Source organism: Natrialba sp. SSL1 (genome assembly GCF_001861355.1).
GTDB lineage: Archaea > Halobacteriota > Halobacteria > Halobacteriales > Natrialbaceae > Natrialba.
In genome coordinates this window covers 456715-513775 of sequence record NZ_MASN01000035.1, presented here as the reverse complement: position 1 = coordinate 513775, position 57061 = coordinate 456715, and the positions used below count along the sequence as shown (strand labels likewise).

At 63.1% G+C, this 57061-nt stretch carries 54 protein-coding genes and 1 pseudogene (2 of these 55 running past the window's edge); 33 read left to right on the top strand and 22 right to left on the bottom strand.

Annotated elements, in window-relative coordinates:
- Together BBD46_RS13350 and BBD46_RS13345 are read left to right on the top strand one after the other, a co-directional pair.
- A protein-coding gene (locus BBD46_RS13350; protein ID WP_071402172.1) for an NAD-dependent succinate-semialdehyde dehydrogenase crosses the window boundary here: on the top strand, positions 1 to 740 show its 3' portion. It extends 661 nt beyond the left edge of the window; 740 of the gene's 1401 nt are visible here — the last part of the coding sequence; its start codon lies off the left edge, out of view; the stop codon is at positions 738 to 740.
- 161 nt (positions 741 to 901) lie between these two features.
- Positions 902 to 1363 (top strand): MaoC family dehydratase, encoded by a 462-nt coding sequence (locus tag BBD46_RS13345; RefSeq protein WP_071402171.1) that lies wholly within the window; start codon positions 902 to 904, stop codon positions 1361 to 1363.
- A gap of 81 nt (positions 1364 to 1444) precedes the next feature.
- On the opposite strand, the gene BBD46_RS13340 is transcribed toward BBD46_RS13345, so the two are convergent.
- Positions 1445 to 1795: a DUF5658 family protein gene (locus tag BBD46_RS13340; protein ID WP_071402170.1), complete on the bottom strand. Its 351-nt coding sequence runs from the start codon at positions 1793 to 1795 to the stop codon at positions 1445 to 1447.
- Positions 1796 to 2531: 736 nt separating this feature from the next.
- On the opposite strand from BBD46_RS13340, the gene BBD46_RS13335 reads away from it, so the two are divergent.
- Positions 2532 to 3767 (top strand): hypothetical protein, encoded by a 1236-nt coding sequence (locus tag BBD46_RS13335; protein WP_071402169.1) that lies wholly within the window; start codon positions 2532 to 2534, stop codon positions 3765 to 3767.
- A gap of 66 nt (positions 3768 to 3833) precedes the next feature.
- Positions 3834 to 4082: a hypothetical protein gene (locus BBD46_RS13330; RefSeq protein ID WP_071402168.1), complete on the top strand. Its 249-nt coding sequence runs from the start codon at positions 3834 to 3836 to the stop codon at positions 4080 to 4082.
- Between the two features lie 93 nt (positions 4083 to 4175).
- Here the strand turns inward: BBD46_RS13330 and BBD46_RS13325 are convergent, their stop codons facing one another.
- The 3 genes from BBD46_RS13325 to BBD46_RS13315 all read right to left on the bottom strand — a co-directional run bounded on the left by BBD46_RS13325 (position 4176) and on the right by BBD46_RS13315 (position 6941).
- Positions 4176 to 5048, bottom strand: coding sequence for a class 1 fructose-bisphosphatase (locus tag BBD46_RS13325; RefSeq protein WP_071402167.1), 873 nt, complete (start codon positions 5046 to 5048; stop codon positions 4176 to 4178).
- A gap of 1 nt (position 5049) precedes the next feature.
- The gene (locus BBD46_RS13320; protein WP_071402166.1) at positions 5050 to 5844 is read right to left on the bottom strand and encodes a class I fructose-bisphosphate aldolase; all 795 of its coding nucleotides are present in this window, start codon (positions 5842 to 5844) and stop codon (positions 5050 to 5052) included.
- A gap of 125 nt (positions 5845 to 5969) precedes the next feature.
- Complete coding sequence (locus BBD46_RS13315; RefSeq protein WP_071402165.1) at positions 5970 to 6941, bottom strand: hypothetical protein; 972 nt, start codon at positions 6939 to 6941, stop codon at positions 5970 to 5972.
- A 102-nt stretch (positions 6942 to 7043) separates the two neighbouring features.
- Here BBD46_RS13315 and BBD46_RS13310 point away from each other — a divergent pair, with 102 nt between their 5' ends.
- Positions 7044 to 8309 (top strand): hypothetical protein, encoded by a 1266-nt coding sequence (locus BBD46_RS13310; protein WP_071402164.1) that lies wholly within the window; start codon positions 7044 to 7046, stop codon positions 8307 to 8309.
- 49 nt (positions 8310 to 8358) lie between these two features.
- On the opposite strand, the gene BBD46_RS13305 is transcribed toward BBD46_RS13310, so the two are convergent.
- The gene (locus BBD46_RS13305; RefSeq protein ID WP_071402163.1) at positions 8359 to 9411 is read right to left on the bottom strand and encodes a phytoene/squalene synthase family protein; all 1053 of its coding nucleotides are present in this window, start codon (positions 9409 to 9411) and stop codon (positions 8359 to 8361) included.
- 163 nt (positions 9412 to 9574) lie between these two features.
- On the opposite strand from BBD46_RS13305, the gene BBD46_RS13300 reads away from it, so the two are divergent.
- The 3 genes from BBD46_RS13300 to BBD46_RS13290 all read left to right on the top strand — a co-directional run bounded on the left by BBD46_RS13300 (position 9575) and on the right by BBD46_RS13290 (position 12520).
- A complete protein-coding gene (locus tag BBD46_RS13300; RefSeq protein WP_071402162.1) occupies positions 9575 to 10264 on the top strand; it encodes an SDR family oxidoreductase in 690 nt (229 codons plus the stop codon).
- A gap of 129 nt (positions 10265 to 10393) precedes the next feature.
- On the top strand, positions 10394 to 11539 hold the full coding sequence (locus BBD46_RS13295; RefSeq protein ID WP_071402161.1) for an acyl-CoA dehydrogenase: 1146 nt from the start codon (positions 10394 to 10396) through the stop codon (positions 11537 to 11539).
- 141 nt (positions 11540 to 11680) lie between these two features.
- Positions 11681 to 12520: a hypothetical protein gene (locus BBD46_RS13290; RefSeq protein WP_071402160.1), complete on the top strand. Its 840-nt coding sequence runs from the start codon at positions 11681 to 11683 to the stop codon at positions 12518 to 12520.
- Between the two features lie 18 nt (positions 12521 to 12538).
- Here BBD46_RS13290 and BBD46_RS13285 read toward each other — a convergent pair whose 3' ends face one another.
- Positions 12539 to 12889, bottom strand: a complete 351-nt coding sequence (locus BBD46_RS13285) for a PadR family transcriptional regulator (RefSeq protein WP_071402159.1) — start codon at positions 12887 to 12889, stop codon at positions 12539 to 12541.
- A 120-nt stretch (positions 12890 to 13009) separates the two neighbouring features.
- On the bottom strand, positions 13010 to 13951 hold the full coding sequence (locus BBD46_RS13280) for a DUF3267 domain-containing protein (protein ID WP_084777750.1): 942 nt from the start codon (positions 13949 to 13951) through the stop codon (positions 13010 to 13012).
- A gap of 105 nt (positions 13952 to 14056) precedes the next feature.
- Between BBD46_RS13280 and BBD46_RS13275 the strand changes: the two genes are divergently transcribed.
- Together BBD46_RS13275 and BBD46_RS13270 are read left to right on the top strand one after the other, a co-directional pair.
- Positions 14057 to 14425: a DUF7111 family protein gene (locus BBD46_RS13275; protein WP_071402158.1), complete on the top strand. Its 369-nt coding sequence runs from the start codon at positions 14057 to 14059 to the stop codon at positions 14423 to 14425.
- 126 nt (positions 14426 to 14551) lie between these two features.
- A complete protein-coding gene (locus BBD46_RS13270; protein WP_071402157.1) occupies positions 14552 to 16027 on the top strand; it encodes a heme o synthase in 1476 nt (491 codons plus the stop codon).
- 25 nt (positions 16028 to 16052) lie between these two features.
- On the opposite strand, the gene BBD46_RS13265 is transcribed toward BBD46_RS13270, so the two are convergent.
- Positions 16053 to 17051 (bottom strand): aldo/keto reductase, encoded by a 999-nt coding sequence (locus BBD46_RS13265; protein ID WP_071402156.1) that lies wholly within the window; start codon positions 17049 to 17051, stop codon positions 16053 to 16055.
- A gap of 197 nt (positions 17052 to 17248) precedes the next feature.
- Here BBD46_RS13265 and BBD46_RS13260 point away from each other — a divergent pair, with 197 nt between their 5' ends.
- Positions 17249 to 18142 (top strand): bifunctional methylenetetrahydrofolate dehydrogenase/methenyltetrahydrofolate cyclohydrolase, encoded by an 894-nt coding sequence (locus BBD46_RS13260; RefSeq protein WP_071402155.1) that lies wholly within the window; start codon positions 17249 to 17251, stop codon positions 18140 to 18142.
- Positions 18143 to 18159: 17 nt separating this feature from the next.
- Here the strand turns inward: BBD46_RS13260 and BBD46_RS13255 are convergent, their stop codons facing one another.
- The gene (locus BBD46_RS13255; RefSeq protein WP_071402154.1) at positions 18160 to 18912 is read right to left on the bottom strand and encodes a DUF7117 family protein; all 753 of its coding nucleotides are present in this window, start codon (positions 18910 to 18912) and stop codon (positions 18160 to 18162) included.
- A 96-nt stretch (positions 18913 to 19008) separates the two neighbouring features.
- A complete protein-coding gene (locus BBD46_RS13250; RefSeq protein WP_071402153.1) occupies positions 19009 to 20043 on the bottom strand; it encodes a lysylphosphatidylglycerol synthase transmembrane domain-containing protein in 1035 nt (344 codons plus the stop codon).
- 575 nt (positions 20044 to 20618) lie between these two features.
- Here BBD46_RS13250 and BBD46_RS22680 point away from each other — a divergent pair.
- The 4 genes from BBD46_RS22680 to BBD46_RS13235 all read left to right on the top strand — a co-directional run bounded on the left by BBD46_RS22680 (position 20619) and on the right by BBD46_RS13235 (position 23501).
- On the top strand, positions 20619 to 20765 hold the full coding sequence (locus tag BBD46_RS22680) for a hypothetical protein (protein ID WP_006654371.1): 147 nt from the start codon (positions 20619 to 20621) through the stop codon (positions 20763 to 20765).
- Positions 20766 to 21248: 483 nt separating this feature from the next.
- A complete protein-coding gene (locus tag BBD46_RS13245) occupies positions 21249 to 21524 on the top strand; it encodes a PadR family transcriptional regulator (protein ID WP_006168874.1) in 276 nt (91 codons plus the stop codon).
- A 232-nt stretch (positions 21525 to 21756) separates the two neighbouring features.
- Positions 21757 to 23085, top strand: coding sequence for an MgtC/SapB family protein (locus tag BBD46_RS13240; RefSeq protein WP_071402152.1), 1329 nt, complete (start codon positions 21757 to 21759; stop codon positions 23083 to 23085).
- A gap of 83 nt (positions 23086 to 23168) precedes the next feature.
- Positions 23169 to 23501 (top strand): hypothetical protein, encoded by a 333-nt coding sequence (locus BBD46_RS13235; protein ID WP_071402151.1) that lies wholly within the window; start codon positions 23169 to 23171, stop codon positions 23499 to 23501.
- A 67-nt stretch (positions 23502 to 23568) separates the two neighbouring features.
- On the opposite strand, the gene purD is transcribed toward BBD46_RS13235, so the two are convergent.
- The 3 genes from purD to BBD46_RS13220 form a co-directional block, all read right to left on the bottom strand.
- On the bottom strand, positions 23569 to 24861 hold the full coding sequence (purD, locus tag BBD46_RS13230; RefSeq protein ID WP_071402150.1) for a phosphoribosylamine--glycine ligase: 1293 nt from the start codon (positions 24859 to 24861) through the stop codon (positions 23569 to 23571).
- A gap of 115 nt (positions 24862 to 24976) precedes the next feature.
- Complete coding sequence (locus BBD46_RS13225) at positions 24977 to 25183, bottom strand: hypothetical protein (RefSeq protein ID WP_071402149.1); 207 nt, start codon at positions 25181 to 25183, stop codon at positions 24977 to 24979.
- 150 nt (positions 25184 to 25333) lie between these two features.
- Positions 25334 to 26008 (bottom strand): HD domain-containing protein, encoded by a 675-nt coding sequence (locus tag BBD46_RS13220; protein ID WP_071402148.1) that lies wholly within the window; start codon positions 26006 to 26008, stop codon positions 25334 to 25336.
- Positions 26009 to 26142: 134 nt separating this feature from the next.
- Between BBD46_RS13220 and BBD46_RS13215 the strand changes: the two genes are divergently transcribed.
- Positions 26143 to 28239 carry a prolyl oligopeptidase family serine peptidase gene (locus BBD46_RS13215; protein WP_071402147.1) on the top strand — a complete coding sequence of 699 codons (2097 nt, stop codon included), beginning with the start codon at positions 26143 to 26145 and terminating at the stop codon, positions 28237 to 28239.
- Between the two features lie 4 nt (positions 28240 to 28243).
- Here the strand turns inward: BBD46_RS13215 and BBD46_RS13210 are convergent, their stop codons facing one another.
- Both BBD46_RS13210 and BBD46_RS13205 read right to left on the bottom strand, forming a co-directional pair.
- On the bottom strand, positions 28244 to 31120 hold the full coding sequence (locus BBD46_RS13210) for a DEAD/DEAH box helicase (protein WP_071402146.1): 2877 nt from the start codon (positions 31118 to 31120) through the stop codon (positions 28244 to 28246).
- Positions 31121 to 32866, bottom strand: coding sequence for a ribonuclease H-like domain-containing protein (locus tag BBD46_RS13205; protein ID WP_071402145.1), 1746 nt, complete (start codon positions 32864 to 32866; stop codon positions 31121 to 31123).
- A gap of 118 nt (positions 32867 to 32984) precedes the next feature.
- Here BBD46_RS13205 and BBD46_RS23185 point away from each other — a divergent pair.
- The 7 genes and pseudogenes from BBD46_RS23185 to BBD46_RS13170 all read left to right on the top strand — a co-directional run bounded on the left by BBD46_RS23185 (position 32985) and on the right by BBD46_RS13170 (position 41214).
- Positions 32985 to 33176 (top strand): annotated as a pseudogene (locus BBD46_RS23185) (antitoxin VapB family protein).
- 72 nt (positions 33177 to 33248) lie between these two features.
- Entirely contained in the window at positions 33249 to 33707 is a 459-nt protein-coding gene (locus BBD46_RS13195; protein WP_071402144.1) for a hypothetical protein, read from the top strand.
- 92 nt (positions 33708 to 33799) lie between these two features.
- Complete coding sequence (thyA, locus tag BBD46_RS13190; protein WP_071402143.1) at positions 33800 to 34828, top strand: thymidylate synthase; 1029 nt, start codon at positions 33800 to 33802, stop codon at positions 34826 to 34828.
- Positions 34825 to 35376 (top strand): dihydrofolate reductase, encoded by a 552-nt coding sequence (locus BBD46_RS13185; RefSeq protein WP_071402142.1) that lies wholly within the window; start codon positions 34825 to 34827, stop codon positions 35374 to 35376. The genes thyA and BBD46_RS13185 overlap by 4 nt, the downstream gene beginning before the upstream one ends.
- 121 nt (positions 35377 to 35497) lie before the next feature.
- Positions 35498 to 38260 (top strand): aconitate hydratase AcnA, encoded by a 2763-nt coding sequence (gene acnA / locus BBD46_RS13180; RefSeq protein ID WP_071402141.1) that lies wholly within the window; start codon positions 35498 to 35500, stop codon positions 38258 to 38260.
- Between the two features lie 178 nt (positions 38261 to 38438).
- Positions 38439 to 38948 carry a small multi-drug export protein gene (locus BBD46_RS13175; protein ID WP_071402140.1) on the top strand — a complete coding sequence of 170 codons (510 nt, stop codon included), beginning with the start codon at positions 38439 to 38441 and terminating at the stop codon, positions 38946 to 38948.
- A gap of 85 nt (positions 38949 to 39033) precedes the next feature.
- A complete protein-coding gene (locus BBD46_RS13170; protein WP_071402139.1) occupies positions 39034 to 41214 on the top strand; it encodes a thioredoxin domain-containing protein in 2181 nt (726 codons plus the stop codon).
- A 32-nt stretch (positions 41215 to 41246) separates the two neighbouring features.
- On the opposite strand, the gene BBD46_RS13165 is transcribed toward BBD46_RS13170, so the two are convergent.
- Complete coding sequence (locus BBD46_RS13165) at positions 41247 to 41723, bottom strand: SHOCT domain-containing protein (RefSeq protein WP_071402138.1); 477 nt, start codon at positions 41721 to 41723, stop codon at positions 41247 to 41249.
- A gap of 51 nt (positions 41724 to 41774) precedes the next feature.
- The gene (locus BBD46_RS13160) at positions 41775 to 42146 is read right to left on the bottom strand and encodes a TlpA family protein disulfide reductase (RefSeq protein WP_071402137.1); all 372 of its coding nucleotides are present in this window, start codon (positions 42144 to 42146) and stop codon (positions 41775 to 41777) included.
- A 138-nt stretch (positions 42147 to 42284) separates the two neighbouring features.
- Here BBD46_RS13160 and BBD46_RS13155 point away from each other — a divergent pair, with 138 nt between their 5' ends.
- The 3 genes from BBD46_RS13155 to BBD46_RS13145 all read left to right on the top strand — a co-directional run bounded on the left by BBD46_RS13155 (position 42285) and on the right by BBD46_RS13145 (position 45258).
- Positions 42285 to 43343 carry a Leu/Phe/Val dehydrogenase gene (locus BBD46_RS13155; protein ID WP_071402136.1) on the top strand — a complete coding sequence of 353 codons (1059 nt, stop codon included), beginning with the start codon at positions 42285 to 42287 and terminating at the stop codon, positions 43341 to 43343.
- Positions 43344 to 43454: 111 nt separating this feature from the next.
- Positions 43455 to 44438, top strand: a complete 984-nt coding sequence (locus BBD46_RS13150; protein ID WP_071402135.1) for a PLP-dependent cysteine synthase family protein — start codon at positions 43455 to 43457, stop codon at positions 44436 to 44438.
- An 88-nt stretch (positions 44439 to 44526) separates the two neighbouring features.
- Entirely contained in the window at positions 44527 to 45258 is a 732-nt protein-coding gene (locus tag BBD46_RS13145) for a hypothetical protein (protein WP_071402134.1), read from the top strand.
- Positions 45259 to 45293: 35 nt separating this feature from the next.
- Here the strand turns inward: BBD46_RS13145 and BBD46_RS13140 are convergent, their stop codons facing one another.
- The 3 genes from BBD46_RS13140 to allB all read right to left on the bottom strand — a co-directional run bounded on the left by BBD46_RS13140 (position 45294) and on the right by allB (position 48008).
- Positions 45294 to 45947: a DUF5804 family protein gene (locus tag BBD46_RS13140; protein ID WP_071402133.1), complete on the bottom strand. Its 654-nt coding sequence runs from the start codon at positions 45945 to 45947 to the stop codon at positions 45294 to 45296.
- A 134-nt stretch (positions 45948 to 46081) separates the two neighbouring features.
- Positions 46082 to 46420 (bottom strand): hypothetical protein, encoded by a 339-nt coding sequence (locus BBD46_RS13135; protein ID WP_071402132.1) that lies wholly within the window; start codon positions 46418 to 46420, stop codon positions 46082 to 46084.
- Between the two features lie 157 nt (positions 46421 to 46577).
- Entirely contained in the window at positions 46578 to 48008 is a 1431-nt protein-coding gene (allB, locus tag BBD46_RS13130) for an allantoinase AllB (protein ID WP_071402131.1), read from the bottom strand.
- Positions 48009 to 48239: 231 nt separating this feature from the next.
- Between allB and BBD46_RS13125 the strand changes: the two genes are divergently transcribed.
- From BBD46_RS13125 to BBD46_RS13110, 4 genes are all read left to right on the top strand, one after another.
- Positions 48240 to 49454 carry an NAD-dependent epimerase/dehydratase family protein gene (locus BBD46_RS13125; protein WP_071402130.1) on the top strand — a complete coding sequence of 405 codons (1215 nt, stop codon included), beginning with the start codon at positions 48240 to 48242 and terminating at the stop codon, positions 49452 to 49454.
- A gap of 244 nt (positions 49455 to 49698) precedes the next feature.
- Positions 49699 to 50052: a hypothetical protein gene (locus tag BBD46_RS13120; protein WP_071402129.1), complete on the top strand. Its 354-nt coding sequence runs from the start codon at positions 49699 to 49701 to the stop codon at positions 50050 to 50052.
- Positions 50053 to 50819: 767 nt separating this feature from the next.
- Positions 50820 to 51239 carry a helix-turn-helix transcriptional regulator gene (locus BBD46_RS23180; protein ID WP_394326831.1) on the top strand — a complete coding sequence of 140 codons (420 nt, stop codon included), beginning with the start codon at positions 50820 to 50822 and terminating at the stop codon, positions 51237 to 51239.
- 218 nt (positions 51240 to 51457) lie between these two features.
- Entirely contained in the window at positions 51458 to 53602 is a 2145-nt protein-coding gene (locus tag BBD46_RS13110) for a DUF7282 domain-containing protein (RefSeq protein WP_071402127.1), read from the top strand.
- Positions 53603 to 53929: 327 nt separating this feature from the next.
- Here the strand turns inward: BBD46_RS13110 and BBD46_RS13105 are convergent, their stop codons facing one another.
- Positions 53930 to 54433, bottom strand: coding sequence for a DUF7344 domain-containing protein (locus BBD46_RS13105; protein WP_006654395.1), 504 nt, complete (start codon positions 54431 to 54433; stop codon positions 53930 to 53932).
- A gap of 355 nt (positions 54434 to 54788) precedes the next feature.
- Entirely contained in the window at positions 54789 to 54959 is a 171-nt protein-coding gene (locus tag BBD46_RS21650; protein WP_006654396.1) for a DUF7563 family protein, read from the bottom strand.
- Between the two features lie 847 nt (positions 54960 to 55806).
- Between BBD46_RS21650 and BBD46_RS13100 the strand changes: the two genes are divergently transcribed.
- The 3 genes from BBD46_RS13100 to BBD46_RS13090 all read left to right on the top strand — a co-directional run.
- Positions 55807 to 56139 carry a winged helix-turn-helix domain-containing protein gene (locus BBD46_RS13100; RefSeq protein WP_006168841.1) on the top strand — a complete coding sequence of 111 codons (333 nt, stop codon included), beginning with the start codon at positions 55807 to 55809 and terminating at the stop codon, positions 56137 to 56139.
- 221 nt (positions 56140 to 56360) lie between these two features.
- On the top strand, positions 56361 to 56636 hold the full coding sequence (locus BBD46_RS13095; protein WP_071402126.1) for a PadR family transcriptional regulator: 276 nt from the start codon (positions 56361 to 56363) through the stop codon (positions 56634 to 56636).
- Positions 56637 to 57060: 424 nt separating this feature from the next.
- A protein-coding gene (locus tag BBD46_RS13090; protein WP_071402125.1) for a DUF1616 domain-containing protein crosses the window boundary here: on the top strand, position 57061 shows a 1-nt sliver of it. Its footprint extends 1010 nt past the window's final position; a 1-nt sliver of its 1011-nt coding sequence is all that appears in the window; its start codon straddles the right edge of the window (only 1 of its three bases is visible, at position 57061); the stop codon falls past the right edge of the window.

Below are 57061 nucleotides of genomic sequence, written 5' to 3'. Positions count from 1 at the left end.
GCGAACTCAAAAAGACCGTCCTCGAACTCGGCGGCAGCGATCCGTTCGTGGTACTCGAGGACGCCCCGTTGGACGAGACGGTCGAGACAGCAGTTCAGGCCCGACTCCTGAACTCGGGACAGTCCTGTATTGCGGCGAAGCGGTTCATCGTCGTCGAGGACGTCTACGACGAGTTTGTCGATCGCTTTACTGAGGAGATGGACGCGCAGGATGTCGGCGACCCGTTGGATGAGGAGACCGATATCGGTCCGCAGGCGCGGCCGGATCTGCTCGACCAACTGCACGAGCAGGTAGAGAACACTGTCAAGCAGGGTGGTGAGATCCGGTTGGGTGGCGAACCGATGGACCGCGAGGGTGCGTTTTACCCGCCGACCGTGCTGACCGACGTTCCCGAGGACGCACCCGCCGACCAGGAGGAACTGTTCGGTCCCGTCGCAACGGTGTTCCGGGTTCCCGACGAGGCGGCTGCGATCGAGAAGGCTAACGATACCCGATTCGGTCTCGGCGCGAGTGTCTGGACTGACGATCTGGAACGCGGCGAGCGCGTTGCCCGCGAGTTCGACTCGGGACTTGCGTTCGTGAACGAACTCGTCAAGTCCGATCCACGGCTGCCATTCGGCGGCGTGAAGGATTCGGGCTACGGTCGCGAACTCGCCCGCGACGGTATCCGTGAGTTTACCAATACGAAGACGATCTGGGTGCAACAGGACGCTGGTGAGGAGTCAGAACTGGTGGAGTGAGTGGGTGCTGTAGAAGGCACTCTGTAGTCGTTGTAGTCGTTGTAGTAGCACTAGTAGTACGCTTTCACTCTGGCCAGTGCGTCGGCCATGGTGACGGCACAACAGCGGTTGAGCGCCACCACTACACTATCTTTTTGAGGCGACCCCGCCACGTCGCACGTATGACCGGTTTGTACTACGAGGAGTTCACGGTCGGCGAAACGATCGAACACGAACGACGGCGAACGGTTTCTGAGAGCGACAACCAGCGGTTCTGCGATATGACGATGAATCAGCAACCGCTGCACTTAGACGGCGAGTTCGCGGCCGATACCGACTTCGGTGAACGGCTGGTCAACGGCCTCTACACGATGAGTCTCGCCGTCGGCATTTCGATTCCCGAGACGACCGACGGGACCATCGTCGCGAATCTCTCGTACGACAACGTCGAACACCCCCATCCCGTATTTCACGGCGATACCCTTCGCGTCCAGTCGACTGTTACCGACAAACGCGAGACCAGCGACGGCGAACGCGGTGTCGTCACTATGCACGTTGAAGTATTCAATCAGGACGACGAACTGGTGTGTGAGTTCGACCGGACTGCACTCTCGCTGAAACGCGAGTTCGTCGACGACGAGTGATCGTCGAACCGGAGCAAACAGATACCTCCTCCATCAGTTGTCACGTCGAGCGAAACAGCGACTTTCGGCGCGCTTCCGGTCTCAGAGTACCGTCGAAATCATGTAGGCGTTAATCCCGCTCGCGATGAGCCACGGGAGGGCCAGCCCTGCTGGAACGATCGGCTGGTACACTCTAGGGAGGAGCGGCCGACAGCAGAGTCCGACGCCGACAGCGGCGGCTTTCAGAACGAGCATTCCGACGAGTCCGTAGCCATCGATCGCGCTTCGGGCGATCGGATTCGACTCGGTCAATCCGAGATGGAGGCCGAGAAACGTCGTCACGACATCTCCGACGAGCGAGACGGCAACGAGCCCCCAGAGAAGTCGATCGAGGTCACTCGTTGTGACGGTAACGGTTAGCCGCGGTACCGAATAGACGGCGTCGGATTGCATAGACTCCCACCCGGAATCGAACCGGATAGCCTGTCTGTGGCCAAGAGCAGCGAGCGGGTCGGATGCCGGCTGTTGGATGGCGGATGTCGGATGTCCAATCAGTATCCACCACGCAGTACCGACCGTTCGCCGTCGCCCACCGGGAGCAACCGTAGTTCAGTCGGTGCTATCCCAATTGTGGGTATTGTTATGCGAGCCGTATCCTCGTCCTACAAGTGGTTACCAGTCAGTAACGAGTGCCAAACCCAAACACTCCGGCAGCGAGGTGTCGTGGCTCCCGACAGCGGACGTGCTCAGCAGGTGGGAAACGGAGAGTGAGAGGAACACCGGTATCGAACACCCAGCGACGCGGCAGGGCGGCACACGCCACGAGCGGACGAGTTGGGGGGAATGTGCGACGTGGGTGTCACGAACCGGTTGGAGGTGTGTCGGTTCGGCGGTTGTCTCCGCGGTCACCAGCACGGAGACAGTGCAACGTATTGCCGATGGCGTGACGAACGTTTGCGTTCAGTCGTCCAGTCATTATATCGCGAGTGAGTATTCAGGCCGAGTGTATTCGTGTCCAGACATGTGTCAGCGGGCCGTTGAAATAGGGTGTTTACTGGTGACAACTGCAGGCACAACGCCTATCCATAATTCTGCCTATCCTGCAGATACAGCTGCAATAACCCGTGTACGTGAATATTAGCTTTGACGTGACGAGGTGAAATCGAAGACGGCATCGACTCCCAAACACATGTCAGATGAGACGATAGAACGTTCTACCCGACGACTCGCGACGATTCGGGATCGACTCGATTCGGGGATGGACCGTCGTGAGTTCGTCCGGACGCTCGTGACCGGTGGCTACGCCGTTGGCATGGCACAGTTCCTCGGCGTCGAGGACTTCTTGCGAGCCGACGACGGCGACGTACCGATCGTTACCGCACTCGTCAGGGACGATCCGAACGACCCCTGGTCGTTGACAGAGCGAACGCGATACGTCCCTGCAGACTGGTACGCTGCAGTCGAGTCCGCAATCGAGCTGAACGAACGGCTGGCACGACTCGCGTTCACCGGCTATCTCGGGAGCGCGGTCGTTCCCGGCTCCTACCAGAGCGAGACGGCGACAGTCTCGGTCGGGATCTCGCGCGACTGGGACTCCGTTCGGGACCTCCTCGACCAGCTCGTCGCCGGCATTCCAGTCGACATTGAGGCACTTTTCGACAACGACGGGATCGACGACCTGGAAGATGTCGGCGACATCGAAGACGCGGAGGATCTCGAGAGCGTCGAGAACATCGAGGCCGGTCGTGACTCGTTCGAGCCGCGTATCCTCGAACACGTTCACAACGGATACGCCCCGAGCGGTGTCGCCTGCGAGACGCCGACGAGTCTGGCAACGCTCGGGCCGGCACTATACAACCCCGACACGGAGCAATCGTTCTTTGTCACGGCAGAACACGCCTTCAACAGTGGGCCCGATCCGGTTGGCGAACCCGTCTCGCTCCCCATCCAGGATTCAGACCACGTTCCGCTCGGCACCGTCGCAAGCGCGCATCCGGTCGAAGACTTCGCCACGATCGAACCGACGGGTGACATCGAACCGTCCAGTTTGATCGATACGCAGCCGTCGCTGCGAGTGCGCGGCCAGTACACCAAATTCGGCCTCGCGGATCTCATGGCTCGCGACGAACGACTCGAGAAGGTCGGCGCGATGACCGGCCACACGACGGGTGCGATCCAGGGAATCGACGCGGTGACCTGCTTTACGGATGACTTCTGTCGGTACGGTCAGATCCGCTGGGGCGGAGAGATGGATTTGACTGACGGTGACAGCGGGTCGGTGAGCTTTCACGCCGATCCGGAGGGCGACGATGACGACGTCCTCATCGCTGGCTTCAACAATGCTCGCACCTGGTGGCCCGGCCAGAGCTACGTCTGGGGCGTCGGTGCGTACAGACTGACTGAACGCTATGGCTTTCACTTCTGAACGCGGCCAACGACGGCGACGACCGATCCCGGTGACCAGCGCGTCGCTTCCTACAAGGTGGCAACAGTGAGCGACGACTCGTCGCACTCGAGTACCGGGTCGGCTTCGACTTCCGGCGCTAGCGCCAGTACCAGTGCTAGTGCTAGCACGATCCTTGGCGGGATCGGCCGGGTTGTCGCCGACGCGATCATCGTTGCGGCGTTCGTCCTGTTTCTGACGCTGTGGTTCTTGCAGACCGGCTGGCCGCGCTGGGCGTTTTACGCGGCGCTGTTTCTCGGTGTTGCAGGCTACGTGTCGATCACGCGGCCGTGGTGACGGAGCCGACTGCGACACGTCGTCAGTGAATACCGAGGGCGAAAATCGTGGTCCGGTTCCGGGCTGACTCCAGTTCCGGCCGCAGCGCTCGGCTCAGGACAACTGCGTCTCGAGTCGGTCGATCAGCGGCTCGTTGCCGACGAACACCGGTGTCCGCTCGTGAATACCCTCGCTTGGTTCGACGGTTAGCAGCGATTGCTCGCCGTTCGAGGAGCGGCCACCCGCTCGTTCGATGATGTACCCAATCGGGCTCCCCTCGAACTGGAGGCGAAGCTTCCCTTCAGGACGGGACTCGAGTCCCGGGTAGCCGAAGATGCCGCCGTAGGTGACGACCTGGTTGACGTCACCGATCATCGCGCCGCCGTAGCGCAGTTTGAGCTCGGTTTCGATCTCACGGGCGTATTCCGTGAACGTGTCGGTCCAGTCGGGAACGCGACCGCCGAAGCCGTAGACGACCGGGTCGTCGGGAAGCGTGACGTCCTCGCGGATGCGGCGTCGCTCGCCGCCGGTCAACTCGTACTCCGAGACGGTGTCTTCGGTTGCGAGGAGCATCGTCGTGATCGGGCCGTAGAGCACGTACGCGGCCGCGACGAGGTCCTCGCCGCGGGCTGGCAGCGGTGCGTCGTAGACGCCGACGATGGTCCCCATCGCGTTGTTGGAGGTGAGATTCGAGGAGCCATCGAGGGGGTCGACGGCGACGGTGTAGCCGTCCGTCGAAGCCGCGTCTCCACCACAGTCGATGATCGCTTCGCGCTCCTCGCTCGCGTACTGACTAATCCCGTCGATCGCCGAGAGCCGCTCGGCGAGCAACTCGTCCGCCCAGATGTCGGCTTCGACCTGGGTCTCGCCGCTCGGGTTCTCCTCGTCGACGGCGCCCCGGCGACCGACCAGCCCCTGTCGAATCTCCGTCGCTGACCGACTCAACGTCGCCACGACGGTCTCGACGACCGGATCGGAAACCGTCATCCTATTCGGTTGCCTCGAGTGCGGCGTCTGCCGTTTCCTCCTCGTAGATGACCTTCTCGAGTGCGTCGAGAATGCGGGTCGGGTTCTCGCGCTGCCAGACGTTGCGGCCGACGGCGAGGCCGGTACAGCCGGCGTTGATAGCTGCCTCGACGGTCGAGAGGAAGTCGTAGTCGGAGGTTTTCGAGCCGCCGCTCATGACGACGCTCATATCGCCGGCGGCCTTGCAGGCGTGGGCCATCGCGTCGGGGCTGCCGGGGTACTTGACCTTCGCGATGTCAGCGCCGAGTTCGAGTCCGAGGCGGGTCGCGTAGGAGATGGTGCTCGGCTTGGTGTCGTTCTTGAGTCCCTGGCCGCGCGGGTACGACCACATGACGACGGGGAGGTCGTGCTCGCGGGCATCTTCTTGCACGTCGCGGAACTCCTCGGCCATCTCGACCTCGTGGTTCGAGCCGCCGTAGAGGGTGAAGCCGATGGCGTCGGCACCGAGTTCGGCCGCGTAGTCGACCGAACAGTTGACCGCCGAGTCGTACTCGCCCATCCAGAGGTTCGACGTACCGTTGACCTTCAACAGGAGGTTCACGTCGTCTTCATAGCTTGGGTAGTAGCCCTCGGCGATCCCCTTCTGGACGGCCATCGCGCTGACGGCGTCGTGGGTCGCCGTCTCGAAGACCGTCGACGGGTCGAGCTTCTCGGGAACATCTTCGAAGTCGACCGGGCCGTGTTCGAGGCCGTGGTCCATCGCGAGGATCAGTGTCTTACCGTCACGAACGATTGGGGAATCGTCGATCGGAATCATCTGTTAGATGGTCCAACAGGCCGCTATAAATCTCTGATGGTCCGTATTATCGAAATTACTCATTCGAGTAGTAATCATTGTTCAGAAACGGTGTGAGACACGTCGACCATCAGCGGGGACAGGTGTCAGGACGAAAGTAACTCACGCGCATTGTGTCGCCACGACCGAACGTGCAGCACGTCAAGTTCCAGCAGGCGGGCGACCGTCACCGCTCGAATCGTCGCTAATCGCTCTGCCGAGACGATTCCCGCCTCTGCGAGCATCGCCGCATCGTCGGGTCCGACGCCCGTGACGGCGGTCGGCGGTGTTGGCCGCGGGTACGGCCGCTCGTCGTCGCTCTCACCGTCGTCGCCGGCAGCGAGTCCGTCAGCAGCGCTCGCGTCTGACCCACACTCCGAGTTGAGCGCGGTACTCGAGTCCCCCGCTCGATCAGTCGGCGGCTGTGTCTCGAAGCGCTGCCACTCTTCGGTTTCGCTGGCTGCGATCCAGGCGCGTTCGGCCGTGCCGAGGCCGCGGACTTCGTCGGAGCGCCGGTCGAGGTCTAGATCGCTGTCGGTCTGGAACGACCATGGCAGCGAGAGCCGGCGGCGGAGTTCGGCTGCGAACGCCTCGTCGAGGTCGGTTTCGAGGAGTTGTTGGTAGGAGTACTCCTTGTTGGCGACTGCGTCGGGATCCAGCTCGGCGTCTTCCAGTCGCTCGCGCTGGTCTGTGTCGAGTCGAGAGTTAGACTGAAGGCCGGTCGACGGGTGGTCGGTGGATTCGACCGCGAACACCTCGTCGGGGTCTTCGATCACCGGGAGTTCGATTCCGAGTCCGATGCCGAGGCTGATCAGCTCCGGCTCGTTGCTTCCAGCACTCTCGTCGCGGGACGGCTCGTCGTCAGCGGTAGCAGCATCAGTTCCCTCAGCGCCGGTATCTGTTGCAGTGTCAGCATCGGTGCCGTTCTCTCCGGCCCGCTCTTCGATCGCCGTCCGCACCGCTGGCGGGCGCTTCTCGCGACCGCACGCTGTTTTCCCACTTGGCTCCCCGTCCCACTTGTTCGCCGAACCCGCCTCGTTCGGTTCGGTTACGAACTGTTCGTTGCTCACGCGAGTCACCGCTCGTCCGTAGCTCTCACTGTCGAGTCTTGAAACTTGTCCTCGCGTTGATGCACATCCTGTCGACGGAACTACTATTATCGGTGCCGGTGACTGTCTCGTATGTGTTCACCTCCTCGCGTCGCTACGGCCGTCGTCGCCCTCTCGGTCCTCTGTCTCGCAGTCGTCGCACTCGCTGCTGGTGCGCCACCACCGTCACCCATCTGTGGGGTCTGTGGCACTGACACGATCGACGGCGCAACCGATGCGGGAACGCTCGACATCTACGTCGACGAGAGCGGTGACTCCCAGTGGGTCGCGCAGGTCCCAGTCAATGAAACGGCTGCTGCCCACTACCAGAACGACGAGCACGCGCTCGCGACCAGCGTCGACGACAGTCAGAACCGGTACCGTGCCGTCGGCGACGATGCTCAACACGTCAGCGCAACCATTGACGACCAAACCGTTCGCGTCGAGTACACCGTCCCCAACGTCGCGAGACAGGGTGTGGTTGGCGACGGATGGGTACTCGAGTACTTCTACGCTGGCGACAGCCCGGTGCGGTACGAACTCGTTGCCGACCGGGTGTCGATTCACCTGCCGGACGACTACGCGGTAACCAACAGCCCGGAAGCGGGACGTATCGAGAACGGAACGCTGACGTGGGCGAGCGGGGAGTCCGGAGCAGACGAGGATGCGGCAGGTGGTGACTTCCACAGCCGAACCTACGTCACCTACGCCCAGTCGGGGCTCACGAACATCGCCGCCTCCTGGACCGCGGCGGCGGTCGCGTTCGGGCCGGTGGTACTCGAGCACACCGCGCTGGCTGGCGTCGTCCCGGTGGTAGTGGTCGGGTTCGCGGCGGGTGCGACCAGCATCGCCGGTGCTGGTCGATCACGAGAGTTGACTGGCCGTAGCCGATGGGTTGGAGCCGTTGGACGGTCTGGTTGCGTCGCGCTCTGTCGCCGGCTCGGTGTGCATCACTCCCGACGAACGCTGACGCTGTTCGGGCTGGCTACTGTGGGGCTGCTCGCCGGAACGAGTTGGCTGCTCGGATTCCCGTTCGAGGCGCTTCTGATCGGTGCGCTCGGCCTGTCAGTCGTCCTGTTCTTCCCGTTCGGGCACGCGCTCGCGCGAGGTGAGCGGCGTGCGTGGCTGTACGGTGTGACCTGTCTCCTGGCACCACTTGGCGCGATCGCTGCAGTAGCGCCGTTTCCGACGTCTGCTACGATCGTCATCCTCAGTTTATTCGTCTTCCCCCCGATTGCGGGAGCGGCGGCCGTGCTCGGGTACGTGCTGTCGCTGGTCGGTCGGGAGATTGCACTGGCGGGAGACACAAAGCAACGAGAAACACAGCGTGAACAGACCAGCGCCCACGGCCGACCCTGAGCCGCGCCAGCGATTCACCGTCCCGTCTGTATCGTCTCGGACGGCGATGCTACTGGTGAAGCGGCTGTTCTGCCATCGTGGCCCGTAGCTCGTCGAGTCGGGAGCGTGACATCCCTTCTTCGAACTGCTGAAGCAACGCATACACTTCCGCGCGTGGGACCTTCACGTCGCCCTCTTCGACGACGTCCTCGGGCCGCTCGCGCAGTTCGCGCATCGTCCCGACGGCGAGGAGGTACGGAATCGCCCACGCCGAGAGGCGGTTGCCGTGTTGCTCCGGCACGACCTCGAGGTAGCGCTGAGCGTCGTCGAGGTACGTTTCTGCGCGCCCGGTAACGCGTTCGACCACGTTCGTCACGCCGTTGTGGTTCTCCTCGTCGGTGACGGCGTCGAGGTCGACGTTCTCCTCCGCGAGCCACTCTGCGGGCAGGTAGACGTTGTTCTCCTCGTGGTAGTCCGACTCGACGTCTTTGGCGATGTTGACGAGTTGCAAGAGCAACGCAAACGAGCGGGCGTTGTCACGCATCTCTGCGGCGCGGTCTTTCGATGCGCCGCGGGCGACGAGTCCGGTGATCAGCGTTCCGACCGTGCCGGCGGCGTACCAGCAGTACTCCTCGAGTTCCTCGAGCGTCTGCAGTCGGAGGCCACCTTCCTCGGCGTACCGGTCGGTGAACATAGCCATCCCGTCGACGAGTTCGCGGACGGGTTCGCGCATGATCTCGCGGGGCTCCTCGTCGAGCGATTCGAACGTCTGCAGCACGCGCGGCGTTTCGGCCACGACGTCCCAGTCATTGGATCGGTCCGCTGGCTCGGGGATCCAGGGCTCGACATCGGCCATGAACGCCTCGACGGACTGGTCCGTATCGGGGTCGAGAAGACGGTCGTACTCGGTGAGCAACTCGGTTTGGTCGGCAGGCGGAATGTGGCCCGCGTCCTCGATCGTGTCTGCAATGCGACAGAGGAGGTATCCCAGACAGATGTGTTTCGACATCGGCTCCTCGAGCCGGTCGATCGTGATCGAGAAGGTCCGCGAAACGCCATGTACCGCGTCGTAACACCACTCCAGGTCGGCGTCGGTTGTGAGTTCGTGCTGGGCCGTGGTCATCTACTGGCTTCTCTTTCGTCCCCATCCCGGAAAAACGCCGCGGTCGTAACATTCTATTCTGTTGGGGGCTGTAGAACGGAATCCGACGATACTGACACGCAAGCCCGCCATCCTGGCACGTCACGGGACCATCACTTTCTGCCCTCGTCTCGACCGAGCACGTATGTCCGAAACAGACGATCCGATCGCGGCCGAAACCGTCCTCGTCGCCGGCTCGCACGGCCAGGTCGGCCAGCACGTAACGGAGCAACTCGCTGCACGCGAGGAATACCATACCCGAGCGATGGTCCGTAACGACGGTCAGGTCGAGGAGATGGAATCGATGGGAGCAGACATCGACGCCGTCGTCGCCGATCTGACCGACTCCCTCGAGCACGCCGTCGACGGCTGCGACGCGATCATCTTCGCTGCGGGCTCCGGCGGCGAAGATGTCTACGGCGTCGACCGCGACGGCGCGATCCGACTCGTCGACGCTGCAGCGGATGCGGGGATCGACCGCTTCGTCATGCTCAGTTCGATGGGCGCAGACGATCCCGACTCCGGTCCAGACCCACTCCAGGACTACCTCACCGCGAAAGCCGAGGCCGACGAGTACCTCCGTGAAAGCGAACTCTCACACACCATCGTCCGCCCCGGCGAACTGACGACCGAGTCCGGCACCGGCGAGATCCGGGTCGGCACCGACTTCGACCTCGGCGACGGCGACATTCCGCGCGAAGACGTGGCTACTGTGCTCGTGGGTGTACTCGAGTACGACGATCTAATCGGCGAGACATTTGAATTGCTCTCGGGTGACGAATCGATCGATGCGGCGCTCGAATCGCTGGCCGAGGCAGGAGCGGACGCGACCTGACTTGCCACACCGGCCCGCCAAATCCGGCGGGCATTCGTGGACGACTCCGAATAAACGCGAAACAATCGGCCATCCGTGAACCGAAATCCGAGAGGTAACAATAAAGAATCGACCCGCCATAGCGCAGGTATGGACTTTGCGCTCTCGGCGGAGCAGCAACAGATTCGGGAGATGGTTTCGGAGTTCGTCGACGAGGAGATCGTTCCCGTCGCGGACGAAATCGACCACGAGGACGAGTTCCCGCAGGACCTCGTCGACGAGATGGCCGACCTCGGACTGATGGGAATGCCGTTCCCGGAGGAGTACGGGGGGGCCGGTCTCGACTACCACTCCTACGCGATCGGACTCGAGGAGATTTCGCGCGGCTCCGGTGGTCTCGGGACCGTCGTCGCCGCCCACACCTCGCTCGCAGGGAACATGCTCTACGAGTTCGGCGACGACGCTCAGCTAGAGGAGTACCTGACGCCGCTCGCAGCGGGAGAGGATGTCGGCGCATTCGCGCTCTCGGAGGCGGGCGCGGGCAGTGACGTGCCGGCGATGGAGACTGTGGCCGAAAAAGACGGCGACGAGTACGTGATCAACGGCGGCAAGCTCTGGATCTCCAACGGTTCCGTCGCGGACACCGTCACGGTCTTCGCGAAGACCGACCCCGACGCCGGTAACAAGGGTATCTCCTCGTTCGTCGTCCGCCCCGAGGAGGACGACGGCTTCATCGTCGAGAACACCGAGGAGAAACTCGGCGACAAGGGCTGTCCGACGGCCGAGCTCCGATTCGATGACCTCCGAATCCCCGAGAACCGCCTCCTCGGTGCCGAGGGCGACGGCTTCGTACAGGCGCTGAAGACGCTGAACGGCGGCCGGATCACCATCGCCGCCCGGAGTATCGGCATCGCTCGTGCTGCGTTCGACGAGGCCCGAGACTACGCCGGCGAGCGCGAGCAGTTCGGCCAGCCGATCGGCGAGTTCCAGTCGATCAAACACAAGCTCGCGGATATGGACACGAAGATCCAGGCGGCCCGGATGCTGATGCACAAGGCCGCAGACAAGAAGATCCGCGGCGAGAACTTCATCAAAGACTCCGCGCAGGCGAAGCTCTACGCCAGCGAAATCTCCCGCGAGGTCGCAAACGAGGGGATCCAGATCCACGGTGGCTACGGCTACACGAAGGACTTCCCTGCAGAGCGCTTCTACCGCGACGCCAAGCTAAACGAGATCTACGAAGGCACGAGCGAAGTGCTACGGAACACGATTGGCGACCAGGTACTCGATAACTGAGCCGCTTCAGTCGACCGTCTTTCTCGCGGTTTTGCCTTTCACCGCTCGCTTTTCCGGCTCCGTATTCGGATCCATCACCGCCGCTCCAGCATCGCCGTTCGATGCACATATCTAACACGACTGCCGTGAAGAAAACGAGCGATGTCCACGCGTACTCGAGTTGCCCTCCTACTCCTCCTCGGAATCGGGCTGCTGTGCAATCCGTTCTACCTCTGGCCATACCACGCTGACGACGCACACGAACTGCGTGCGAGTGAGACGACCATCACGGCGGATGCTGCGACGGCCGTTCCGGTGGACGACCTGCCGCCGGAGACGAGAACGGCTGTGGAGTCTGCAGTCGCGACACTCGAGTCCGCCGATGACCTACCCGTCGGCTGGTACCACAGCGATCAGGGTGGTGGCCACGACTGGCCGCGATACGAGAGCGCGGAGGCAGTTCCGATGACTGGGCTGTCCGAGACCGGTCCACCGACTGCCACAGTCGAGGAGACGGAGTATCTGCTCACGACCGTTGCGGTCGAGCGCTCACCGCCCGTTCTTCCCGAACAGTTCCGAATCCCGGTTGGGGTCGCCGGCGCGCTGGCGCTCGCATTCGGTGGGCTCCTGGCCGCTCGCGGGACGGTACAGTTGACGACCCGCGCCGCATGGGTCGTCGTCAGCGTTTGGTCGGGCGTTCTCCTTGCAACGGCCGCCTACGACGGAAGTTTCGCGGGCGTTGCTCTCACGACCGTCCACGAAATTCCGCTCGTCGGGATAGAACTTTCCGCAGTCACTGGTGACCTCCTCGGAACAGCTGTCTGGATCCTGCCCGCAGTTGGACTCGTCCTCGGTGTCGGCTTCCGGCGCGAGCGGTGGCGATCCGGCGTCGGCGGGACGGGTGAACTCCTCTCGGTCCTCGCGTTGCTGGCGGTCACGTGGCCGTTCACGCTACCGGGTGGGGCGCTTGGCTTCCTGATCGGTCAGGATCGAACCCCGTAGCCAGCGTGTTTCCACCGTTTAGCGATCAGCGTCGAGACACCCACCCATCCACTCGTAATGGTCGTACAGCCGCCGCTCGCCTGCCTCGGTAAGCGCGTACACGTCGTGTAGTCCCTCGGTTCGCTTCTCGACGAACCCCGTGTCCACGAGTGCCGACAGCGTGCCGTAGAACGATTTCGGCTCGATCCGGTCGTCGTAGTGGGACTCGAGTTGGGACTTGAGCTGTTGGCCGCGGAGTTCGCCGCGGTGGGCGGCCTGTCTCTCTGCGTCGGCCTCAAGAGCCGCAGTATCCGAAGTGTCCGAGTCGCTGGCCGCCGCCAGCAGCACACAGATGTCTCGTCGCCGCCCGCTCTGGAGCCACTTGGTCATACGTAGTTTCGGTTCGTCCGGCGCACGAGCGTTACGGTTCTGGTTCTGTTCGGGTTCTGTTCGGGTTCTGTTCGGATTCTGTTCTGACTCCGGTCGGGTCCTGCCGACCTCGAGTCCGACTCACGAGTCCCATCCCAGCCACTCCGAAAGCCAGCCGAGCGCCGCCCAGCACAGTCCGCCCGCCAGACTCAGAGCACCCACCGCAACCTCACCGATCTCGAATCGCGCGACGCCACTCGAGTCCACCGCATGTCTGAACAGCAGCCGGCGGTCGGTCGCGAGTTCGATGGTGCCGGAGCCGGCGGCGAGCGACGCGAGAATGAGGGCAATGACGGCGGTTCCAAAGAGCGCGAGCGTCGCGACGGTACCGGTAGCGACCCGCGAGAGCGTCTGCATTCCGGTCAATCGAAGCGTTTCGTCGCTGGTGTGGCGATCTGACTCGGGGTCGTAGATTGCGAACCCCTGTACGTCGTCGTCCGGCATCGCATCCACCCGAACGCGGCTCGGATACTGGACCAGGACGGCGGCCATCCAGAGGTCGCCGACGGAGCCGGCACCGTTCACTGCGAGTGCGAACACGAGGAGCACCGCGAGGAAGTGGTCCGGCATGGCTGCCATGAGCAGGAGTCCGCCCGCGGTGAGCAGGGCGAACGGGGAGACGAGAATGGCGAGCAACTGGTTGCGCGTGAATCGCTCGCCGCCGACAGCTGCGTAGGCGTACGGAAAGAGCGCGTAGGAGAGCCCGACTCCGAAAGACGGCTCGCTACCATAGTGGGCCATAAACAGACCGTGACACGCCTCGTGGAGCACGACGACCACACCGAGGACGAGTGCCGCAACTGCGAGCCAGAACAGCAGTGGACCGGACGGAAGAACGGGGATAGCGACCTGAGCGAGTTGTTCTCCGCGGAAGCGTGCGTGCAGGTGGACACCATAGTAGACGAGCGCGAAAAAGCCGACGACCGAGACGACGAGCCACTGCAGGGTGACGAGCCGCGTCAGTCGGAACTCGGCGACAGGCTGGGAGGGTGAGGAAGCCGGCCGTGATTCGGCTCGCGTCACGCACAAACCGTCCGCCGGGGACGAAAAAGGAATATCGGTTCCAGTCGCGCCACCCCGTCACGAGCGAACCGATACTTTCCCGGTGACTGGCCCACGAGTAGGGGTATGACCGAGGACGCTGACACGGACGCCGCTGCTGCTGCCAGCACGAATACGAACACCAACACGACCGCCACCGCCAACGGCATCCGTGCCACCTACGACGAAACCGAAACCGAGCGCCGACTCGAGTTCGTCGCCGGAGTCGACGACGAGGATGCGGACGCGACTGCTACGCCGCGCGCGACCGGTACCGCGGCTATCGCCCAGAACATCGAGGGATACGCCATGCTCAAGGTACGACCGACCGCGGACGGCGACGAACTCGAGCGCTACTACGGCTTCGATATGGCGCTCGATCACGTGGCGGACCTGCTCGGCGTCTCACAACACGACCTGCCGATTCCAGAGGCCGCCACCGATATGGGGATGTAGCTCTCACTCGAGAACGACGCCTCCTCTCGAACACGTTCGCCCGAGACCCCGTGAGAACCGACGAAGCGGCCGCGGAAAACGGGAGCCATAAATACGCGGAGTGGAAGGCTCTAGACGAGAGTAGCCGTGGCAACCGAATCCGAGTCATTCCCCCGTCCGATCGGGACGCGCCGGCGCTTTTCAGGACTGCTCGCAGCGACCGCGCTCGGCGTGTACCTCCTGTTGATCGTCGGCGCGACGACCTCGCTGACGGACGCTGCCGCGGCCTGTTCGACCTGGCCGACCTGCCACGCACCCGCTGATCCGCTGAACCAGACCCAGCTCGTCGTCGCCTGGGGCCACCGACTGGCAGCGGTCCTCGTCGGCCTGCTCGTCGCTGCGACGGCACTCGCGGCCCTGCTCGGCGACGTTTCCCGTCGCGTTCAGATCGCCATCCTCGCCGGGACGGTGCTGTACGCCGTCCAGATCGGCGTCGGTGCTGCGACGGCAGTACTCGGCCCTGCCGCAGTCGTGCCTGGACTGCACCTCGGCCTCGGTCTCGTGATCTTCACGGCAATCGTTCTTGCACTCGCCTGGGATCTCGAACTCGCGACCGGTTCTGCAGACGACGATGGACTCGAGTTCGGCACGCCAACAGACGGACCATCGAATCCAGAACCGGAGCCAGCGCCGGCCACCGATGACGCGACGACTGGGCTCTCTCTGCCCGACAGTCGCCTCGCCCGCGCTCGACTCACCGCATTTGCGTACTTCAAGATGATGAAGCCGCGACTGATGTGGCTGCTGTGTCTCGTCGCGGCGGCGGGAATGGCACTCGCGGCTGGCCCCGCGCTCACGCCCGATGTTATTCTCGCCACGCTCGGCGGCGGCGTGCTCGCAATCGGCGCGTCGGGGACGTTCAACCACGTCCTCGAGCGCGACGTGGACAAGCGCATGTCCCGGACCGCCGACCGGCCGCTTGCGACCGAACTGATTCCGGTTCGCAACGCCATGCTGTTCGGGTTGTTCCTGACGGTCGCGTCGCTGTCGGTCTTCCTGACGATCAACATGCTCGCGGCCGCGCTCGGACTCGCCGCGATCCTGTTCTACAGCGTCGTCTACACGCTGTTGCTCAAACCGAACACGGTCCAGAACACGGTCATCGGCGGTGCGGCGGGCGCGCTTCCGGCGCTGATCGGCTGGGCCGCCGTGACGAACGAGATCGGACTTCCGGGGCTCGCGCTCGCGGGCGTGATCTTCCTCTGGACGCCGGCGCACTTCTACAACCTCGCGCTCGCGTACAAGGACGACTATGCCCGCGGCGGCTTCCCGATGATGCCCGTCGTCCGCGGCGAGACGGAGACGCGAAAGCACATCATCTACTACCTCGCCGCGACGCTCGTGAGCACGGTCGCACTCGCCTGGATCACCGACCTCGGCGCGCTCTACGCCGGGACGGTCGTCCTCTTCGGTGGTGTCTTCCTCTGGGCCTCTATCGTCCTCCACTTCGAGCAGACCGAGGACGCGGCGTTTCGCGCGTTCCACGCCTCGAACGCCTTCCTCGGCGCTGTGCTCGTCGCGATTCTCGTCGACGCGCTCGTGGTGACGACGCCGCTGTTCTAGGTTTCCGTTTCAGCCCTTGAGCCGGCTACTGTACCCCACCACGAGCCTCGTCGATCCGCTCGAACTGCTCGTCCGTGAGATCTATCTCGACCGCGCCGGCGTTCTCCTCGAGTTGGTCCGGCGAGCGCGCGCCGACGATAGGCACGCACGTGAATCGATCCTGCTCCATCAGCCAGCGCAGCGAGACCTGCGCCGGCGTGGCCTTGACCTCGCTCGCGACGGATTCGACGGCCTCGAGAACGTCCCACGCGCGGTCGGTCGCGTAGCGATCCTCGAACACGTCGTCGAGTGAGCCCCGCGAGCCATCGGGAGCCTCGACGCCGCCGTCCTCGGTGCGCTCGTACTTGCCGGTGAGGAAGCCGCCAGCGAGCGGCGAGTACGGACAGACGGCGAGATCCTGGTCGGCACAGACGTCGAGGTAGTCGCCGACGGCGTCGTAGTGGGCCGCGTTGACCATCGGCTGGGTGACGTCGAAGCGCTCGAGGCCCTCCACGTCGCTGGTCCAGAGCGCCTTGGTGAGTTGCCAGGCGGCCATCGTCGAGGCTCCGAGATAGTGGACTTTCCCCTCGCGGACGAGTTCGGTGAGGACGGACATCGTCTCTCGAATCGGGGTGTTCTCGTCCCAGCGGTGGATGTAGTAGAGGTCGAGATAGTCGGTGCCGAGGCGCTCTAAGGTGCCCTCGATCTGGGCGCGGATGTGCTTGCGTCCGAGTCCGGAATCGTTCGGGCCGGGCTCACCCCAGCCGTCGAACGAGAAGTAGACCTTCGAGGCGATGACGAAGTCCTCGCGGTCGTGGTCTGTGAGCCACTCGCCGATCCACTCCTCGCTGGTGCCGTCGGGGTCGCCGTAGACGTTCGCCGTGTCGATGAAGTTGATGCCGTTCTCCCAGGCTGCATCGAGCAGTTCGTGGGCCTCCTCGCGGTCGGTTTCGACGGTGTCGCCGTGCTTCTTGCCGAAGCGCCAGGTGCCATAACAGAGCTTCGAGACGGTCGTGCCGGTGTTGCCGAGTGTCGTGTACTCCATGTTCGTCTGCACGTATTTTCCCGGGTGCCAAAACAGATGGGGCGTCGTGAGCCGGTTGCCGGCTCCGCGTACTTGTGTCTGTATCGGGGCTCCCGACGCAGTCGAAACCCACAAACTTGCATATATTGGATCAGAATTGGTGCCATATTGGGCACAAACCCGAGCATTAATGAGCGTCCCCGCCGGCAACTCGAGTAATGACCGAGATCATCGACGGCAACGCCGTCGCGAGCGAGATTCGCGCGGACCTGACCGACGCCATCGAGACGCTCGCCGACGCGGGCGCGCGTCCCGGGCTGGCGACGGTACTGATGGGAGACGACCCCGCCAGCGAAACCTACGTGAACATGAAACAGCGCGACTGCGAGGAGGTCGGCATCGAGAGCTACCACGTCGACGTCGCCGGCGACGCCGACCCCGAGACGCTGTACGATGAGATCGCCGCGCTCAATGCGAACGACGACGTGCACGGCTACATCGTTCAGGCTCCCGTCCCGGACCACGTCGACTACCGCGAGGTCATCCGCCGGGTCGACCCCGCCAAGGACGTCGACGGCTTCCACCCCGAGAACGTCGGCCGCCTCGTCGCCGGCGACGCCCGGTTCCGTCCCTGCACCCCCCACGGCGTCCAGAAGCTACTCGAGTCCGCCGGCGTCGAGATCAAGGGCAAGGACGTGACGATCGTTGGCCGCTCGGATATCGTGGGCAAGCCGCTCGCGAATCTGTTGATCCAGAAGGCCGACGACGGCAACGCGACGGTGACGGTCTGTCACTCCCGAACGGACGACCTGGCCGAAAAGACCCGCAGCGCGGATATCGTCGTCGCAGCGGTCGGCGTACCGGAACTGATCGACGGGTCGATGATCGGCGACGACGCGGTCGTCATCGACGTCGGCGTCAATCGCGTGGACGCAGATACCGAGAAGGGGTACGAACTCGTCGGCGACGTCGAGTTCGAGACCGCGAAGGAACAGGCGAGTGCGATCACGCCGGTGCCGGGCGGCGTCGGTCCGATGACGCGCGCGATGTTGCTGTACAACACGGTCACGGCTGCGAGTCTGCAGGAAGATATCGACGTTTCGCTGCCCTGAACCGGACGAAGTCAGCTTCAGATCTCTGTCTCGAGTCGCTCCAACCGATCCTGCGCTCGCCCAAGCGCCACCTCGTCACCGCGAAGTCCGTCTGTCAGGTCGTGGGTCGCTTCGACCAGCCGATCCGCGGCTGCCGGCTCGATGTCACCGTCTAACAGTCGAATTCGCTTGACGTGCTCGCCGAGGGACTCGAGTACCTGCCGTTCCGATGTCGTCAGTTTATCCTGTCTTCGTCCGTTGTTGCTCTCCTCGAGCCAGGTGCGAACGTCGCGGCGATACTCTCGAATGGCATTTGCGACAGCGAGCCCGCGTGCGGCGTGGAGGCCGAGTGGCACCTCGTCGGCCGGCGGGCGCTCGCCGCTGTCGGCGTCGCGGAGCAAGGAGAGGAAGTACAGTTCATCGCGGTCGTCGAGCGAGGCGTCGTACTCGAGTTCCCGAGCGACGATGTCGGCGACGTGTCTGAGTTCGATGGCGGCGAGGTAGGTGTCGTCGAGGTCGCGAAGGTCGCCGGCGTTGATGAACCCGCGCTGGCGGACGTACTCGCGACAGCGGTCGCGGGCGCGGTCGGCGAGCTCGCCGGTCGACGTGTCGTCGATCTCGGAGCGGATGGGTGTGAGGTCGAACGGGACCTGCAGGTCGGTGTGTTCGGTTCGATCGTCGGTGCCGACGCTGCGGAGGCTGCCACAGCCGGGACAGTCGATGCTGCCGGTTTCGTAGTACGACCACCGGGTGCCACACTCCGTACACTCGCGCTCGCCCCGAATCTTCATACAGGCGTCTACGATGGGGGTACAAAAAGTCCTCACGGAGTCGGGGTCAGAATCGGAGTCGCGGAGCGCCGCTGTCCGTACTGATCGTGGGACGGCTTACGGATCGGGATTCGCTTCGGGTCGTGGGCCGCGAAGGAACACTGCGGCAGCGGAGAGGCCGCCGACGCTGACGGTGAGCCAGTAGGTGCTGAGGCGGTAGATAAGCGCGACCGTAAGCGCGGTGGCGAGTTCGAGGCCGCCGAGCGTCGCGAGAACGCCGGTTACCATCGTTTCGACGCCGCCGGTGCCGCCGGGAGCGGGGACGACCGCGCCGAGCTTTCCGAACGCGACGGCGAGTGCGACGACGGGGAGTGCGAGCCGGTAGCCGAGTGCGAGTGCGCCGAGATAGACCGGCAGCATGAGAAAGAGCATACCGAGGTGGGCGAAGACGATGGCGGCGACGAGCGCCATCCGGTCTGCCGATATTGTGTCGATCGTTCCGTAGAAGCCGTCGAGTCGCGAGCGAACGGTCTGTTTCGCAAATCGGTCTTCAAATCGAGTCGAGAACCGACGGAGGATGCGCTGGAGTCCTGCGGTTACCCATAGAACCAGCCCGTAGACGACGGATGGACGCCGAATCGTGACGAAGACGACGCCGACGACGACGGAGAACAGGCCGGTAAATGCGAGTAACTGCAGGGAGAGGTCCGTTCCGAGCGCGCCGGTAACGACGATCACGCCGAGCGCGACGAAGCCGTAGGTGTAGTAGGGCACGTAGTTCAGCAGATCCGCAGCGAGCACGCCAGCGAGCCCGTCTTCGAAGGCCATCTCGCCGTGCTGCGAGACCAGATAGGCCACGAACGGCTCGGTTGCGAGTTGGCCGTAGGGGGTGATGTATTTGAGGAACATCGCACTCAGGAAGAGCGCGACGATCCGTATGCGAGGCAATGTGTCGTCGACGAGCGAGAGGAACTGCTCCCAGACGAGTGCTCGAAAGGTCAGTGCGAGGAGTCCCGATCCGACGGCGAGTCCAAGAAACCGATAGTCGGCACTCGAGAACTCTCCGGCGACGGCCTGGCCGCCGACGATGCGGATCAGGACGGCCAGGAGGAGGAGGGCGAGGACGAAACCAAGGGCGATCCGGCGGTTCACAGACGAACATTGCATTGAAACTACAATTAAGTTGCGAATAGTCTCACCGAAACGATAGCTATCATAGCCACTGCAAGTCACTGCACACCTGATCCCACAGCAGTCGTGCGATCAGTGTGTGAATAGTTGCAGTTGTTACTATAGAAGAGTCACTGCAAGTTAGTGCACATCTCACCGTCGACAGTTGGACGAACAGTGTGTAGCTGGTGCAGTTGGTACGATAGACACACCGATCAGCGAACGGTCGTTCTGTGCCCACTCCTGTCGAGGTAGCTGTCGGTGCTCGTGACTGTTGTGGGAACAAACGGATGACTACTGCGTGAAACGACAGCGCCGACCGAGAGCGACATCTCGCAGTGATACCAACAACTCGTTACCGGGTAGGCGCTGTGGACGACGGGAGCGTGACTGACGGCAATCACGCCTCTCAACCACTGTATCCGATCGAATCACAGACAAACTGCGCACGTGCTCATCAGCCGGCTACTCACGTGCTCACCACCCAGTTACTCATGTACTTCCTATCCAGTTGCCATCCCGGCGACCTTTTTTGTCTGTCGGTGGTACTCCTTCGTATGCGTGATGAAGACGAGATTCGAGAGCAGTACGAGTTCCTGACGGAGCACCTCGAGAGCGACGAGATGAACCACGACGGCGTCGAACAGATGTTCACCTATTATAAGCGTGCCCTCGGTTGGGTACTCGAGGAAGAGCATATGTGAGTCCTCGCGGCCCGCCAGCGCCGAGACGAACACATCACAAATCGGGAGTGTGTCGTCACATTTAAGTGGTCCCAGCAGAATCTTTCTGGTGACGCTTCGCTTGGAGGGCCGAAGCGTCAGCGGGGACCAATTCAGGGCGGCAAGCGATCGCGTGACGTTTTTCCCGTCACGCGATCTGCTTTCCTGTTTACTACATTTCTGAGCGATTGCGTCGGTTGTCGCGCGCGAATCACCGATCATCTTGAGGCCGACCTGTATCCACCACTGGACAGTGTCGAAACACAAGCAAATATTCGCTTCTGGAAACGACGAACCGTAAACATGAACGGCTCATTATGTGTGTTGCCACACCGAATCAGTCATGGGTGTTATCATTCGAAACTCAATGAAACGACTATATTCGGTGGTAATACCCCAGTTTCGTTCGAAACAACCCGACACCCTTATTAAAATTCGACAGTAAGTGCAGGTGGTACTTTCCCAATGTACGACTTGACAGGATTCCAGCGGGATTTGCTGTACGTCATCGCTGGTGAGGAGGAACCCCACGGACTGGCAATCAAGGAGGAGCTCGAGCAGTACTACGAGAAAGAGATTCACCACGGCCGTCTCTATCCGAATCTGGACACGCTCGTGGACAAGGGCCTCGTCGAGAAGGGACACCGCGACCGGCGGACGAACTTCTACACGCTCACCCGTCGAGGCCGGCGGGAACTCGAGGCGCGCCGGGACTGGGAAGGACAGTACGTCGAACTATAACGTTCGCTGCCCACCGTCTGTACTGTCTCGCACTGGCTGTGATCGATCGGATTGCCGGACTGGTTCAAACACCGGATTGTTACTGCCATTCGACTATTCCTCCTCACACCACTGCTCCGCTGTTTTTTCTGTCTTGTGCGTTCGTCTACTCCAGGTCGACCACGCCCGTCACGGATCTCCGCTCGCTACAGTCGCCACGGCGCTTATATGCGGTCGTGAAGAACAGCCAGCAGTGAACGAGGCCGTGTTGCAGATCGGTGATGCGCCACTCGACGAGACGGTCGTCCGGATCGCACTCGCCGGCGCGCTCGGCATGTTCCTCGGACTCGAGCGCGAGTGGTCACAGAAGTCCGCGGGCATTCGGACGTTCTCGCTGATTAGCCTGCTCGCTGCGGTGTTTACGATTCTCGTCCTCCAGACTGATATCGGAGAGAGCCTGCTCATTCTCGGCGGGTTGCTCGTCATCGTCCAGGGCGTCTTGCTCGCGGTGCAGGGGCTGCTCGGTGACGAAGACGCCGGCCTCTCGCTGACGACATCGGTGTCGATGCTCGTCGCCTACGGCGTCGGCTCGCTCGTCGCGGCCGGCTTCATTATCGAGGGTGTTACCGTCGCCGTCCTCTCGTCGCTCTTGCTCGTCCTCAAACGCGAACTCCACGAGTTCGCGTGGGGACTCACCCGAGAGGAGATGCGCTCGACGACCGAGTTCGCCATCCTCGCGTTCGTCATCTACCCCCTCTTGCCGGCTGAAGCCGCACTCGATCTCGGTGCAGTGACGATCCCGCTCGAGCCACAGATAATCTGGCTCATGGTTGTCGCCGTCGCCGGTATCGGCATCGTCAACTACGCCATCGTCTCCACCTACGGCGGACGCGGTATCGCCGTCACGGGCTTTTTCGGCGGCCTCGCGTCCTCGACGGCCGTCGTCGGGACGATGCTCGACCACGTCCGCCAGCGACCCGAAGCAGCCTCGTACGCCGTCGCGGCTATCCTCCTGGCGAACGCCGCCATGGCCACCCGCAATCTAGCGATTGCAGTCGGGTTCACGATGGGTGCCGGCACTGGTACCGGCACCGACGCCGATGCAGGCGCAAACACCGGTATCCTCGTCGAGGCAATCCTCCCCCTCGGCGCCGTCATCGTGATCGCGTTCGCAATCGCCGGCCTCACCGCCGACTGGCGCGAGTCCGGCTCGATGGAACTCGAGAGCCCCTTCTCGATGAAGAACGCACTCGCGTTCGGCGCCGTCTTCCTCGTCGTCCTCGTCTTCGGATCGCTCGCCGAAACCTGGTTCGGCACCCTCGGCTTCTACGCGACCGCCATCGCGAGCGGCTTCGTCTCGAGTGCGGGTGCGACCACGTCCGCCGTGGTACTGTATCGGGGCGGCCAGCTTAGCGCGCCGGAGGCGACGATCGCGATCTTGCTCGCGACCGTCTCGAGTATCGTCGTGAAGGCGATGCTGGCGGCGACGTCGACGAACAAGCGTTTCCGGAATCAGGTTGCCGTGTACAGCGTCCTTCTCTTGTTGGGTGGCGCGGCGGCGGTGCTTCTCGTGGTCGTGTAAACGGGCTACAACGCAGGGCGTCGTTGGCAGCCTCCACACGAAGGGCGCAGGCTCTTGCCCGTACTTGCCCTATGATGGGCACTATGATCGGCTTACTTACCGTCGGGAAGAAGGCGATGACTGTCGGCTACCGGCGTTACGGCGTACGGGGCGCAGTGGCGATGGGCGTCCTCACAGTCGGTGGCTACGTTCTCCTGCGTCGGGCACTCGACAGGGCCGCAGACTCAGAGCGCGTCGCCACCGCGGTCGATGTCGAGACAATCCAGTCGGCCGTCGACGACCAGGGCGTCGGCGCGGTCGCCGACCCTGGCACGCTCGGCGAGGCGGTCAACCCCGGGAGTGTGGGCGACGCGATCCGAGGCGGCAACGCACAGTCGATCGAGTTCGACGATGACGAGTCGGACTCGAGTCAGTAACGTCGTTGTCATCGCGATACAACACTGAAAAACGCCGCTACCGCCACAGCAGCAGTCGCGACCGTAACTACTCGCCGCGCAGCTCTTCGACGTGATCGATTCGCTGCTGTACCAGTTCCGGCTTCCCGATGTCGTGGCGCATGTGCAGTCCTTCTTCGCCGGCGACTTCGAGTGCGGCCTCGGCAATCTGTTCGGCTTCAGTAATCGAATCTGCACGACCAACCACGGCGAACGAGCGCGAGGTCGTGGTGTAGATCCCGTCGTCGCGCTCGTCCACGCTCGCGTAGTAGAGGAGTGCATCGCCGGCACTCTCCTCGTCCACCTGCACTTTCGCACCCGCCTCAGGGTCCGTCGGGTACCCCTCCGGAACCGCGTACTTACAGACCGTCGCCTGCGGCGCGAACTCGAGTGCCGGGAGCGAGTCGCCGTCCCGTGCAGCCGTCAGAATGTCGAGGAAGTCCGTCTCGAGGACTGGGAGCGTGTTCATCGCTTCGGGGTCGCCAAAGCGGGCGTTGAACTCGATGACTTTCGGCCCCTCGCTGGTGAGCATAAACTGGCCGTACAGGATTCCGCGGTAGTCTTCGAGTGCGTCGACGGTCGCCTCGATGATCGAGACGGCGTCGTCGTAGTCCGCGTCGGTCATGAACGGGAGCGCGGTGGTCGCGTCGGAGTAGCTCCCCATGCCGCCCGTATTTGGCCCCTCGTCGCCCTCGTAGGCGCGTTTGTGGTCCTGCACGGCGGGTGCCGTTCGCACGTCGCCGTTGGCGACGAACGCCTGCACCGTGAACTCCTCGCCGATGAGGCGTTCTTCGAGGACGATCCGGTCGTAGTCGGAGTCACGGATGTACTCTTTGCCCTCCTCGGCGGTGACCTGGTCGCCGATGACCTTGACGCCCTTGCCGCCGGTGAGTCCCGCGGGCTTGATCGCCAGGTCGCCGTCATACTCGTCGACAAAGTCACATGCGGCGTCCATGTCGTCGAACGTCTCGAAGTCCGGGCAGCCCGGAATGTCGTGTTCGGCCATGAACCGGCGCTGGAAGGCTTTGTCCGTCTCGATGCGAGCTTCAGCCTCCTTCGGGCCGAAGGCGTAGATGCCGGCGGACTCGAGTTCGTCCGCGACGCCGGCCTGGAGGGGCGCTTCGGGGCCGACGACGGCGATCGTCGCGTCGACTTCCTCGGCGAATTCGAGGACGGCCTTGGGGTTGGTCGTCTCGAGTGTCTCGAAGCCGTCTGCGATGCGGGCGATGCCGGGGTTTCGGTTGCCGGCGCAGGCGTAGAGGTCGACCTCACTAGCTTCGAGCGCGCGGGCGATGGCGTGTTCGCGACCGCCGCCGCCGATCAGGAGCACGGTCTCTGACATGGTCGATACCGAAACGCACGAACCTGTAAGTGTTGCTCTTTCTACGAGCAAGAAGTACACACATTCGTGTGTATTGGCCGCGACTCCAGCCAGTGTACCGGCACTGAATGCAGGGCTATTGCTGACGCCAGACGTGTTCGACGAGTCGCGTCACACCCCACCACGAACCGCCGAGTACAGCCGCGAGACAGATTGCCAGTGCGAGCCCGGTGACCAAGCCGTCCGTCAGCTGCGTCGAGCTGTATACTGCCACCCCAGCCGTGACGACAGTGACGATGCGATCCGCGTCCCACTCGAGAAGCGCGGTTCGGAGGGCGGACATCTATAGTAGCCACTGCAAGTCACTGCACACATAATCGCCAGATTTCCCGGCAATTAGTGTGTGAATAGTTGCAGTTGCTCCTATCTTTACCGCCACGTGAGCTTCGCAGTGGGTTTTCACCTTTTCGTGCAGGGCTGTCGTTTCGGAGCACTACGCCTCACCGACCCACTCGCGTTCGAATCGCTCGCGAAATTCGAGGAGGAACGCGTGGCGCTCGGCTGCCAGTCGGCGGCCGGTGTCGGTGTTCATGTTCTCGTGAAGGTGGACAAGTTTCTCCTCGAGGTGCTCGAGTGTCGAGCCGTCAGTTTCGTCCGCCGACCACGCGACCCAGTCGGGCGATGGATCGGCGGTCCACATCGGGTTGTCGTGTGCACCACCGTAAGCGAACGCACGGGCGATTCCAACGGCACCGATCGCGTCGAGGTTGTCCGCGTCTTGAACGACGGCGGCCTCGATGGTGTCGGCACCTCGTTCGTCGCCGTGGCCGTAGTCAAAATCGTACTCTTCGTGAACGGCGACGCAGTGGCAGACGGCCTCAATTCGCTCGGTCGGGAAGTCGACACTCTCGAGAATGTCGCGGACCGTCGGCAGCGTGTCTCGCGGATGGACGAACTCGTCGCCACCGACGACGCGGTGGAGATCGTGAGTGAGCGCCGCCGCTCCGACGACGAGGCCGTCGGCTCCCTCTTTGTCGGCGAGTCGTCGTCCGAGCGAGAATACGCGCCAGGCGTGGTGAATGTCGTGCCCGCTGGCGTCGAGCGCCAGTTCACTGGCCATCCGATCGGCGATGGCACCGAACAGTTCTGCATCCGTCGAATCGGTCATACGCTTCCGTCACAGGTAGACTCATTGACTCTTTTGGATCCAAACGTGTGGAACTGCACAACGACAGCCCCTGTTCCGGACAAACTGTAGCTAAAACTACGTATTCAAGTATCTAGCGTTTGTACCCCATCAGCATGGTTGCTGGTCCCCCACACTCGAAGCGCGAGAACACGAGCTACGAACGCCACGGCGACATGGTCGACGACCCGTTCCGCTGGCTCGAATCGGACGACGAGGCCGTCGACGACTGGGTCGACCGCCAGAACGAGTACGCCGACGACTATCTCGAGTCCCTGGCGGCTCGCGACCAACTGCGTCCGCAGTTCGAGTCGCTGGCCCGGACGACCGACTACGGGACAGTGACGACAGCGCCGACGGGGTATTTTCAGGAAGTCGAGACGGACGAGGACGACCAGGCAGTGCTGTACGTTCGGGAGTCACTCGAGTCCGAGCGCGAGGTGCTCGTCGATCCGAACGAGTTCAGCGAGGACGGAACGAAGGCGATGGGGTGGTGGACCGTCTCGCCGGACGGCGAGCGCCTCGCGTACGGTGTCGACGAGGGTGGCAACGAACTGTACGACATCGTCATCATCGAGGTGCCCTCGGGAACCGTGATCGAGGAACTGTCGGACGTTGGCCGTGCCACTCCCCAGTCACTTGCGTGGACACCCGACGGGTTCTACTACAGCAGAACCGGGCTGGCTGGCGAGGCCCAACTCGAGAAGGCTATCCACTACCACGAACACGGTGCCGACCCCGATGGCGACGAGGACGACCTCGTATACGAGATCGACGAGGCGTCGACGTGGCCGCTGCTCACGACGGATCGCGCTGGTGCTCATTTGCTCGTCGCGCTGGTCGCCGACTGGGACCGCAGCGACCTGCTGTACGCCGCGGTTGGCGACACCGACCTGACACCGGTCATCACTGACGCCGACCACGTCTACTTGCCACTGCTCCACGAGGACGGTGCGTACCTGCAGACGGACCTCGACGCACCGTACTACCGATTTCTCGAACTCGACCTCTCCGGGTCCGTCGACGCAGTCGATCCCAGCGAACTCCCGGAACTGATCCCCGAACGCGACGGCATCGTCAAAGACGCGGCTGTCGTCGACGACCACCTGCTGGTACAGTACGAGCGTGCAGCCGTCTCCGAACTCGAGTTGTTCGACCTTTCGGGCGAGCACGTGCGGTCGATCGATCTCCCCGGAGCCGAGACGGGGACGGGGACGGGAACGGGAACGGTAGCCGGCCTCGACGGTACTCCTGACGCGTCCGAGGCGTTCTTCAGCTACCAGTCGTTCGACCACCCACCAGCCGTCTGTCGCTACGACCTCGAGGCAGACACCGTCACGGAACTCGACCAGCCTGACGTTGCACTCGAGTTCGACCTGACCGTCGAACAGGTCCGATACGAGTCCGCCGACGGGACCGAGGTTCCGATGTTCGTCGTCCACCGTGCCGACCTCGAGCACGACGGCGACAACCCGACGCTGCTGTACGGCTACGGCGGGTTCGAAAACAGCCTGACGCCGAGTTTCCGGAAGTACAGGCTCGAATTCCTTCGCGCGGGTGGCGTGTACGCACACGCAAACCTCCGCGGTGGCGGCGAGTTCGGCAAGGAGTGGCACGAGGCGGCCCGTCACGAGAACAAACAGCGCACGTTCGACGACATGATCGCGGCCGCGGAGTACTTGATCGACGAGAAGTACACGTCGAGCGATCGCCTGGCGATTTCGGGCGTCTCGAACGGTGGGCTGACCGTCGGTGCCGCACTAACACAGCGGCCTGACCTGTTCGCAGCGGTCTGCTGTCACGTCCCGCTGCTCGACATGCTCCGATTCCACACCTTCCTGCTCGGTGCGTCTTGGACGAGCGAGTACGGGTCACCGGACGACCCGGAGGCCTACGAGTGGATCAAGGAATACTCACCGTACCACAACGTCGTCGACGTGACGGACGGCTCCGGCCCCGAGTATCCGGCTGTCCTCTTCAAGACCGCCGAGGACGACACGCGCGTGCATCCGGTGCACGCCTGGAAGATGGCCGCACGCATGCAGTCGGTCGCCGCGGGTGGTCCGTTCTTCTGTAAGACCTACCGGGATACCGGCCACGGAACTGGCAAGCCGACCTGGATGGTCGTCGAAGAGCAACTCGACGTCTGGTCGTTCGTCTTCGATCAGCTTGGTGTCTCAGTTGCTGCTGCGTCGTCTCACCCTCAGGCGTAGACCATCAGGCGTAGAATAGCGGCGGCCGTCTGTCATCGCTCTCACGAGTGTCATGCTTGTCGCCATCTCTATCTCCATCTCCGCTCTCACCGTCGTCTACCAGCAGATCGGACTCGAGTACACTCTTTATACCATCCTCACTCGCACTCGCCAGGAGGTGATCCAGCACGTCGACAGCAGCGCCGCGGTGTAGCGGCTGGTTATCGTTCCCGCACTGGTCGTCCATCACGCAGGCGGGACAGCCGTCGATGCGGCCGCAGTCACAGTTTTCGATCAGGTCGCGCGCCCGTCGGGCGACAGCCTCGAAGTTCTCGTAGATCGCTCGCGAGAAACCGAGGCCGCCGTCGATCCCGTCGTAGATGAACCAGCCGCTCGCGGGTTTGCGCTCGAGCCCCATCGCGAGTTCTCTGACGGTCGCCTCAGCAGCGGCGATGTTCTGCGGGGCGGGATCTTCGCCAACGCCCGTCTCGTCGTCACCGCTTCCGTCCGATGCGGCGCTGGCCAGATGCGAGTCGATCGACAGCGTCGCCAGTCCGCCGAGGTCGCGCTTGTCGACCATCAACTCGAGTGGGGCGACGCCAATCGTCGCGTGCTCGGCGGCGTGGAGGCCGCCCGCGTAGCCGAGGTGGGCGGTATCTGCGAGGTCGCTGTCCAGTTCCGGCACGGAAAAGTCGCGGTACCGCTCGACCAGTGTGGACTCGACGCGCTCTGGGACCTCGAGCCAGCACAGTTGCGTCTCCATCGAGAGCGGTGGGTTTCCGGTGGGGAGCTGCTGCGCTTTTTTCTTGCCGCCGTGGATCGCGACCTCGTCGTAGGCGTCGTGATAGACGAGCACTCGCCCGCGGCCGAAGTGGAGCGTAAAGGACCCAATCTCGCGCGACTCCTCCGAGACGGCGTCGAGGACGGTCACGTCCGTGCGCGTCCGCGTGTAGTACTCCACGTCCGTCGGCCGCAGCGTCACCGACGGCCGCGGCGTCGTGTGATCGACCGCGCAGACCTCGTACTGCTGGCCCTCGTGAAGCCTGACTGCGCCCTCGTGGAAGTCCCGCAGGACGCGCTCCTCGGCGAGCGGTTCCATCTCCGGATCGTGGCGCTCGTCGACGCCGTCGGCGAGTTCGACCGTGTACTCCTCGCCGGTCGTGGCGTACAGCGAAATCGACCGCTGCGGTCTGGGTGGGCCGGTGTAGGAGACGCCCGTTTCGAGGTGGCCCGTGAGCTTCCCTGCGCGTCGCCACATCTCGACCGCCTGCTCGAGTCGCTCGCGGTCGGCGAGTCCGTCCTCCCCGGCGTCGCGCTCGTCGAGTCCGTCCTCCCCGGCGTCGCGCTCGTCGAGCGCGAGTTCGGCCGCCGCACAGAGCAGGTGCTGTGCGAAGACCGCGTCGTTCTCGGTGTCGACGACGGCGTCCTCGACGTCGTTCTCGAGGAGGTACTCCGAGTTGTTCACGACGTACTGGTCCAGTGTGCGGTGACCGGCGACGAGCACCGAGAGCGCGCGTTTGGCCCCGCGTCCCGCGCGGCCGATCTGCTGCCAGAACGACTGGCGCTGGCCGGGGTAGCCCAACTGGACGGTGGCGTCCATCTCGCCGACGTTGATCCCCAACTCGAGTGCGTTCGTCGAGGCGACGCCGTCGAGCACGCCGGTCTTGAGCTGATGTTCCGTGCCGTGGCGATTTCGTCTTGAGTGGCCCGCGTGGTAGGGTTCGATGGCGCTGCCCCGGTCCGGGTTCGTGTAGTATCGCGACCGGTCGCGGCGGTGTTTCGCCGCGCGCTTGACTGAGAGTTCGGCGAGCTTCCGGGAGGGCGTAAACAGCAGCGTCTGGGCGTCGTGGTAGGTCAGATGCGAGAGGAGTCGCGGCGCTTCGACGGTGGCAGGGACGCGGTCGGTGACGGGGTTTTCGGCACCGGCCCTGTCCCCGTCTTCCTCGCCCGATTGCGGCGGCGGATTCCACAGCACCAGCTCCCGCGGTCCCGTCGGCGAGCCATCCTGGTCGACCACCGTTACCGGGTCGTCGATCAGGGTACTCGAGTGCGCGCCCGGGTTTCCGATCGTTGCGCTGGTGAGGACGAACTGCGGATCGGCGTCGTAGTAGGCGAGCACGCGCTTCAGTCGGCGGATAATCCAGGCGACGTGCATGCCGTGGACGCCGGTGTAGGTGTGGGACTCGTCGATCACCACGAGGTCGCAGGCGGAGAAGAAGCGTGCCCAGCGGTCGTGGTCGTGCAGGTAGGTGTTCACGCCGGCGAAGTTGGTGATGATGACGTCCGCCTCCTCGCGGATCTGGCGGCGCGTCTCTCCGCGTTCGGTGTCGCCGTCGTAGACGCGGACGGTGATGTCGAGGCCGAGGTCGTCGTAGAGGTCGTTCAGTTCGCGCTCCTGGTCGCGCGAGAGGGCTTTCGTGGGGTAGCAGATGTAGGCGGTCGGTGTGGGAGTCGCCGCTGCACGTGCACCCGTTTTCTCGCCTCCGTTCTGTCTCCCCTTCCCCTTTTTGCCGCCGTCCCCTGCGGTCCGATCACGCGCGTCCAGATAGTGTCTCGCAATCTGGAGCGCATAGATTCGCGTCTTCCCCGAGGCGGTGCTCGTCGCGACACAGACGTTCTTCCCACACTCGAGTGCCTCGAGCGCTTCAGCCTGATGGGCGTAGAGGTCGTGCTCCAACTGCTCGGCGAGTTCCGGGCGGAGTACGTCCGCGTTCGAGACGGTCGCTGCGTCCCGGCCGGGGAGTTCGAGGACGGAGATGTCACCAGACTCGCGAGCGCCTGCGCGCGGGAACGTCTCTCGTAATTCCTCGCCGGTGATCGGGATCGCTTGCTGGTCGCCCTGGTCATCCTGATCGCCCTGTTCTCCCTCATCTCCCCCATCTCCGTCCTCGTTCGTTGCCATTCAGAAATCACCAAGTCCGGTCTGCTCGCTGGTCGAACCGCCAGTGCTGTCGGCGTGTGAGCTGCCTTCGTCTGGAGACGACTCCGTCGATCCCGTTGCTCTCGCCGATCCAGCCGACCCCACCACACCCGACGCTCGCGGTGCATCTCGAAGCCGCTCGTACACGTGCCACAGCGCCCGACAGTCGTCCTCACAGTAGGCCTCGTGGCGGTCCCACTCGAGTATACCCGGCTCCTCCGTCCGCATAAACCGTTGGTACGCCGCCGCGGTTCGCGCGCCGTTGAGTCCGGTTCCCAGGCCTTCGTAGCCGAGTTCGGTCGCGACGACGTCGAGTTCGTTCGTCCGGCCGGGGAGGAGCGCGTTGCCGGTGTCCTCACGGTCGGTCGCCCAGCGGTAGAGGTCGAACTTCGGAACTGACTCCCAGTCGTCGACGTACTCGGGGCAGTGGCGGGCGACGAACGCATCCAGATGTCGGTAGTCGAATCCCCGGCCGTTCCAGGTGAGCAGCGCCCGATTTGGGTGAACGCCGAGCAACCAGTCGCAGAACTCCCGAACGACCGATTCCCGGTCGGTGGGGTCGTCGCGCTCGACGAACGCCCGATGGGTGTCCGATTCGGGATCGTAAACCCCAATCTGCCAGATGATCGTGGGCGAGAGCCCGTCGGTTTCGATGTCGAGACAGAGCGGTGGTCGTCCCCACGCTTCGCCGGGGAGTGGCTCGTCTGTGAGCCGCCGCGGCTCGCCCGACTCGAGTACCCGCGCGTGCTCGTGCATTCGACGCGCGCTCTTTGCCCCGATTCCATCGATATCGGCGAGCGCAGCGACGGACAACTCGAGTAGCTCCGACCGAGTCGTCACTCCCTGCGATTCGAGGCGGTTCGCTGTCTTCTGGCCGACTCCGGTAACCGATTCGAGTCCGAAATCACCAGGTGCGTAGGCTGTACTCGAGAGTGTTCCGTCAGGACTGTACTCGAGTGCCACCACGGATTTCGCGCCGCCGTAGCCGTCGACGGGACCGGCTCCCCGGACGCGGACCGCAACGGCGTCGTCGGCGACTGGCTCGGCGGAACGCAGCGGATCGTGCTCGACGGTTCGGACGGCTCCCGTCCCGGCGTCGAGGTGCCACCGTTCGTCGTAGCCGGCGGGCAGCCCGCCGGTCAGGACGGTCGTCTCCTGGCCGGCCGGGAGCGCCGCCGCGAGTTCGTCCGCGTGATCGAGGGTCGTCTCGAGTGCGGTGGGCCGCGTCGTGGTCGTGATGTGGTCGCAGATGAGGGCGTCGTGACTCATGAGGGCGTCGTGACTCAGGGGTCCAGTTTTGCTCCCGTCATCATTCCCGTTACCGTCACTGTTGCTGTCTCCATCAGCAGCACTGTTACCACCATCAGCAGCACTATCAGCACCAGAATCAGCCCCAACATCAGAACCAGAATCAGTACTAACATCAGCACCAGCACCAGCAACCGCACCGAGCGCCCGCGGATGCTGCGCCACGGCGAACTCGAGTTCGTCACTAATCCTGTGTCGAGGGAGCGCCCCACTGTCGGCCGTCTCGAGCGGCGGGTGAATCACCGGCACGTCCATGACGTGGCGCGCGCGGGCCGCCGCCGTCGGCTCACGCGCGTATCCGAACAGCCAGACCGCATCCGGCCCGACCGTCACCGCGATGTCTTCGAGGGTTGCAACCGATCGCTCGAGTACCGCGGTCGGCGGGAGGGCGAGTACTCGAGTGCCGGTGGGACCTGCCATAGTGTCGTCGTAGTCGGTGGCAGGGACGCGGGGCTAAAGACGGTTTGGGGAACGGAGTGGAAGTGTTCGTTTGGAGACCGGCACAACAGTTACGCCGATTCTCCACATCCATGCCTACATGAGCGACACCGAGTACCGGAACGTCCGCCTTACCGAGGACGTGTATTAGCGGCTCAACGCGCGGAAGCGAGAGGGAGAATCTGTCTCGGACACGATCGACCGGATCGCAAGCGAGCGGTCGTTGCTCGATCTCGCGGGAGTGCTCACCGACGCGGAGGCCGAGACGATGCGCGATGCGATTCGCGAGTAAATCAATTACTCACAAGCAGCTGATCAGCTGATCGGCAATGGTCTTTTTGTTGTTGTACTCACAACTGCAAGCATGGATTTCCGGGACGCGATTCTTGGAGAGAAACGCCCCCGAATTCTCGTTCTGATCGCGACACTCCTCCTGCCGCTCTTCGCGTCAGTCCTCTTTCTACTCGGCTTCGACAGCGGGCTCGGCGTTCTACTGGTGTTCCTCTCAGTGGGGATTGCATTTTGTGCCGGCTGGTCACGAGCGGGTGTGCTCTCGGGACTCAGTGTCGTTTTCAGTAGCATCCTCTGGCTGTTCGTGTTTCCGCCGGCCGTTGGGTATCTGCGTGGCTCGATGGACACTCGGTATACTCCTCCGAGAGCACTCGGGTACAAACTCGACCCTCGTGGAGAACTCATCGAAGGACTGACTAATGGACCACTGGCAGGGATAGCTGGTGCCGTACTCTTTGGCGGAATGGCCTATCTCATGGGTCTCGCCGTTCGACAGGCAATACAGGAGCGAACCGCTGATACACAAACATGATCAATGTATGAATAGTCAGCGGCGTATGCGAACCGTTCTGTGACTCCCTCGAAACTCAACGCTAAAGGCGACGCACACAGAACGGGGCGACAATGCAACAGTACCTGGACCTCGTCGACGCGGCACTCAGCGAGGGGGCGTACAAGCCCAACCGCACCGGCGTCGACACGATTTCCTCGTTCAGCGAGCACTACGAGGTCGACCTGCAGGAGGGCTACCCCCTGCTGACGACCAAGCAAATGGACGGCTATCGCTGGAGTTCAATGCTCCACGAGGTCTGCTGGTATCTATCGGGTGAAGAGCACATCCGCGACCTCCGCGAGGAGACCAAAATCTGGGACGCCTGGGCCGACGAGGAGGGCCACCTCGACACCGCCTACGGCCGCTTCTGGCGACGCTTCCCGGTTCCCGAGGAGCCCGCACAGCTGCCGGGCGAGTCCTGGCCAGACGAGAGCCACCGGTGGGTCACCGCAGAGGAGACCGCCGACGGCGAGACGCGACGGACGTTCGACCAACTGCAGTACGTAATCGATACACTCTCGGACTCGCCGAACTCGCGCCGACTCGTCGTCAACGCCTGGCATCCCGCGAACGCGGCCGTCTCGACCCTGCCGCCGTGTCACTACTCGTTCGTCTTCAACGTCCAGGGCGACCGGCTGAACTGCCACCTCACGCAGCGCTCGGGCGACATCGCGCTCGGGATTCCGTTCAACATCGCGGCCTACGCGCTCCTGACAAAAATCGTCGCCCAGCAGACCGGCTTCGAACCCGGCACGTTCGCCCACACTGTCGTCGACGCACACGTCTACTGCGGCCGCGGTGCCCGCGGGGAGTGGTACGCGGACAACCTCGACGCACTGCAGACTCGGCTCGCCGATGTCGAGGCACGCGATGAGTACCGCGAGATTCGCGAATGGCTTGAGTCCGAAGCGCCCGCCGAGGCCGAGGGTGACGAGCGCCTCGACCACGTGCCGGGGCTGCTCGAACAGCTCTCACGCGAGCCGCTCGATCGGCCGACACTCGAGGTCGACGCGGCCACAATCGATGACCTGTCCTACGAGGACGTCACGCTACACGACTACGAGTCACACGACGGGCTCACGTTCGGAGTCGCTGAATGACCAACGGCACCGACGCTGACACCGACCCGGTCGTCGAACCCGACCGCGAACTCGTCGGTATCGTCGCGGTCGCCGACAACGGTGTCATCGGCAAGGACGGCGACATGCCCTGGCACATCCTTGCGGATCTGCAACACTTCAAGGAGACCACGATGGACCATCCGGTCATCATGGGCCGGGTCACCTACGAGAACATCGTCGACGCGCTCGGCGAACCGCTCCCCGGGCGAACCACGGTCGTGCTGACGAGCCGGGACCTCGAGACGCCCGAGAACGCAGTCGTCGCCCACGACCTGCAGTCGGCCGTCGAGCAGGCAGAAACTGCGGCCGACGAGCGCCACGAGGGCACTGACCGGGTGTTCGTCGCCGGCGGCGCGACCGTCTACGAGCAGTACCTGCCCGCGCTCGACCGGCTGATCGTGACCGAAGTCCACGAGGAGCCAGACGGTGACACGCGCTTCCCCGACTGGAATCGAGCGGACTTCGACGAACTCGAGCGCGACGAGCGCGACGGCTTCGCGTTCGTCGAGTACGTCAGAACGCCGTAAGCGATCGAGATGCGGAACGACTGAGATTCAGTTGGGTTTATACGGCAGCCGAACGCAGGCGGAGACTCACTCTCCGGACGATTCTCGAGAGATTCAAAACACTCCGGTCCGAAGTCTAGCTATGGCAACCGATACGTTCTCGGACGCGATCCGGGAATTCGAACATGACGGCGAGACGTACAAGATGGCCGACCTCACCGTTCTCGAGGAACAGGGTCTTTGCGACCTCGATAAACTGCCGGTGAGCATTCGCATTCTACTCGAGTCCGTCCTCCGAAACGCTGACGGCGACCAGATCGACGCGGACTCGGTTCGCGCCGCGGCCTCCTGGGAGCCCGACGTGCCGGACGCCGAGGTCCCCTTTACGGTGTCGCGGGTCGTTCTGCAGGACCTGACCGGCGTTCCCGCAGTGGTGGACCTCGCGGCGCTGCGCTCGGCGGCGGACCGCAAGGGCGTCGACCCGACGGTCGTCGAGCCCGAAGTCCCCTGTGACCTCGTGATCGACCACAGCGTGCAGGTCGACCACTTCGGCACCGACGACGCCTACGAGAAGAACGTCGAAATCGAGTACGAGCGCAACGAGGAGCGATATCGTGCGATCAAGTGGGCCCAGCAGGCCTTCGACGAGTTCAACGTCGTGCCGCCGGGGACGGGGATCGTCCACCAGGTCAACTTAGAGCACCTCGGTCGGGTCGTCCACGAGCGCGAAGTGGATGGCGAACAGTGGCTCGTTCCCGACACGCTCGTCGGCACCGACAGCCACACCCCGATGATCGGCGGCATCGGTGTCGTCGGCTGGGGTGTCGGCGGTATCGAGGCCGAGGCGGCGCTGCTCGGTCAGCCGATCAACATGTCATTGCCGGACGTCGTCGGCGTTCGCCTGTCGGGCGAGCTCCCCGAGGGGGCCACGGCAACGGACCTGGTGCTCCACATCACCGAAAAGCTCCGTCAGGTCGGCGTCGTCGACAAGTTCGTCGAGTTCTACGGCCCCGGCGTCTCCCAGCTTTCGGTCGCGGACCGTGCGACCATCTCGAACATGGCCCCCGAACAGGGCTCGACGATCAGCATGTTCCCCGTCGACGAGAAGACACTCGAGTACCTCGAACTCACGGGTCGCGACGAGGAGCACATCGAACTCGTCCGCGAGTACCTCGAGGCTCAGGGCCTCTTCGGCGAGCAGGAGCCCGAGTACACGGAAACCGTCGAATTCGACCTCGACGAGGTCGAACCGAGCCTCGCCGGTCACAAGAAGCCCCACCAGCGCATCCCGATGGGCGATCTCGACGACCACTTCCCGGCCCTCCTCGAGGAGCAGGGCGTCATCGGTGCGGGTGGCGAGCCCGCAATCGGCGACGGCAGCGGTGCAGCTGCAGCCGACGCGACCGACGCCGGTCCGGGTCTCCCGCTCGACGAGAAAGTTCCCGTCGAACTCGAGGACGGGACCGAGGTCGAGATCGGTCACGGCGACGTCCTCGTCAGCGCGATCACGTCCTGTACGAACACCTCGAACCCGTCCGTGATGGTCGGTGCCGGACTGTTGGCCCGTAACGCCGCCGAGCAGGGCCTCGAAATTCCCGACTACGTCAAGACGAGTCTCGCACCCGGCAGCCGTGTCGTCACCGAGTACCTCGAACGCGCGGAGCTGCTCGATGATCTCGAGGAACTGGGCTACCACGTCGTCGGCTACGGCTGTACGACCTGTATCGGCAACTCCGGACCGCTCCCAGAGCCGATCGAGAACGCGATCGACGAGCACGATCTCTGGACGACGAGTGTCCTCTCTGGCAACCGCAACTTCGAGGCCCGCATCCACCCGAAGATCCAGGCTAACTACCTCGCCAGCCCGCCGCTGGTCGTCGCCTACGGTCTCGCTGGGCGGATGGATATCGACCTCGAAACCGAGCCGATCGGCACGAACGACGACGGCGAAGAGGTCTACCTCGAGGACATCTGGCCGGACACCGAGGAGATCCGCCAGACGATCCACGACAGCATCTCCCCCGAGATGTTCGAAGAGAAGTACGCAAGCGTCTACGAGGGCGACGACCGCTGGGAAGCGCTCGACGCACCGACCGGCGACGTTTACGACTGGGATTCGGAGTCCACCTACATCCGCGAGCCACCGTTCTTCCAAGACTTCCCGCTCGAAAAGCCCGGCGTGGACAACGTCGAAGACGCCCGCGCGCTGCTCACGCTCGGTGACACGGTCACGACCGACCACATCAGCCCCGCCGGCCTGTTCGGCGAGGACCTGCCGGCCGGCCAGTGGCTCACCGAACGTGACGTGCCGGTTCACGAGTTCAACACCTACGGCTCTCGCCGCGGGAACCACGAGGTCATGATGCGTGGCACCTTCGCGAACGTCCGCATCGAGAACGAGCTGCTCGACGGGAAGGAAGGCGGCTACACCGTCCACCACCCGACCGGCGAGGAGACCACCGTCTTCGAAGCCTCCGAGCGCTACCGCGAGGAAGACACCCCGCTCATCGTCATGGCTGGTGACGAACTCGGCACCGGCTCGAGCCGTGACTGGGCTGCGAAGGGTACCGACCTGCTCGGCATCCGCGCGACCATCGGCAAGAGCTACGAGCGCATCTACCGCGACAATCTCATCGGCATGGGCGTTCTGCCGCTGCAGTTCGCCGAGGGCGAGGGTTGGGAAGAACTCGGTCTCGAGGGCGACGAGTACTTCGAGATTTCCGGTCTCGAGAACGGCCTCGAACCGAACGCCGAACTGGACGTCACTGCCGAGACTGACGACGGCGAGACCGTCGAGTTCTCGGTGACCGCACAGGTCGACACCCCGATGGCCGTCGAGTACGTCGAGAACGGCGGCGTGCTCCACCTCGTGCTGCGCCGGCTGCTCACCGAGGAACTGAACTGATCGAGCGCGCTCTGTACACGCCCCTCACGCGGCGGTCGGCACCGCTCTGCTCGCGCTGATCTATCGACTTTCACATCTGCTGTCACTCTCCGCCTGCTGTCACTCCGAATCTGCTGTCACCCCACACCTGCTGTCGCTCACACCCGCACAACCACAGTCCGCCACTCCACACAATCGCATGTCACTCACGCCGCTACTCGTTGACGTCGGAACGATACTCGAGGACGCCACCGGATTCGTCCAGTACCTACTGGTGTTCCTCTTCGCTGCGATCCCGGTGTTCGAGATCCTCGTCGTGATCCCGATCGCGATCGGACTCGGGCTCGATCCAATTCTGACGGGGATCATCGCCTTCGCGGGAAACGTTCTCTCCGTGTACGCTCTGATCCTGTTTCACGGGCGGCTCTCGGCCTGGTGGGCGAACTGGCGCGGGACCGACGATGACGCCGAACCGGAGCCGAGCGATCGCTACGCGCGAGCACGAACTCTCTGGGACAGGTACGGTCTGCCCGGCATCTCCTTTGGTGGGCCGGTCCTTACCGGGGTTCACATCGCCGCGATCGTCGCGCTGCTCGCGGGGAGCCGGGAGCGACTCGTCGCGGGGTGGATGACCGTCGGTATCGCCATCTGGACGGTGATTCTGACTGGTGCGTCCGCGTTCGGGGTTTCACTGCTCGGCATCGCGTAGCGCGACGGCGTGTCCCCGAGTGTGCGTACTGCGATGCCAGCGCACGTACGTCGGTCTTTTACAACCGCCAGCCGTAGGCGTGGGTATGACTACATCCACGCCGACCGATCGAAATCGGCTCGACGAGGAGGAAAGTCCCTACCTGCGCCAGCACGCGGACAACCCCGTCAACTGGCAGCCCTGGGACGAGCAGGCCCTCGAAACGGCCCGCGAGCACGACGTACCGATCTTCCTCTCGATCGGCTACTCGGCGTGTCACTGGTGTCACGTTATGGAAGACGAGAGCTTCGCGGACGAACAGGTCGCCGAGGTCCTGAACGAGAACTTCGTCCCGATCAAGGTCGACCGCGAGGAGCGCCCGGACGTCGACAGCATCTACATGACCGTCTGCCAGCTCGTCACCGGCCGCGGCGGCTGGCCTCTCTCGGCGTGGCTCACCCCCGAGGGGAAGCCGTTCTACGTTGGGACGTACTTCCCCAAAAAGGCAAAACGCGGCCAGCCCGGTTTCCTCGATATCCTCGAGAACGTGACGAACTCGTGGGAGGGAGACCGCGACGAGGTCGAGAACCGCGCCGAGCAGTGGACCGACGCGGCAAAGGACCGACTCGAGGAGACCCCGGATGCCGTCAGCGCCTCACAGCCGCCGTCGAGCGACGTACTCGAGGCGGCTGCGAACGCCTCCCTCCGGAGTGCTGACCGACAGTTCGGCGGCTTCGGTTCCGATGGGCCGAAATTCCCACAGCCCTCGCGGCTCCGGGTGCTCGCTCGCGCCGCAGACCGAACCGGACGCGACGACTTTCAGGACGTGCTCGTCGAAACGCTCGACGCAATGGCTGCTGGCGGCCTCTACGACCACGTCGGCGGCGGCTTCCACCGCTACTGCGTCGACCGCGACTGGACGGTTCCTCACTTCGAGAAGATGCTGTACGACAACGCCGCGATTCCGCGCGCATTCCTCGTCGGCTACCAGCAGACCGGCGATGAGCGCTACGCCGAGGTCGTCGCCGAGACACTCGAGTTCGTCGAGCGCGAACTGACCCACGAGGAGGGCGGTTTCTTCAGCACACTCGATGCCCAGAGCGAGGACCCCGACACCGGCGAGCGTGAGGAAGGTGCGTTCTACGTCTGGACGCCCGACGAGATTCACGACGTTCTCGAGAACGAGACCGACGCCGACCTGTTCTGTGACCGGTACGACATCACGGAGTCGGGAAACTTCGAGGGCTCGAACCAGCCGAATCGCGTCGCCTCGGTGTCGGATCTCGCAGCCGAGTACGATCTCGACGCGACCGATGTTCGGGAGCGACTCGAGTCCGCCCGGGAAAAACTGTTTGCAGCCCGCGAGCAACGCCCCCGACCCAACCGCGACGAAAAGGTGCTCGCCGGCTGGAACGGCCTGATGATCGCGACCTGCGCCGAGGCCGCTCTGGTCCTCGGCGGGGGCGAAGATGGGGATGAGGAAAGGGACGAGTACGCCACCATGGCCGTCGACGCACTCGAGTTCGTTCGCGATCGGCTCTGGGACGAAGACGAGCAGCGACTCTCCCGACGGTACAAAGACGGGGATGTGGCCATCGACGGCTATCTCGAAGATTATGCGTTCCTCGCGCGCGCCGCACTGGGCTGTTACGAGGCTACCGGCGAGGTCGACCAGCTCGTGTTCGCGCTCGATCTCGCGCGCGTCATCGAAGACGAGTTCTGGGACGCAGACCGGGGAACGCTCTACTTCACGCCCGAGAGTGGGGAATCGCTCGTCACGCGCCCGCAGGAACTCGGCGACCAGTCGACGCCCTCGGCGGCGGGCGTCGCGGTCGAGACGCTGCTCGCGCTCGACGGGTTCGCGGATCGAGGCGACGAGTTCGAGGAAATCGCCACAACGGTGCTCGAAACCCACGCCAACCGGATCGAGACGAACTCGCTCGAGCACGCGACGCTCTGTCTCGCCGCGGACCGACTCGGGTCCGGTGCACTCGAGATCACGGTCGCGGCGGACGACCTGCCCGACGAGTGGCGCGAGGCGTTCGCCTCGCGGTACCTGCCGGATCGGCTGTTCGCTCGTCGGCCAGCGACGGACGACGAACTCGCGGACTGGCTCACTGCACTCGACCTCGCAGATGCACCGCCGATCTGGGCCGGCCGCGAAGCCAGAGACGGCGAGCCGACGCTGTACGTCTGTCGTGACCGAACGTGCTCGCCGCCGACTCACGATGTTGAGGATGCACTCGAGTGGCTCGCAGGAGAAGAGCAGACTGAGAGTCCGTTCTAGGCAGGGGGGTGGTGCTCGGCTCGCTGCCCGCGTCACTCGAGTTCGTGCTCGCGTTCGGGATCCTGCTGCCCGTTCGGTGACTGTGTTCGCCCACCGCGCGCTGCCCGCGACCGGGTTGCAGCCTTGCGATCGAACGCCTCGTCGGCCTCCAGCAGGCGGTCGAGTCGGTGTTCGAACTCGTCTTCGCTCAGTTCACCGCTTGCGTACCGGTGTTTGAGTTGTGCGAACGCGTCGGCGTCGGTGTCGCTGTCGCTGTCGTTGCCAGTGTCGGCTGCGGACGTTCCAGGCCACGTCGACCCCGTCGACTGCTTTCGCTCAGCCATGAGCGCCGCGATATCCTCGCCCCAGAACAGAAAGACCGGCGTCAGGACGAACCAGCCGATCACCGCGAGTACGGCGACGACGAACTCGAGTCCGAGGAGACTCAGGATGCTGATGATGCCGAAGGTTACGATCGCGATCAGGAGCCAGAGGTCCTCCGCGACGAACCGTTCGAGACGGCTCTCCATACTAACCGTCTTGGCACCTCGAGATAAAGAATCGTTCGGTGCAGTTACACGTTACAACTCGCGCTCGAGTTGGTCGGCGAGCCAGATAGCTGGCGGGACGTTCTCGTCTTCGACGAAGCGGGTGACTTCCTCGCCGTCATCCGTCTCGACCACAATCGTCGGAATGTACTCGATACCGTACTCGTCGACCCCAGAGCCTTGTTTGTCCTGGTCGACAGCTATCTCCTCGATGCGGTCGTCGGGGACGCCCGCAGCGTCGAGTGCAGCGCCGAAGTCGGGGAGAAGCTTTCGGCAGTCCTTGCACCAGTCGCCGCCCCAGACCTTGTAGACGACCTCGTCTGCGTGTGCTTCGAGCGTGTCGACGGCGTCCTCGTAGGAGGCGGCGTCCCACGTGGGATTCGGCTGCATGGTTTCGAGACTCATACGCGGCCATTGTGAGTCGAGGGGCTTAACCGGCGTGTTCTTGACAGTCGTTGCAGGTGTCGCTCATTTGGATTGTCTTTCGAGTGCTACTGGCCGCGAGTCGGTAGCATTTTTACACCAAACCCAAGAGTTATCAGCATGGTATTTGACTCGATCGCCGAGCCAGGGCACGAACAGATCTCGTACTTCTCCGACCCGGAGACGGGACTGACGGCTATCGTCGCGATTCACGACACGAGCCTCGGGCCGAGCCTCGGCGGGACACGCATCCGCGACTACGAGTCCGAAGAGGCCGCGCTGACGGACGTCCTTCGTCTCTCGGAGGCGATGACCTACAAGGCGGCCGCAACCGACCTCCCGCTTGGTGGCGGGAAAGCGGTCATCATCGGCGATCCCGAGGAGGTCAAAACCGAAGAGGCACTCGAGGCCTACGGCCGCGCGGTCGACTGCCTCGCGGGCCGGTACATTACCTCGGTCGATATCAACTCCGGCGCTGAGGAGATGGACATCGTCGCGCGCGAGACGGACCACGTCGTCGGCGGAACGGACGGGCTGGGGAACCCGTCTGAAGTCACGGCACACGGCGTCTTTTCGGGTATTCGCGCCTGTGCGGAACACACCTACGGCACCAGCACCGTCAGCGACCTCAATGTCGTCGTCCAGGGGCTCGGAAAGGTCGGCCGACTGCTCGCCGAGGAGCTACTCGAGCACGGCGCGTCCGTGACGATTTCGGACGTGAACCAGGAGGCGGTCGACGAGTTCAGCGCGGCTCACGACGTCGACATCGTCGCGCCGGATGCAGTCTACGAGGAACCGTGTGACGTCTTCGCGCCGTGTGCGATCGGTGGCGTCGTCAACGACGAGACGATCGATCAGCTGCAGTGTGATATCGTTGCCGGGTCGGCGAACAACGTCCTCAAGGAGCGACGACACGCGGACGCGCTCGCCGAGCGCGACATCCTCTACGCGCCGGACTACGTGATCAACGCGGGCGGCCTCGTCACCGTCGGCAAGGAGTACCTCGGCGGAACGTACGAGGAGGCCTACGAAGAGTCCGAGAAGATCGGCGACCGACTGACGGAGATGATTGAACGCGCCGAGGCTGAGGGAACAACGGTTCTCGACGCAGCGGAGGCCTACGCACAGGAGCGAATCGACGAGTCCGAGACGGTGACGCCGGCGCTACCGTCGAACTAGCCTGTTCTGGCTGTTTTGATCTCAGGTTTCTTTCTCACCGCTGTCATCACCACCGGCACGTCCTGCCTGTGTCCAGCACGGGTTTACGTCTCGACTCCATAGCCTGGGTCAATGAAGGGAAGTATCCTGGACACGATCGGTTCACCGCTCGTCCAGGTCGACTCACCGGAGGGGGCGACCGTCGCCGCGAAGGTCGAATCCTTCAATCCTGGCGGGTCGGCCAAGGACCGGCCGGCCCTCGAAATGATTCGCACCGCCGAGCGCGAGGGCGCGATCGAGCCCGGCGACTGGCTCGTCGAACCGACCAGCGGCAACACCGGAATCGGCCTCGCGCTCGTCGCCGCCGCCCGCGGCTACGACCTCACCATCGTCATGCCCGCCTCGAAATCTGAGGAACGCCGTCGCGTCATGGCCGCCTACGGCGCGGACCTCGAACTCGTCGACGGCGAGATGGAAGACGCCCGCGAGCGCGCGGACGAACTCGAAGCGGAGGGTGCGGTCCAGCTCGGCCAGTTCGAGAACCCGGCCAACCCCGAGGCCCACTACAAGACGACCGGGGCGGAGATTATCGAACAGGTCGGCGACCGCGAGATCGACGCCTTCGTCGCCGGCGTCGGCACCGGCGGCACCCTCTCGGGCACCGGCCGCCGCCTCCGCGAGGAGTTCCCCGAGATGGACATCATCGCCGTCGAACCCGAGCGAAACGCCGTCCTCTCGACGGGCGAATCCGGCACCGACGAGTTCCAGGGAATGGGCCCTGGCTTCGTCAGCGACAACCTGGATCGAGATTTGATCGACCGCGTCGAAACGGTTGCACTCGAGGACGCCGAGGACGAGTGCCGCCGACTCGCCAGCGAGGAAGGAATTCTGGTCGGCCAGTCGAGCGGTGCGACGAGTCTGGTTGCCAACAGAATCGCGCGCGAAATCGCCGAACCAGAGCGTGACTGTCCGGAGATTCCGGACGCCTTCGAGCGCCAGGAACTCGCCACGCCGGAGCCGGACGGCGGCCAGCGGATCGAAGACTGTCCGCTCGTCGTCACCGTCTTCTGGGACAGCGGCGAGCGCTACATGTCGACTGGATTGTTCGACAATTAAGCTGGGCGGTTCGACAACTAAGATAGCCAAAAGGCCTCTTTCACCTAGAGCAACCGTCTTTATTCGTCCCCGTGTATGTCCGGGTACGATGACACACCCCTCCAGACGCACACTCCTCGGAAGTACGGCGGGACTGCTCGCACTGACGGCAGGTTGTATTGCTGACGAAGACGATGACGGCCCGGATCCGGGCTCAGGGTCCGGTGACGATGATGAGTCGGAGAACGGCGGCGACGGCAATGGAAACGGCGCCGAAAATGGAGACGAAAACGGCACAGAGAACGGCGAGGAGGAAGGCGAAAACGGAGACGGAGATGACGATGACGACGACGGTGACGACGGAACTGGAACCGACGGCGTTTCCATCGACGACCACCAGTACCAGCGCTCCGAAATTAGTGACGAGCCGTCCATGGAACACCTGCGATCGGCCGACGACGCCGACGACTGGCTCGCCGAGCGCGATGTCGACGACGATCTCACCGAGTTCCTGGACGAAACCGACTTCGGCGAGTCGGTGCTCGTCGCACTCGAGGCCGGCGGCCCGAATCTGTGTTACGAACTGGCCGTCGAGCGCGCCGAACTCGAGGACGACACGGTCGTCGTCGAGGCTGCGGCTGTAGACGAGTCAACACCGGAGACCGCCTGCGGTGAGCAGGAGGTGACCGTCGGTGCAGTGGTTCGAGCCACGTTCGATGACGATCCGGTGACTGACGTGTCGGTGTCGCTCACCGACCGCGACGGGAAAGAACACGGAATGGCTACGGCGAGCGACAGTGCGAGCGATTCTGCGTCCGATTCGGCTGAGGCGGACGCCTAAAAACAGTATCGACGGGCTGGTCCCCCTGACGCTTCTTAGGGCGAATGTTCTGCTTCAGTTATTCGAACGACGAGCGTCGAGTCGACATCTCTGAGGTCGTACTCGGGGAGGTCGCCGTCTGTCCGACGGACGTACAGCGGTTCGACGAGTCGACGGCGTGCAGTCGCTGTCGTCGGTTCAGTTTCAGTCTGTTGTGTCTCGGTCCGTGCCTGCCCTCCCGCTGATTGTGCTCCACCGCCCTGTTTCTCGTCGCTCTCGCCGCTTTCCGTTCCCTCGAAATCGTGTCCGGTTTCGTCTTCGGTGTCCACTCCGGCGGCTGGTGTGGCAGGGGTGTCGGGATCTGATTCGGGATCGACACGTTCAACGCCGTAAATCTTGCAAAATTCGTCCGTCTCGTCGGGTTCGACTGTGCTGTTTCGAAGCTGCGTCGCCAACTCGCGCGAAAGCCACTCTTCGTCGCTCACGCTTGGCTCCTGGACGAGCGCCTCGTCGACGAAACGAGTGAGATACCAGTCGAGATCGTTCAACAGCGAGATGGCCGCGCCGACGCTGACGGTTCGCAAAGCGATCGTGTTTTCGAACGGTCGGTGCAGGTCGTACGTCGAGAGTGCCTCGCGAGCCGTCTCGCGCGAGAGTAGCTCGTACTGGAGGGTGGAGTCGTCGGCCCCGATGAGACAAACGCGGGTCACTGTCGAGTGATGTGGTCGGTTCGGTAATGTCGGTTTCGGGTTTCGGTTCAGAATTTCGTACCGACGGTGCTGCCGAATGCTGCCGAATGCCGACGAGTGCTGACAAACACCGACTGACTACACCGACAACCGACCTACGAAATCGAGCTGTCTGGGTCCCCAATCGCATCGTCTAACCCGTGCAGCGCTGCCGGACCGAGCGCTTCCTCGGCACGATCGAACTCGAGTTCCCGGTCGGCTGGATCGGAGCGCTGGGTTTCGACGACGGATTCGGCTTCGCCGTCGGTGATCGAGAGGTAGACTTCGGTGAGGCGGTCGGTTGCGGTAGTCTCGTCGTCCTCAGCCGCAGTTGCGTCTGGAACTGCGGCTGCATCCCCGGTGTCGCTCGCGGAACCGTTCGTTTCGGCGTGTTGTTCAGTCTCAGTGTCTGTTGCGTCCGTTTCGTCCGTTAGTTCTGTCTGTGTCTTGGTCATGGATCGCATCCTGACTGAATGGTCAGACAGTGAAATACGTTTGTGTTTCTCCCGGCAGATGGGATCTGTTGGGCAGTTGCGATCACTTTCGAAAACGCTGCTCTTGCCACTCGAGTACTGGAACATACGCAGCGAGAGAAGCGAGTGAAACTGCCAGTTAGTCGTCCGCGTCGACGTCAACCCGCGTGCCGTACCCCGACTCGCCGACGACCGACCCGTCCTCGTAGACGACTTCGCCGCGGACGACCGTCGTGGTGGCTTTCCCGGTGAACGTCTCGCCCACGAACGGCGTGACGCAGTTCTTCGAATGCAGTTCGTCGCGGCTCTCGAGTGTCCACTCGCGCTCGGGGTCGACGATCGTGAAGTCCGCGTCCGTTCCGACCTGGAGCGAGCCCTTCTGGGGATACATCCCCCAGACCTGCGCCGGCCGGGTCGAGTGGCGACGGACCCACTCCTCGAGTGTGAGGCGTCCCTGGTCGACGAACGTGAGCATCGCCGGGACTTCGGTTTCGAGGCCGACGAAGCCCGAGATGGCGTCCCAGGTGTTGCCGAACGGGTCGTCGACCTTCTTCTCCTCAGGGGTGTGGGGCGCGTGGTCCGTCGCGATACAGTCGATCGCGCCGTCGTCGATGCCGACCTCCCAGAGCAGGTCGCGCTCGTCGGCGTCGCGGATCGGCGGCTGAATGCGTGCCGGGTTGCCGACCTCGCGCATGACCTCCTCGGTAAACCAGAGGTAGTGGGGCGTCGTCTCGGCCGTGACGTCGACGCCGCGCTCTTTCCCGCGAGCGACGGCCTCGGCGGCCGACCCCGAGGAGACGTGGAACATGTGGATCTTCGTGCCGGTCTCCTCGGCGAACGTGATCATTCGTTCGACGGCTTCTTGCTCGGCGATAACCGGCCGAGAGTGAGAGTGGTCGATCGGTTCGTTCTTGCCCGCTTCTTTGAACTTCTGGGTGTAGTGGTCGATGATCTCGCCGTTCTCCTCGTGGAAGCCGAGGCGTTTGCCCGTCTCTCGGATTGTTTCCATGGCCTCGAGAATCTCGCCGTCGTTCGGCGGCGGCACGTCGCCGACTGTCGACCCGAGGAAAATCTTGTACCCCAGCGCGCCGGCTTCGTCGAGCGCCGGAATCTCATCGAGATTCTCGCTCGTAACGACCACGTAGCTCTGGAAGTCGACGTGGGCCGACGCCTCGCCGCGCTCGAACTTCAGTTCGAGATGCTCGGGCCGGTCGATCACCGGATCCGTGTTCGGCATCCCGACCACGGTCGTGACGCCACCCGCCGCGGCCGCGCGAGTTGCGGACTCCCAGTCTTCCTTGTACTCGAGTCCGGGCTCGCGATTGTGGATGTGGCCGTCGACGATACCAGGGACGAGGACCTGTCCGTCGGCGTCGACGATGCGGTTGGCGTCGGGGAGGCGGTCGCTGCGGCCGACGGCGACGATGGTTCCGTCCTCGACGGCGACGCCGGCGTTGGGGGTGCGGCCGGCGGGGGTGACGACGGTGCAGTTTCGCACGACGAGGTCGACGGTGGCGGTGTCACTCTTGCTCGCGCTCTCAGTCTCACTCTCGCTCTCGCTGGCACTCATTGGCGTTGGCGTAGCGTTGCCGAGGTGGGCGCATATAGCTTCTGTTGGGTTGGCAGGACCACATTGGCCACTGGGCTAGTGCTGATACTGGTACTGGAGCTACTGGTGCTGGTGGCGCTGGTAGTGTTGTGCACAATGGAATCACGCCAGTCCGCTGGCTGACCGGTAGGTTCGGTGTACAGTTCAGGTACGCGTGCTATACTAAACCGATGCGGGATGCTCGAGTGAGCCATGACCTCGCCGGCGATTCGCGACAGGACAGTACTCGTCACCGGCGGTGGCGGCTTCATCGGGAGCCACCTCGTCGAGGCGCTGGCACCGTACAACGACGTTCGGGTGCTGGATAACTTCTCGACCGGTTCGCGGGACAACCTCTCGTTCGCGTCCCCGTCGGCGACCGGCTCGCAGTGGACCGGCGATACACCAGCGAGCACGGACGGTGGGACCGACGACACCGAGACCGATGATGGAAGTGCTGAGGGCACGGGCGAGGACGCTAACGCCGACCCCGACCCCGACACCGGCCACGACGGCTCCCTCACCATCGTCGACGGCGACATTTCCGACCCGATGGCGCTCCAGCGCGCCGCCCGGGGCGTCGACCTCATCTTCCACCAGGCCGCCCTCGTCAGCGTCACCGAGAGCGTCGACGCGCCGCGCCGGAGCAACGAGACCAATCTCGACGCCAGCCTGCTCGTCCTCGAGCAGGCCCGCCAGGAGGACGCCCGCGTCGTCCTCGCCTCGAGTGCGGCCGTCTACGGCCACCCCGACGAACTGCCCGTCTCCGAAACGGCGACGACGGAGCCGACCTCTCCCTACGGCATCCAGAAACTCGCACTCGACCAGTACGCCCGACGCTATCACGAGCTGTACGACCTGCCCACCGTCGCGCTGCGCTACTTCAACGCCTACGGCCCGCGCCAACAGGGCCCCTACAGCGGCGTCATTTCGACGTTTCTCGAGCAGGCTCGCGCCGACGAGCCGATCACGATCGAGGGTGACGGCGAGCAGACGCGGGACTTCGTCCACGTTTCGGATGTCGTCCGCGCAAACCTCCACGCGGCGACGACTGACGCCGTCGGCGAGGCCTACAACGTCGGCACCGGGGAACGAACTTCGATCCGGGACCTCGCCGAACTGATCCGTGACGCCGTTGGCTCGTCCTCACCGATCGTCCACCGCGAACCCCGATCGGGGGATATTCGACACAGTCGCGCAGACGTGTCGAAAGCGAGTCGTGACCTCGACTTCGAGACCCGCGTCGGGCTCGAATCCGGGATTCGTTCACTTGTGACTGCGGCTGGTAGTGAGCAGGGGTACTCGAGTTCGTCGCCGCAACAGCGGGAGAGCCAGGAGCGGGAGCGACGGCAACACCAGCAACAGGAGCAGGAACAGCAACAGCAACAGCCGCTGGCCGCCAGACCTGACCGACAGTCACAGGACTAGATACAGTCTCTCAGTTGCGGCAGCGAACGCCATCTTTCGACCGCGATGACCTGTTTTGGTTCGGTTGGAAATCGACCAATTCTCACCGATAACGATCGGCCTTCGTTACGGAGGTACGTCGTAATTTCCTACACAGACGGGTGAAAACGTTCGACTGTGTCCACAACAGATGGCGGATTAACTGTGGGCTCTGGTTTGTGTAGGTGAGAGATAACTATCGGTATGCACGGCCTCACCGATAGGTATGATCGAGAGCCTCATTGTGTTCGCGGTTAGCCTGCTCATCGGCGCCCTTGGCATCTTCCTTGGTGCCAGGATTATCGTCGATACAGAGGACTACACGTACGCGTTCGTCACAGCACTGATCGGCGCGGTCGTCTGGGCGCTCGTGGGGTTCTTCCTCGGATGGATCCCGCTGCTCGGCCCGCTGCTGGTCTTCGTCGCCTATCTTGGTGTGATCAACGCCCGCTACCCCGGTGGCTGGGTGGACGCAGTCGCGATCACGATCGTCGCGTGGATCTCGGTCCTGGTCGTGTTGTACGTCCTCGCGTTCCTGGGCGTTACTGGATTCGAGGCTGCCGGTGTCCCGGGAACGTAACCGCCGACGGGAGCGGGACAGCGACGGTTGGACAGCGAGTCCGGGCCGTTCAGCCGGGCGTCGTCAGTTCGGCGTAACTGACGATTATCGCAGAAACCCGATCCAAATTCGGGCTAGGCACGTCGAACGTCCGTACGCGTTTATTCGCCGCGGTGTCGAGCGACCACAGTATCAGCCACGGCGTGAGACACCGACGATCCGCCCGTCTGCCGGGCACTGGTCACCGACTCGAGTCCCCACCGATCGGTCTCGCAGGGGGCTCGCCAGGCACTGTCTCCGAGACCCGCAGAGCTACGGACAGTGGCTATCGTCGTCACGTCGGCGTCTCAGAGAGACACTCACGCGAGACATACAGATAATCCAATAACAATACATGACCCATAAAAAATACTTTGAGGGGCGGTCACGACGGTACAGAAACGAGTGAACTGCCGTTTGTCGACACCATGATTCCGACCTTGCGCACGAGCATGCACGCATCTTTGCCAGTACCTCCGTCGGTCACGACTCCCGACAGCGGGTCGGTGCTCGCACAATTCAGTCCGGCTATTCGGTCTGGGGTCGGAGCGCCGGCTACGGAGTTCGCAACCACCGCCGTTCCCTGTGGAAGTGTTCTCTGCCGGGTCTGCAGTACCTGTGGGTCGGGTGAGGCCGAGATTGCGACGATTTCGTTGCTTGGACTCGGAGCTGGGTTCGGGGTCGGACTCGGACTACTGGCTCTCCTCTCAACACTACTCGCTGTGCCAGCACTCGCACTCGAGTTCTCCCTGGCGTCCATTTCGAACGGCCCGCAATTTATCGACCCCACACCGCTCCAGGCGAGCGGTCTCGCACACATCGCTGCCTTGCTCGGGATGATCGTGCTCGCCGTTCTCGGGTCGGTGCTCGCACTCCGTGACCGACTCGCCGAACGCAACTCGCTCGGGAACGACTACGACACCCAACACGAGGAGTTCATGACGGACCAGGAGAAGGTCCATCAACTCATCAGCGAAAACGGCGGGCGAATGAAACAGTCACGAATCGTCGACTCGGTCGACTGGTCGAAAGCCAAGGTCAGCCGACTGCTGGCCGAGCTTGAGGAGGACGGCCAGGTCACGAAGCTTCGATTGGGGCGGGAGAATCTCGTCTGTTTGCCTGGTCACGAGCCGACGGCGTCGAAATCGCCCGAACAGTCGAGCGAATAGAGCGCAACCGGAGTCAGCAGCGTAGGCTCGCGTGTGGTCTTTCCGTGCGGAGGCTTTCGAGAACCATCTCGCGGCCACCCACGGTACCAATGACCGCTTTCGATGAATAGCGCTGGCATCCACGCATACCCTGCGTTCGAAGTGAGCAGTTTCTCTCGAAATGGTTGTGCCGGTTTAAGCACGGAACTGGCGATGGGTCACTGCCTTCACGGCAGATTATGATCGCACGCAATCAGCTACTTGTACTCCTCGTCACGGCATTGCTCGTGACATCGGGCGCAGCGATGGTCGCTGGGGCGACACCAAGCGCGAGTGTCAGCGGCCAGGACGAGGGTGAGACTGGAACAGACGCCGAACCAGAGACAGAATCGGACGGTACAGCTACCGACGAGACTGACAGCGGTGACGGAGCGGATGCCGACGCCGACGCTGACGATCAGGGGCTCGAACCAGACCCTGACGACGAAGCCGAAACCGCGACGGTCACGTTCGAAGATCAGTCGACCGCCGGTGACTCCGTCGTCGTCGACGAGGCGACACTCCCTGAGGGCGGCTTCGTCACGATCCACGATAGCAGCCTTCTCGTCGGCGAAACGTTCGACAGCGTGATCGGCACCTCCGACTACCTCGAGGCGGGCACCCACGAGCAGATCGAGATCGAATTCGAGGAGCCACTCGAGGAGGACGAGACGCTGATCGCGATGCCGCACCTGGATACGAACGATAATCAGGAGTACGATTTCGTCGAGACAGAGGGTGCAGAAGATGGCCCGTACTTGACGGCGGATGATGAGCCGGTGACCGACGAGGCGGTTGTGACGATCGAGGATGAGGTTCCTGAGGAGGACGAACCGGTCGATGAGGAACCGCCAGTCGACGAGGAGGATCCGGTTGACGATGAGCCGCCAGTCGACGAGGAGGATCCGGTCGATGATGAGAAACCGGTTGACGAGCCGGACGAGGAAAAGCCGGATGAGAAGGACGAAAAGCCGGATGAGAAGACGGACGATGAGAAAGAGGATGAGGACGCGGTAGACGACAAGGATGACAAGGAGGAGAAGGACGAGAAAGACGAGAAACCTGACGACCACGACAAACCCGACGAAACCGACGAAACCGACGAAATCGACGACGAACCCGTTGACGACCCGAAACCCCCTGTCGACGATGAGGAACCAGCCGAAACACCACACGACGGCGAACTAACCGTCACGATCGACAGCGCCCTCCTCGTCGTGCACGATCTGCACGAGGGCTACGAGGACCACGAGGACGGGTACGACAACGACCAGGAGCACGAACACGATCAAGAGCACGATCAGGAGTACGAACACGACCAAGAATCCCAAGAATCCGACCACGAGGACCACAACGGGGCAATGAGTGACCACCAGCTCGAGGTCACCATCGAAGAACCAACGATCACCGGTCTCGACGAAGCCGGTGACGAACCCACCGACGCCCACGACATCCACAGCGCATCGATCCTCGTCGTCGTCGAGGACGACGACCTCCCAGATGAGGCACCGATGACCGACGAGCACGATGAACTGACACTCGAGTCCGCGACGATCATCGTGGTTGCTCATGGCGTCGACGACGACGGTGAGGACACTGATGCTGTCGAGCACGATGAGGAGACGGAAACCGAGACTGAAACGGAAACGGAGCCCGAAACCGAGACTGAGACAGAAACCGACGACGTGACCGACGACGAAGAAACGGCTGAGACTGACGTGGATGCGTGCTGTGGCTCGGCTGACGACCACGATGAGCCAGCAGACACTGACGAGGAGTACGACGGCGATGACGAAACCGACGACTACGACGACGCTGACGACCGCGCAGACGATGCTGACGAATACGACGATACTGAAGAGTACGACGACGGTGACGCCGACGACGAGATGGATGACACGGATACCGACGAACACGACGCACTCGAGGTGACGATCGAACAGGCGACCGTCTTCGTCGTGCTTGACGACCACGGTGTGATGGACGAGACAGCGGAGACGGAGACCGAGACGGGCGCTGACGACGAGACTGACACGGACACCGAAACCGAAACGGACTGCCCTGGCCCTGACGAGGCAGATACCAACGAGTCTGCCGATACTGACGAAGAGTCAGCGACCGGCACGTTCGACGTGACCATCGAACAGGCGACGATCATGGTCATTCTCGTGGACTACGACGCGATCGATGACGTGACCGACGAACCGGAGAACGGTGTTGACGTGAACGGTGACGAAGACGAGTACGTCAACGGTGACGGCGAAGACGAGACTGACACCAACGGCGACTGTCCGCCATCGAACGGGACCGAGACAGATGACGACGTAACTGCCGTCCTCGCCTGAACACATCAGGCGTCGCTTCGATACACATTTTTCGCGGTCTGTGGACTGGCTCTGATACACTTGTCTTAGCGCTGTCCCACTGGCTCTATTGCAATGCGGGCAACTGCCGTTGCAACACAGACAACTGTTCTTTTGAGTACAACCCGCATCGATCGGCGCCCTCCCGCTCGAGGTCGGCCCGTCGGCTGTTTTGTCTCACCGGGGACCCGCGATAGTGGGCGCTACTGGGTTGGGGTGGGCAGTGGTGACAGACACAGTACCGGAACGCGAGCCAGGGACAGCGGCACAGCAGGACAGTAGGGACAGTAGGACAGATCTGGGTCCGACTCAGTAAAACAGCCGGTACAGACTGCTCACCGCAACCGCGAGCAAAATGAGCACACTCCAGAGCACCGGATCGACACTCGAGAACACCGGCAGATCGAGGCCGGCCAGCGCGATCAGTCCGAGGCCGAGAAAACAGGCGGCGAGGTGGAACTGCAGGACGGTCGAGCGGTCGCCGTCGTGGCCGTCGATGTAGCCGACGACGGTTTCGAAGTTCGGGCCGGGTTGGATGGTTTTCGCGTCGGAGTCGTACTCGATGACGGCATCCTCCTCGAGCTGGGGAAGATGTGTCTGCTGGAGGGAGACGTAGACGCTCTTGTAGAGATTGTTCGGAACGGGCGTCGTATCGGATTCGGTTGCGGCAATCTCCGTTGCGACGTCAGAGACGTCGACGTGTCCGGACTGGCGTGCGAGCAACTGGACGATGGCACGCCGTCTGTCGTTCCCGAGGATGTGAAACACCTCACTTTCCGCGAGCGCTTCAGATCTGGTCCTCTGCACAGACATTGCTTAGCGTGACATCAGTGGTCTCATCTCGGCGAGCAGTTCGTCGTCGGCCCTCATACACGTCATCTATTTTGCGAACCACTGACTTTAACCTGCGGTATTTTGTCCCTGCATAACGGTGTAGAAACTAGCTGGCTACGGGACGGTTGACGACTGGTTCGTTACGATGAGAGTGTGGGCTCGCTGATGATGGTTGAGGTCATAGACGGGAGACGTGTCCGCTGACGAGAGACACGATCCAGTAATCGGTTAGAACCGACCGATACTGTCTCCTGTGTCGTCCGTCTCGACTGTGGAAGCGTCTCGAGTAGGTGTCGCGAACGAAGGAGTGTCGCCGGGCGATGAAGCGCGGTACTCACTCGCGTTCGTCGCCCGGCAGATGGCCACCGGATTGCATCTCACGATACGTCGTACAGGCCGGACAGCCGTGAACGATATCGCCGTTGTCACCGAAGACGCGGGCAAACTGCTGGGTAACGTGGGTGTCACAGTTTCGACAGCGAGCGCCTGCTGTCGACGATTCCATCGGGCGCCAGTTCTGTTGGGATGATTTCATGGTGAACGTACTGGTGTAGGGGTGGGTGTCGTCAGTTGTGAATACCGATGCGGACGGCTGGTGTCTCGAGTGTAGTCGTCAGTCGATGCTCGTGTCTGGTGACGGTCGTCGTCATCGGGTGACTGCAGTGTCGTGACGTGGGAGTAGGGAGACACTGCAACTGCCGCTGTCGCTGTCGCGCACAGTACGCCAGCCAACCAGGGGTGGATGTCAGTGTATCCGAGCACACACCGCAATTCGCCTGCCAGCGAGGGCTCCAGTCGCTGCAGTCGGCGACACCGTGGCGGTTCACTCGACCACCGAACCGACCGCTCGATCCGTCCCGGCTGGAGCCGACTCGCGGCAGCGACAGCGTGTGACTCGGCATCACTACGACCGAGGGGGATAGATCCGAATAAAGGACGGCGTCCGTTCACTGTGCTGGCCACCAGACAGTACCGGAAATACCGAATTTCCACCGGTTATACCCGACTCAGAAGCCATATCAGGGGGAATAACTGGAGATGCGCTCACAAATCATCAAGCTGGATTTGGTTCGATTGCTCCTCGTTCGCCACACGGTCCCGACCGCAGCGCTCCGTTCGAGCGTCCGAAACACGATATTTCCCGCTCGAAATAAGATATTTCGCAACGGAATGCGTGACTTTCCAGCGAGAAGGCACATCGTTATAAAATACCACTCTCGCTTACCGGTTGTATTGTTGGAACGTACTCCCGGTCGCCGCGACGGCGCGGCACCACCGATCCGATCGTTCCCGACTGCCACCTCTCGACACCGAGAGTGAAGCAGCGTAACCGCCGCAGACAGGTGAGACCGATGTCCACGAAAGCGACCAACTCTCAGACGACCCCGACGACCGACCCAACAATTCAGCTCGACGTCCTCGGCGACGAGTGTGCGCGAACGATCCTCGTCGCGACGAGTGCAGGACCGAAAACAGCCAAGGAACTAACCGACCGAACCGACAGCTCCTCGGCAACCGTCTACCGCCGAATCAACAACCTACTCGAGAGCAACCTGCTCGCAGAGTGTGTTCGATTCGAGAGTGACGGTTCGCATACGACCGCCTACGAGGCGACCGTCGAACACGTCGAGGTACAGATCGACGCCGACGGCATCGACGTGGCACTGTCGGCGATGGACGAGTGAGGGGTTGGCGTTCCTGGCGGGCTCGTGATAGAAACACACACGCGTTTACCGCCGTCGACCGCTACGAGTGACTGTACGGGGGAGTGAACAGTCACGACGAAACCGTTGTCACGAGAACAATCGGTTTAGACAGTTTGAAACATACTGAAAGAAGTACTAACAGCCCTGTATGATACGGATAACAAATATCTACTCAATGGTACGGTCACTGTGATTGAGCAATGCACGATCTGACCGGCTTCCAGCGAGATTTGTTGTACGTAATCGCAGGGGCTGACCAGCCATCTGGACAAACAGTCAAGGACGAGGTGGAAAAGTACTATAGTTCGGAAATAAATCACGGTCGATTGTATCCGAATCTGGATACGCTCGTCAACAAAGAGCTCGTCGAGAAGGGACAACTCGACAGGCGAACGAACTATTATGCGATCACGGACGACGGGCGGCAACAGATCGACGACCGTCGAGAGTGGGAAGGCCAGTACGTGAATTTCTGAGTGGGACCGTCAGCGACGGGCGTTCGTAAGGGTATCCGTGACCTGTCGAACGTGATCTGTTGTGAGTCTGGTGACTGTGACCGTCTGCTGACAGCCATGGCTACCGACACCCACGTATGTGATCACGGACGGCAGTGTTCGTCTTCCTCGTCTTCCCGTCTCGAGTTTCTTCACGCGGCGTTCACGGCTCTCTGCCGTGACAGGTGTCGGTCACCGTTCATCGATGCATACAGTCTCCTATACCCATCGTTCTTCCCGATTCTCACTACGTTGGGCCGTTAGGTGCCCATACTCGGTCCCAGCAGGTCATCCTGGGAGAATATATCGGACATAACAAAGCGGTCACACCCGGTGTTTCTGTCCAAATGGTTCTGAGAACGCCGACAACCGACGGCTTCGGCAGCCAACCGGTGGTGTCGTTGCGA

Excerpts from the sequence above, each read along its gene's own strand:
- BBD46_RS13160 (WP_071402137.1), bottom strand. The coding sequence starts at position 42,146 with ATGAGTCTCGAAACCATGCAGCCGAATCCCACGTGGGACGCCGCCTCC.
- BBD46_RS13335 (WP_071402169.1), top strand. The coding sequence starts at position 2,532 with ATGTCAGATGAGACGATAGAACGTTCTACCCGACGACTCGCGACGATT.
- BBD46_RS13150 (WP_071402135.1), top strand. The coding sequence starts at position 43,455 with ATGAAGGGAAGTATCCTGGACACGATCGGTTCACCGCTCGTCCAGGTC.
- BBD46_RS13100 (WP_006168841.1), top strand. The coding sequence starts at position 55,807 with ATGTCCACGAAAGCGACCAACTCTCAGACGACCCCGACGACCGACCCA.
- BBD46_RS13255 (WP_071402154.1), bottom strand. The coding sequence starts at position 18,912 with ATGAAGATTCGGGGCGAGCGCGAGTGTACGGAGTGTGGCACCCGGTGG.
- acnA (WP_071402141.1), top strand. The coding sequence starts at position 35,498 with ATGGCAACCGATACGTTCTCGGACGCGATCCGGGAATTCGAACATGAC.
- BBD46_RS13125 (WP_071402130.1), top strand. The coding sequence starts at position 48,240 with ATGACCTCGCCGGCGATTCGCGACAGGACAGTACTCGTCACCGGCGGT.
- BBD46_RS13290 (WP_071402160.1), top strand. The coding sequence starts at position 11,681 with ATGTCCACGCGTACTCGAGTTGCCCTCCTACTCCTCCTCGGAATCGGG.
- BBD46_RS13120 (WP_071402129.1), top strand. The coding sequence starts at position 49,699 with ATGATCGAGAGCCTCATTGTGTTCGCGGTTAGCCTGCTCATCGGCGCC.
- BBD46_RS13155 (WP_071402136.1), top strand. The coding sequence starts at position 42,285 with ATGGTATTTGACTCGATCGCCGAGCCAGGGCACGAACAGATCTCGTAC.
- BBD46_RS13210 (WP_071402146.1), bottom strand. The coding sequence starts at position 31,120 with ATGGCAACGAACGAGGACGGAGATGGGGGAGATGAGGGAGAACAGGGC.
- BBD46_RS13320 (WP_071402166.1), bottom strand. The coding sequence starts at position 5,844 with ATGATTCCGATCGACGATTCCCCAATCGTTCGTGACGGTAAGACACTG.
- BBD46_RS13325 (WP_071402167.1), bottom strand. The coding sequence starts at position 5,048 with ATGACGGTTTCCGATCCGGTCGTCGAGACCGTCGTGGCGACGTTGAGT.
- BBD46_RS13135 (WP_071402132.1), bottom strand. The coding sequence starts at position 46,420 with ATGACCAAGACACAGACAGAACTAACGGACGAAACGGACGCAACAGAC.
- purD (WP_071402150.1), bottom strand. The coding sequence starts at position 24,861 with ATGTCAGAGACCGTGCTCCTGATCGGCGGCGGCGGTCGCGAACACGCC.
- BBD46_RS13275 (WP_071402158.1), top strand. The coding sequence starts at position 14,057 with ATGACCGAGGACGCTGACACGGACGCCGCTGCTGCTGCCAGCACGAAT.
- BBD46_RS13145 (WP_071402134.1), top strand. The coding sequence starts at position 44,527 with ATGACACACCCCTCCAGACGCACACTCCTCGGAAGTACGGCGGGACTG.
- BBD46_RS13340 (WP_071402170.1), bottom strand. The coding sequence starts at position 1,795 with ATGCAATCCGACGCCGTCTATTCGGTACCGCGGCTAACCGTTACCGTC.
- BBD46_RS13260 (WP_071402155.1), top strand. The coding sequence starts at position 17,249 with ATGACCGAGATCATCGACGGCAACGCCGTCGCGAGCGAGATTCGCGCG.
- BBD46_RS13345 (WP_071402171.1), top strand. The coding sequence starts at position 902 with ATGACCGGTTTGTACTACGAGGAGTTCACGGTCGGCGAAACGATCGAA.
- BBD46_RS13225 (WP_071402149.1), bottom strand. The coding sequence starts at position 25,183 with ATGTCCGCCCTCCGAACCGCGCTTCTCGAGTGGGACGCGGATCGCATC.
- BBD46_RS13235 (WP_071402151.1), top strand. The coding sequence starts at position 23,169 with ATGATCGGCTTACTTACCGTCGGGAAGAAGGCGATGACTGTCGGCTAC.
- BBD46_RS13165 (WP_071402138.1), bottom strand. The coding sequence starts at position 41,723 with ATGGAGAGCCGTCTCGAACGGTTCGTCGCGGAGGACCTCTGGCTCCTG.
- BBD46_RS13265 (WP_071402156.1), bottom strand. The coding sequence starts at position 17,051 with ATGGAGTACACGACACTCGGCAACACCGGCACGACCGTCTCGAAGCTC.
- BBD46_RS21650 (WP_006654396.1), bottom strand. The coding sequence starts at position 54,959 with ATGGAATCGTCGACAGCAGGCGCTCGCTGTCGAAACTGTGACACCCAC.
- BBD46_RS13095 (WP_071402126.1), top strand. The coding sequence starts at position 56,361 with ATGCACGATCTGACCGGCTTCCAGCGAGATTTGTTGTACGTAATCGCA.
- BBD46_RS13220 (WP_071402148.1), bottom strand. The coding sequence starts at position 26,008 with ATGACCGATTCGACGGATGCAGAACTGTTCGGTGCCATCGCCGATCGG.
- BBD46_RS13195 (WP_071402144.1), top strand. The coding sequence starts at position 33,249 with ATGGATTTCCGGGACGCGATTCTTGGAGAGAAACGCCCCCGAATTCTC.
- allB (WP_071402131.1), bottom strand. The coding sequence starts at position 48,008 with ATGAGTGCCAGCGAGAGCGAGAGTGAGACTGAGAGCGCGAGCAAGAGT.
- BBD46_RS13205 (WP_071402145.1), bottom strand. The coding sequence starts at position 32,866 with ATGGCAGGTCCCACCGGCACTCGAGTACTCGCCCTCCCGCCGACCGCG.
- BBD46_RS22680 (WP_006654371.1), top strand. The coding sequence starts at position 20,619 with ATGCGTGATGAAGACGAGATTCGAGAGCAGTACGAGTTCCTGACGGAG.
- BBD46_RS13215 (WP_071402147.1), top strand. The coding sequence starts at position 26,143 with ATGGTTGCTGGTCCCCCACACTCGAAGCGCGAGAACACGAGCTACGAA.
- BBD46_RS13105 (WP_006654395.1), bottom strand. The coding sequence starts at position 54,433 with ATGTCTGTGCAGAGGACCAGATCTGAAGCGCTCGCGGAAAGTGAGGTG.
- BBD46_RS13175 (WP_071402140.1), top strand. The coding sequence starts at position 38,439 with ATGTCACTCACGCCGCTACTCGTTGACGTCGGAACGATACTCGAGGAC.
- BBD46_RS13185 (WP_071402142.1), top strand. The coding sequence starts at position 34,825 with ATGACCAACGGCACCGACGCTGACACCGACCCGGTCGTCGAACCCGAC.
- BBD46_RS13110 (WP_071402127.1), top strand. The coding sequence starts at position 51,458 with ATGATCGCACGCAATCAGCTACTTGTACTCCTCGTCACGGCATTGCTC.
- BBD46_RS13170 (WP_071402139.1), top strand. The coding sequence starts at position 39,034 with ATGACTACATCCACGCCGACCGATCGAAATCGGCTCGACGAGGAGGAA.
- BBD46_RS13300 (WP_071402162.1), top strand. The coding sequence starts at position 9,575 with ATGTCCGAAACAGACGATCCGATCGCGGCCGAAACCGTCCTCGTCGCC.
- BBD46_RS13245 (WP_006168874.1), top strand. The coding sequence starts at position 21,249 with ATGTACGACTTGACAGGATTCCAGCGGGATTTGCTGTACGTCATCGCT.
- BBD46_RS13285 (WP_071402159.1), bottom strand. The coding sequence starts at position 12,889 with ATGACCAAGTGGCTCCAGAGCGGGCGGCGACGAGACATCTGTGTGCTG.
- thyA (WP_071402143.1), top strand. The coding sequence starts at position 33,800 with ATGCAACAGTACCTGGACCTCGTCGACGCGGCACTCAGCGAGGGGGCG.
- BBD46_RS13305 (WP_071402163.1), bottom strand. The coding sequence starts at position 9,411 with ATGACCACGGCCCAGCACGAACTCACAACCGACGCCGACCTGGAGTGG.
- BBD46_RS13310 (WP_071402164.1), top strand. The coding sequence starts at position 7,044 with ATGTGTTCACCTCCTCGCGTCGCTACGGCCGTCGTCGCCCTCTCGGTC.
- BBD46_RS13295 (WP_071402161.1), top strand. The coding sequence starts at position 10,394 with ATGGACTTTGCGCTCTCGGCGGAGCAGCAACAGATTCGGGAGATGGTT.